General features: G+C 42.9%; 54 protein-coding genes and 3 pseudogenes (2 of these 57 only partly in view). 21 read left to right on the top strand and 36 right to left on the bottom strand.

All coding sequences use genetic code 11. The annotated features are described in order from the left end of the window. Together MUN89_RS06770 and MUN89_RS06765 are read right to left on the bottom strand one after the other, a co-directional pair. Positions 1–615 carry the 5' end (the start) of an extracellular solute-binding protein gene (locus tag MUN89_RS06770; protein WP_244712437.1) on the bottom strand. It extends 660 nt beyond the left edge of the window, so 615 of the gene's 1,275 nt are visible here — the first part of the coding sequence; the start codon lies at positions 613–615; its stop codon lies beyond the left edge, outside the window. 178 nt (positions 616–793) lie between these two features. Continuing rightward, positions 794–1,327 carry a PadR family transcriptional regulator gene (locus tag MUN89_RS06765; RefSeq protein WP_244712436.1) on the bottom strand — a complete coding sequence of 178 codons (534 nt, stop codon included), beginning with the start codon at positions 1,325–1,327 and terminating at the stop codon, positions 794–796. Positions 1,328–1,440: 113 nt separating this feature from the next. On the opposite strand from MUN89_RS06765, the gene MUN89_RS06760 reads away from it, so the two are divergent. Beyond that, positions 1,441–2,649: an MFS transporter gene (locus MUN89_RS06760; RefSeq protein ID WP_256464018.1), complete on the top strand. Its 1,209-nt coding sequence runs from the start codon at positions 1,441–1,443 to the stop codon at positions 2,647–2,649. Positions 2,650–2,851: 202 nt separating this feature from the next. Here the strand turns inward: MUN89_RS06760 and MUN89_RS06755 are convergent, their stop codons facing one another. Together MUN89_RS06755 and MUN89_RS06750 are read right to left on the bottom strand one after the other, a co-directional pair. After that, on the bottom strand, positions 2,852–3,085 hold the full coding sequence (locus MUN89_RS06755; RefSeq protein ID WP_244712435.1) for a hypothetical protein: 234 nt from the start codon (positions 3,083–3,085) through the stop codon (positions 2,852–2,854). A 273-nt stretch (positions 3,086–3,358) separates the two neighbouring features. Next, a complete protein-coding gene (locus tag MUN89_RS06750; RefSeq protein ID WP_244712434.1) occupies positions 3,359–4,849 on the bottom strand; it encodes a peptide MFS transporter in 1,491 nt (496 codons plus the stop codon). A 416-nt stretch (positions 4,850–5,265) separates the two neighbouring features. Here MUN89_RS06750 and MUN89_RS06745 point away from each other — a divergent pair, with 416 nt between their 5' ends. Further along, a complete protein-coding gene (locus MUN89_RS06745) occupies positions 5,266–5,709 on the top strand; it encodes a YkvA family protein (protein ID WP_244712432.1) in 444 nt (147 codons plus the stop codon). Positions 5,710–5,752: 43 nt separating this feature from the next. Here the strand turns inward: MUN89_RS06745 and MUN89_RS06740 are convergent, their stop codons facing one another. Both MUN89_RS06740 and MUN89_RS06735 read right to left on the bottom strand, forming a co-directional pair. Continuing rightward, positions 5,753–6,580 carry a YitT family protein gene (locus MUN89_RS06740; RefSeq protein ID WP_396266099.1) on the bottom strand — a complete coding sequence of 276 codons (828 nt, stop codon included), beginning with the start codon at positions 6,578–6,580 and terminating at the stop codon, positions 5,753–5,755. A 198-nt stretch (positions 6,581–6,778) separates the two neighbouring features. Next, positions 6,779–7,096 (bottom strand): hypothetical protein, encoded by a 318-nt coding sequence (locus MUN89_RS06735; protein WP_244712429.1) that lies wholly within the window; start codon positions 7,094–7,096, stop codon positions 6,779–6,781. Between the two features lie 405 nt (positions 7,097–7,501). Between MUN89_RS06735 and MUN89_RS06730 the strand changes: the two genes are divergently transcribed. Continuing rightward, on the top strand, positions 7,502–8,089 hold the full coding sequence (locus MUN89_RS06730) for a hypothetical protein (RefSeq protein WP_244712427.1): 588 nt from the start codon (positions 7,502–7,504) through the stop codon (positions 8,087–8,089). Positions 8,090–8,322: 233 nt separating this feature from the next. On the opposite strand, the gene MUN89_RS06725 is transcribed toward MUN89_RS06730, so the two are convergent. Continuing rightward, on the bottom strand, positions 8,323–9,585 hold the full coding sequence (locus tag MUN89_RS06725; RefSeq protein WP_244712425.1) for an MFS transporter: 1,263 nt from the start codon (positions 9,583–9,585) through the stop codon (positions 8,323–8,325). 84 nt (positions 9,586–9,669) lie between these two features. Beyond that, positions 9,670–10,815: a winged helix-turn-helix domain-containing protein gene (locus tag MUN89_RS06720; protein WP_244712423.1), complete on the bottom strand. Its 1,146-nt coding sequence runs from the start codon at positions 10,813–10,815 to the stop codon at positions 9,670–9,672. 148 nt (positions 10,816–10,963) lie between these two features. Here MUN89_RS06720 and MUN89_RS06715 point away from each other — a divergent pair, with 148 nt between their 5' ends. Next, the gene (locus MUN89_RS06715; RefSeq protein ID WP_244712422.1) at positions 10,964–11,272 is read left to right on the top strand and encodes a hypothetical protein; all 309 of its coding nucleotides are present in this window, start codon (positions 10,964–10,966) and stop codon (positions 11,270–11,272) included. A gap of 185 nt (positions 11,273–11,457) precedes the next feature. Here MUN89_RS06715 and MUN89_RS06710 read toward each other — a convergent pair whose 3' ends face one another. Further along, positions 11,458–11,775 carry a hypothetical protein gene (locus MUN89_RS06710; protein ID WP_244712420.1) on the bottom strand — a complete coding sequence of 106 codons (318 nt, stop codon included), beginning with the start codon at positions 11,773–11,775 and terminating at the stop codon, positions 11,458–11,460. Between the two features lie 249 nt (positions 11,776–12,024). Here MUN89_RS06710 and MUN89_RS06705 point away from each other — a divergent pair, with 249 nt between their 5' ends. The 8 genes and pseudogenes from MUN89_RS06705 (at position 12,025) to MUN89_RS06670 (ending at position 20,940) form a co-directional block, all read left to right on the top strand. Then, positions 12,025–12,849, top strand: a complete 825-nt coding sequence (locus tag MUN89_RS06705) for a M55 family metallopeptidase (RefSeq protein WP_244712419.1) — start codon at positions 12,025–12,027, stop codon at positions 12,847–12,849. Between the two features lie 11 nt (positions 12,850–12,860). After that, positions 12,861–13,793, top strand: coding sequence for an ABC transporter permease (locus tag MUN89_RS06700; protein WP_244712418.1), 933 nt, complete (start codon positions 12,861–12,863; stop codon positions 13,791–13,793). Between the two features lie 4 nt (positions 13,794–13,797). Further along, entirely contained in the window at positions 13,798–14,748 is a 951-nt protein-coding gene (locus tag MUN89_RS06695; RefSeq protein ID WP_305852451.1) for an ABC transporter permease, read from the top strand. 6 nt (positions 14,749–14,754) lie between these two features. Beyond that, a pseudogene (locus MUN89_RS06690) lies at positions 14,755–15,536 on the top strand (ABC transporter ATP-binding protein); the annotation flags it as partial. Between the two features lie 234 nt (positions 15,537–15,770). Further along, positions 15,771–17,402 carry a peptide ABC transporter substrate-binding protein gene (locus MUN89_RS06685; protein WP_244712417.1) on the top strand — a complete coding sequence of 544 codons (1,632 nt, stop codon included), beginning with the start codon at positions 15,771–15,773 and terminating at the stop codon, positions 17,400–17,402. A 61-nt stretch (positions 17,403–17,463) separates the two neighbouring features. Beyond that, a complete protein-coding gene (locus MUN89_RS06680) occupies positions 17,464–18,387 on the top strand; it encodes a S66 peptidase family protein (protein ID WP_244713609.1) in 924 nt (307 codons plus the stop codon). 788 nt (positions 18,388–19,175) lie between these two features. Further along, positions 19,176–19,916 carry a C40 family peptidase gene (locus tag MUN89_RS06675; protein ID WP_318036121.1) on the top strand — a complete coding sequence of 247 codons (741 nt, stop codon included), beginning with the start codon at positions 19,176–19,178 and terminating at the stop codon, positions 19,914–19,916. Between the two features lies 1 nt (position 19,917). Beyond that, positions 19,918–20,940: an ABC transporter ATP-binding protein gene (locus MUN89_RS06670; protein ID WP_244712416.1), complete on the top strand. Its 1,023-nt coding sequence runs from the start codon at positions 19,918–19,920 to the stop codon at positions 20,938–20,940. A 56-nt stretch (positions 20,941–20,996) separates the two neighbouring features. Here MUN89_RS06670 and melA read toward each other — a convergent pair. The 5 genes and pseudogenes from melA to MUN89_RS06645 form a co-directional block, all read right to left on the bottom strand. Next, positions 20,997–22,314 (bottom strand): annotated as a pseudogene (gene melA / locus MUN89_RS06665) (alpha-galactosidase). A gap of 39 nt (positions 22,315–22,353) precedes the next feature. Continuing rightward, positions 22,354–23,184 (bottom strand): carbohydrate ABC transporter permease, encoded by an 831-nt coding sequence (locus tag MUN89_RS06660; RefSeq protein WP_244712415.1) that lies wholly within the window; start codon positions 23,182–23,184, stop codon positions 22,354–22,356. Beyond that, positions 23,184–24,113 (bottom strand): carbohydrate ABC transporter permease, encoded by a 930-nt coding sequence (locus tag MUN89_RS06655; protein WP_244712414.1) that lies wholly within the window; start codon positions 24,111–24,113, stop codon positions 23,184–23,186. Before MUN89_RS06655 ends, MUN89_RS06660 begins: the two co-directional genes overlap by 1 nt. 81 nt (positions 24,114–24,194) lie before the next feature. After that, a complete protein-coding gene (locus tag MUN89_RS06650; RefSeq protein ID WP_244712413.1) occupies positions 24,195–25,451 on the bottom strand; it encodes an ABC transporter substrate-binding protein in 1,257 nt (418 codons plus the stop codon). A 270-nt stretch (positions 25,452–25,721) separates the two neighbouring features. Further along, positions 25,722–26,774, bottom strand: coding sequence for a LacI family DNA-binding transcriptional regulator (locus tag MUN89_RS06645; protein ID WP_244712412.1), 1,053 nt, complete (start codon positions 26,772–26,774; stop codon positions 25,722–25,724). Positions 26,775–27,054: 280 nt separating this feature from the next. Here MUN89_RS06645 and MUN89_RS06640 point away from each other — a divergent pair, with 280 nt between their 5' ends. Further along, positions 27,055–28,479 (top strand): hypothetical protein, encoded by a 1,425-nt coding sequence (locus tag MUN89_RS06640; protein ID WP_244712410.1) that lies wholly within the window; start codon positions 27,055–27,057, stop codon positions 28,477–28,479. Between the two features lie 90 nt (positions 28,480–28,569). Here MUN89_RS06640 and MUN89_RS06635 read toward each other — a convergent pair whose 3' ends face one another. Further along, positions 28,570–29,538 carry an LCP family glycopolymer transferase gene (locus tag MUN89_RS06635; RefSeq protein ID WP_244712408.1) on the bottom strand — a complete coding sequence of 323 codons (969 nt, stop codon included), beginning with the start codon at positions 29,536–29,538 and terminating at the stop codon, positions 28,570–28,572. 360 nt (positions 29,539–29,898) lie between these two features. Between MUN89_RS06635 and MUN89_RS06630 the strand changes: the two are divergent. The 6 genes and pseudogenes from MUN89_RS06630 (at position 29,899) to MUN89_RS06605 (ending at position 36,910) form a co-directional block, all read left to right on the top strand. Next, a pseudogene (locus MUN89_RS06630) lies at positions 29,899–31,634 on the top strand (carbon starvation CstA family protein). A gap of 63 nt (positions 31,635–31,697) precedes the next feature. Next, positions 31,698–32,075, top strand: coding sequence for a hypothetical protein (locus MUN89_RS06625; protein ID WP_244712406.1), 378 nt, complete (start codon positions 31,698–31,700; stop codon positions 32,073–32,075). Between the two features lie 4 nt (positions 32,076–32,079). Beyond that, positions 32,080–32,346, top strand: coding sequence for a cory-CC-star protein (locus MUN89_RS06620; RefSeq protein ID WP_244712405.1), 267 nt, complete (start codon positions 32,080–32,082; stop codon positions 32,344–32,346). A gap of 11 nt (positions 32,347–32,357) precedes the next feature. Further along, complete coding sequence (locus MUN89_RS06615) at positions 32,358–33,305, top strand: ArsA family ATPase (protein WP_244712403.1); 948 nt, start codon at positions 32,358–32,360, stop codon at positions 33,303–33,305. A 121-nt stretch (positions 33,306–33,426) separates the two neighbouring features. After that, on the top strand, positions 33,427–34,470 hold the full coding sequence (locus MUN89_RS06610) for a sensor histidine kinase (protein WP_244712402.1): 1,044 nt from the start codon (positions 33,427–33,429) through the stop codon (positions 34,468–34,470). Between the two features lie 598 nt (positions 34,471–35,068). Then, complete coding sequence (locus MUN89_RS06605) at positions 35,069–36,910, top strand: putative bifunctional diguanylate cyclase/phosphodiesterase (RefSeq protein WP_244712401.1); 1,842 nt, start codon at positions 35,069–35,071, stop codon at positions 36,908–36,910. A 17-nt stretch (positions 36,911–36,927) separates the two neighbouring features. Here the strand turns inward: MUN89_RS06605 and MUN89_RS06600 are convergent, their stop codons facing one another. The 3 genes from MUN89_RS06600 to MUN89_RS06590 form a co-directional block, all read right to left on the bottom strand. Continuing rightward, positions 36,928–37,800: an NAD(P)-dependent oxidoreductase gene (locus tag MUN89_RS06600; RefSeq protein WP_244712400.1), complete on the bottom strand. Its 873-nt coding sequence runs from the start codon at positions 37,798–37,800 to the stop codon at positions 36,928–36,930. A 127-nt stretch (positions 37,801–37,927) separates the two neighbouring features. Then, positions 37,928–38,545, bottom strand: coding sequence for an HAD family hydrolase (locus MUN89_RS06595; RefSeq protein WP_244712399.1), 618 nt, complete (start codon positions 38,543–38,545; stop codon positions 37,928–37,930). Positions 38,546–38,668: 123 nt separating this feature from the next. After that, positions 38,669–39,658 carry an ABC transporter substrate-binding protein gene (locus tag MUN89_RS06590; RefSeq protein WP_244712398.1) on the bottom strand — a complete coding sequence of 330 codons (990 nt, stop codon included), beginning with the start codon at positions 39,656–39,658 and terminating at the stop codon, positions 38,669–38,671. Positions 39,659–39,888: 230 nt separating this feature from the next. Between MUN89_RS06590 and MUN89_RS06585 the strand changes: the two genes are divergently transcribed. Both MUN89_RS06585 and MUN89_RS06580 read left to right on the top strand, forming a co-directional pair. Next, positions 39,889–40,932: a FecCD family ABC transporter permease gene (locus tag MUN89_RS06585; protein WP_244712397.1), complete on the top strand. Its 1,044-nt coding sequence runs from the start codon at positions 39,889–39,891 to the stop codon at positions 40,930–40,932. Beyond that, the gene (locus tag MUN89_RS06580; protein ID WP_244712396.1) at positions 40,929–41,936 is read left to right on the top strand and encodes a FecCD family ABC transporter permease; all 1,008 of its coding nucleotides are present in this window, start codon (positions 40,929–40,931) and stop codon (positions 41,934–41,936) included. The genes MUN89_RS06585 and MUN89_RS06580 overlap by 4 nt, the downstream gene beginning before the upstream one ends. A 64-nt stretch (positions 41,937–42,000) precedes the next feature. Here the strand turns inward: MUN89_RS06580 and MUN89_RS06575 are convergent, their stop codons facing one another. The 18 genes from MUN89_RS06575 to MUN89_RS06490 form a co-directional block, all read right to left on the bottom strand. Then, positions 42,001–42,669: an HAD family hydrolase gene (locus MUN89_RS06575; RefSeq protein WP_244713607.1), complete on the bottom strand. Its 669-nt coding sequence runs from the start codon at positions 42,667–42,669 to the stop codon at positions 42,001–42,003. A gap of 97 nt (positions 42,670–42,766) precedes the next feature. Then, positions 42,767–43,684: a VOC family protein gene (locus tag MUN89_RS06570; RefSeq protein ID WP_244712395.1), complete on the bottom strand. Its 918-nt coding sequence runs from the start codon at positions 43,682–43,684 to the stop codon at positions 42,767–42,769. A gap of 269 nt (positions 43,685–43,953) precedes the next feature. Continuing rightward, positions 43,954–44,277 carry a hypothetical protein gene (locus MUN89_RS06565; protein WP_244712393.1) on the bottom strand — a complete coding sequence of 108 codons (324 nt, stop codon included), beginning with the start codon at positions 44,275–44,277 and terminating at the stop codon, positions 43,954–43,956. A gap of 175 nt (positions 44,278–44,452) precedes the next feature. After that, positions 44,453–44,890 carry a cell wall hydrolase gene (locus MUN89_RS06560; RefSeq protein WP_244712391.1) on the bottom strand — a complete coding sequence of 146 codons (438 nt, stop codon included), beginning with the start codon at positions 44,888–44,890 and terminating at the stop codon, positions 44,453–44,455. 265 nt (positions 44,891–45,155) lie between these two features. After that, positions 45,156–45,608: a helix-turn-helix domain-containing protein gene (locus MUN89_RS06555; protein ID WP_244712390.1), complete on the bottom strand. Its 453-nt coding sequence runs from the start codon at positions 45,606–45,608 to the stop codon at positions 45,156–45,158. Positions 45,609–45,813: 205 nt separating this feature from the next. Then, positions 45,814–46,425, bottom strand: coding sequence for a pyridoxamine 5'-phosphate oxidase family protein (locus MUN89_RS06550; protein ID WP_244713605.1), 612 nt, complete (start codon positions 46,423–46,425; stop codon positions 45,814–45,816). Between the two features lie 130 nt (positions 46,426–46,555). Beyond that, positions 46,556–46,747: a DUF6366 family protein gene (locus MUN89_RS06545; RefSeq protein ID WP_244712388.1), complete on the bottom strand. Its 192-nt coding sequence runs from the start codon at positions 46,745–46,747 to the stop codon at positions 46,556–46,558. Between the two features lie 64 nt (positions 46,748–46,811). Then, the gene (locus MUN89_RS06540) at positions 46,812–47,435 is read right to left on the bottom strand and encodes a DUF4166 domain-containing protein (protein ID WP_244712386.1); all 624 of its coding nucleotides are present in this window, start codon (positions 47,433–47,435) and stop codon (positions 46,812–46,814) included. Positions 47,436–47,446: 11 nt separating this feature from the next. Continuing rightward, entirely contained in the window at positions 47,447–48,355 is a 909-nt protein-coding gene (locus MUN89_RS06535) for a DoxX-like family protein (RefSeq protein ID WP_244712384.1), read from the bottom strand. Between the two features lie 33 nt (positions 48,356–48,388). Continuing rightward, positions 48,389–48,586, bottom strand: coding sequence for a transcription initiation factor TFIIIB (locus MUN89_RS06530; RefSeq protein WP_244712382.1), 198 nt, complete (start codon positions 48,584–48,586; stop codon positions 48,389–48,391). 65 nt (positions 48,587–48,651) lie between these two features. Further along, complete coding sequence (locus MUN89_RS06525; RefSeq protein ID WP_244712381.1) at positions 48,652–49,239, bottom strand: YdeI/OmpD-associated family protein; 588 nt, start codon at positions 49,237–49,239, stop codon at positions 48,652–48,654. 181 nt (positions 49,240–49,420) lie between these two features. Next, complete coding sequence (locus tag MUN89_RS06520; RefSeq protein WP_244712379.1) at positions 49,421–51,235, bottom strand: cell wall-binding repeat-containing protein; 1,815 nt, start codon at positions 51,233–51,235, stop codon at positions 49,421–49,423. A 160-nt stretch (positions 51,236–51,395) separates the two neighbouring features. Continuing rightward, a complete protein-coding gene (locus MUN89_RS06515; protein ID WP_244712377.1) occupies positions 51,396–52,364 on the bottom strand; it encodes a sugar phosphate isomerase/epimerase family protein in 969 nt (322 codons plus the stop codon). Between the two features lie 19 nt (positions 52,365–52,383). Continuing rightward, positions 52,384–53,421, bottom strand: a complete 1,038-nt coding sequence (locus tag MUN89_RS06510; RefSeq protein WP_244712376.1) for a Gfo/Idh/MocA family protein — start codon at positions 53,419–53,421, stop codon at positions 52,384–52,386. Next, positions 53,418–54,461, bottom strand: coding sequence for a Gfo/Idh/MocA family protein (locus MUN89_RS06505; RefSeq protein ID WP_244712375.1), 1,044 nt, complete (start codon positions 54,459–54,461; stop codon positions 53,418–53,420). Before MUN89_RS06505 ends, MUN89_RS06510 begins: the two co-directional genes overlap by 4 nt. A 20-nt stretch (positions 54,462–54,481) precedes the next feature. Continuing rightward, positions 54,482–55,198 (bottom strand): ThuA domain-containing protein, encoded by a 717-nt coding sequence (locus tag MUN89_RS06500; protein WP_244712374.1) that lies wholly within the window; start codon positions 55,196–55,198, stop codon positions 54,482–54,484. 334 nt (positions 55,199–55,532) lie between these two features. Next, a complete protein-coding gene (locus MUN89_RS06495) occupies positions 55,533–56,651 on the bottom strand; it encodes a GntR family transcriptional regulator (protein WP_244712373.1) in 1,119 nt (372 codons plus the stop codon). A 127-nt stretch (positions 56,652–56,778) separates the two neighbouring features. Beyond that, on the bottom strand, positions 56,779–57,671 hold the 3' end of the coding sequence (locus tag MUN89_RS06490; RefSeq protein WP_244712372.1) for an alpha-mannosidase. 2,215 nt of this gene lie beyond the right edge of the window; only the last 893 of its 3,108 coding nucleotides appear in the window; its start codon lies off the right edge, out of view — the gene reads right to left on this strand; the stop codon is at positions 56,779–56,781.

Below are 57,671 nucleotides of genomic sequence, written 5' to 3'. Positions count from 1 at the left end.
AGAAATATAAACGGATTGTAATGGCCACGTTGCTTTGTTACCAAGAGCGATCGGGGTAATCCCTTTATCGTTCAAATCTTTAATTAACGTTTTTAAGTCTTTATAGGTCGTTGGAAATTCATCATAGCCTGCCTGCTTTAATTTTTCCTTATTATAGAAAATCAAGCTTGTTTCACTGATGTTCGCCGGTATGGCATACTGCTCACCATCAATGGCATAATCTTTTAAAATTGCTTCTGGAATCCGGTCTTTCCACTCCTCCTTAATTGGATTTAAGGAAAGTAGAGCCCCGCCTTCTACCAGTGGTTTAATTCGAGCACCCGGCCAGACTCTGAACATATCCGGCAGCTGCTTGCCTGCTGCCTGTGTCCGCAGTTTGGTTTCGTATTGGTCATGTGGAATACTTTCAATCTTTACCTCAATATCGTCATGACCTTCATTGAATTTTTTAATTAAATCCTTATAAACGGTGTTCTCCGGCCTGTCTTCAGTCCAGTCATTCCAAACCGTCAGTTCTGTTACACCACTTCCTGAAGCTTCATTGTCCCCACCGCTGCAGGCAGCTAAACTAAAAGTAAAAGCAAGTCCTAGTATGATCAATCCCAGCTTTTTCAAATGTGTTTCCCCCTTCTTGTTAAGCGCTTACATGTAAGTGTAGCAGTTCTCATTTTTTTAACTATCCTAGAAAACTATAAAAATATCCGAAAAATTACGAAATTTTAAAAAATCCCATATTTTTGTTTACAAAAGAAAAATAAGCCCCTTCTTATTCGAAGTGACTTATTTAACCTCACTACCTTAATAACCCCAGTACCCACTCGCACCAATTAATCTCTTCCACATCCATTTGTATCCGCCTTTTGAACAGTACATACCTCCCAAACTGCGGAGAAGTCTTATTTAAGACTTCGTCTCCAAACGTTTTCTCCATCTCCTGTACGGTTTTCTGATGTTCCATCAATAGATACTGATAACGCTTCAGACGATCCTGAATCAAGTGAATGCCGTCTTCTTCGTTCGTCAGCCAGAGGGCATAAGCTTTAATTAAAAATTCATCTCGCTGAACAGGGGGATCCGGTGTCTCCTTCACCCACTCAGACAGCACTTCCTTCCCTGTTTCCGTGAGTGAGTAAATCTTCTTATTCGGCTTCCCGGTTTGCTTCACTTGCTCAAAGGTTACATAGTGGTTCTCTTTAAGTTTATTGAGCAGCGGATAGATTTGACTATGTTTTGCCGGCCATAAAGCATCCAGCAGCATTTGAATTTCATAGCCTGAACAAGGCTTTCGGACAAGCAGGCTTAAAATGGCGTAGCCAAGTGAATTCATTCGATCCCCTCCATATATAAAAAATTACATATATAAATATTGACATAATAAAATGACTGGACCTATACTATTGAAAGACATTTCCCATTTTACACGAAAGGAATGGATAGAAGTTGAATTTACAAGAACATGTTCGCAAACGCGGCCGCATCGTTACGGTCATCGCGACTTTTTTAGCATTTATGGGAATAGGAGTCGTCGACCCCATCCTTCCAGTGATTGCCAAGCAAATCGGAGCGAGTCACTGGCAGGTCGAGCTGTTGTTTACTGCTTACATTTTTACGATGGCGGTGATGATGATACCTGCGAGTCTTTTAGCAGGAAAATTCGGAGATAAAAACATGATTACTTTTGGACTTGCTGTTGTTACCATCTTTGCTCTTCTCTGTGGTTTCTCCAATACAGTGGCAGAGCTTTCGATTTTTAGAGCAGGCTGGGGGTTTGGAAATGCGATGTTCTTTGCTACCGCTATGACATTGCTGATTGCTCTTTCTGAAGAAATAAGTTCAGCCGTTGGCCTTTACGAGGCCGCAATTGGGCTAGGGATGGCTGGCGGTCCGCTGCTTGGCGGCTTGATTGGTGAAGCTTCCTGGCGGTATCCTTTCTTTGCTACCGGAGGCCTTATATTTCTAGCTCTCTTACTCGTTATTATTCTTGTGAAAGAGCCTGTCCAGCAGCACACACGGAAGGCGCCGGGTATCAAACAAATAGGCAGTTTGTTAAAATACCTCCCTTTTACTCAGGGGGCTTTCGCCGGAATGCTTTATTATTATGGTTTCTTTACAGTACTCGCTTATTCCCCCTTAATTATTGATTTATCTGCGATCCATTTAGGTTTTATCTTTTTTGGATGGGGAATTTCCCTTGCTTATGGCTCGGCTATTCTCTCCCACCAGTTGGAGCGGAAATGGCAGCCTGTCACATTAATAAAAGTCGGTCTTACCGCTTTTATTATCCTGCTCGCCTTATTGTTATTTGTCAAAATAGTTTGGCTCGAAATCGTATTAATCGTGCTGTCTGGTCTTGCGTCTGGCCTCAACAACGCACTGTTTACGAGCTATGTAATGGATATTTCTCCATACGCAAGAAATGTAACTTCAGGTGTTTATAACTTTGTACGCTGGTTTGGTGCAGCTCTTGCCCCCTTATTATCAGGGGTGGTCGGAGAAGCTTTTACTCCCCATGTCCCGTTTGGTGTTGCTGCCGCAGTCGTTCTCGCTGGACTCGTACTCATGTTAATGCCTGTGAAGAAACAAACACAAAAGCAGGAAAGCTCTGAATATGCACTATTAACAAGAAAAATGGTTCGTTCCCCTAAATAAGGAGGGTGTTAAATGAAGTTTCTCATTCCAATGGACAGTGTCAGTCACCAAGTGCTTCACCATTCGGAGATCCCAACCGTTATCGTTAAATAAAAGAATTGTAAAAGGCACTGCTTATCACAGTGCCTTTCGTGTTTATGTATAATGTCAGCTTTTTAAAAGCCTTGTAAAATAAATCCCCTAATCCCTATCCTGTAGTTTTCTATATTCTCTTTAACACTAAAATACCAAAAGACCTCTTTAATTGATACGGACCAAACAGTTCAATCGGAGCCATCGTTTCCTTGGTGTTTATTATGACCTTTTGAATCAAGGTCTGGTAGCGGATAAATCGCTTTAATGAATCCTCCGTCATCTGTCTGATCGGCTCAATGACAATGGTTTTGTCGATGCGGACACTCACATGGCCTTCCACATTCAGCTGCCAATCGTCCAAACAAAGACTCGTTAAATGTGCAATCTTACCTCATCCTTTCTCTGATGCCTATGTCGAATCTTTTCTTCTTTCACCTTTTATCATTATTTTTCTTATAAAGGTAAAAATTTCCTTTAGAATAAAGGATTTACACTATCATTTTATCATGACCGCTTCCCAGGTGCTATTTACGACCATGTTCTAAATACAGAATGGTTCCTTAGACACTAGAACGAAGCCTTATTTTCCTAGAATAATAGAAACCCCCAGCAAGGGTGCTGGGGGTAGAAAGGATTAATGAATGCCTTTCATTAATTTCTGAATTTTTGGAGCAATAAACATCAAGATGATACCTAGTAAAACGGCAACTGCCCCTAATACACCAAAATAAACGGCCTCTGTATCAGCGCTGTACAGTTTAACTATTTGAGCGTTCAAAGCTTGTCCGCCGGCATTGGTTAAGAACCAAACACTCATCGTTTGAGAAGCGAATGCTGCTGGCGCAAGTTTTGTCGTTGCCGACAGTCCGACAGGAGATAAAAGCAGTTCACCAAGGACAATGATTAAGAAGCTGAATACAAGCCAAAGTGGACTGGACAGGTTATCTCCACTGGCAACAGCCGGAATGACCATAAGCAAGAAGGACAACCCGGCAAATATAATACCTAAAGCAAACTTTTTAGGCGTAGAAGGCTGTTTTTTGCCTAATCGGAGCCACATCCAGGCAAAGACCGGTGCTAAGAAAATAATGAACAGCGGATTGAGAGACTGGAACCAGGAAGACTGAATATCCAAACCCGCATAGTCCAAATTTGTACTTTGGTCAGCGTATTGGGCAAGAATAATTGCTCCTTGCTCTTGGAGTGCCCAGAATACCATAGCAGCTATAAACAACGGGATATAAGCAAGAATACGTGATCTCTCATCCGCTGTCGTTTTCTTACTTTTGTACATGACAATAAAGTAAGCAGTTGGAATGGAGAGCCCTAAGAAGCTGACAACATAAGTTAACCCGTTAATCGTCAAGATTCCTGTAGGAATAGTTACCGCAAATAAAATAACAATAACGATAATTCCGATAATAAACCGTCGAATCGTTACCGAGCGTTCTGCCTTTGTTAAGGGGTTAGGAACATTCCGTCCCGCAAGGCCAAGGCTGTTCTTTTTGGAAACCATAAAGGTAATAAGTCCAAAGAACATGCCGATCGCAGCAATAGCGAATCCATAGTGGAAATTGTATTCCTGACCGACTGTACCAACGATTAATGGGGCAAGAAATCCTCCCATGTTAATACCCATGTAGAAAATACTAAAGCCGGAATCCCGACGTGTATCTTCTGGTGAATAGAGATCTCCAACGACGTTGGAAACATTTGGCTTCAACAGCCCTGTACCAATAACGATCAGTACCATGGAAATAAAAAATGCTGTTAAACTGCCGGGCAGGGATAAGGCAATGTGTCCGAACATGATAAGTATCCCACCGTAAAATACGGTTGATGTTGAACCAAGTAAACGGTCGGCAATCCAGCCACCGATAATCCCCGACATATACACGAGTGACCCGTAAATGGCCATAATCGATGCAGCTGTTCCTTTATCAAGTCCCAGGCCGCCTTGGGATACTTCATAATACATATAAAATATTAAGATTGCGCGCATTCCGTAGTAAGAGAAACGCTCCCAGAACTCTGTAAAGAACAGGGTAAATAACCCTTTAGGGTGTCCAAAAAAGCCTTTTTGAGGCACACTCTTTACAATTTCTTCTTTGGTGTAATTTGACACTCTATGAAACCTCCTTGATTGCTGAACCGACATAATGTAAGCCTTATCACTTGAGAAAATTTTCAAAAAATTCCTAGCGGACAATATGTCGAATTTTGTCTTAACAAAGAGCTATTATAATCCCATCTGAAGCCGAAAATCAATTGAATTGACCAAATTCTAAATTGAAGTTATTTTCAAATAAAATTGAATTTTTATACAAAATAGATCATCAGACCCTGGTTCTAATTAATAAATGAGCGGATGTTCATCCTTCTTTTGCGTCTTTATACTTAAAGGTCATGGTTATATGCCAGAAATAATACAAAAGTTACAAACTGAATAAAAACTCATTACAGCGGATATTAAAGGATGGTTTGAGGTTATTACAAAATGGGGATGGGTTAGGGTAAGCACCTAAAGGAGGGTGAAAAGCTTTGGAAAAACAAAAGAAGAAAAAAGCGAAAAAACTTTATTATAAAATGAAGGATCGTGCAGAGGAATTAATTAGAAACCCTCAACAAACGAAAGATATGATTGACGCTGCCAGAAAAAAATCAGAAAGAAATAAAGGACCACTCTCTAACGTCTGGAAAGAAATCCACTTAATGTTCAGTTTGATCAGGGAGTGGCGTAACGGAAGCTATACTAAGGTGCCGACAGGTTCAATCGTGGCAATTGTGGGGGCCATTTTATACTTCATTTCCCCTATCGATGCAATTCCAGATTTCATCCCGGTCGCCGGCTTTCTAGACGATATCTATATTGTAAAACTTGTCATCAATCAAGTAGAATCTGACCTGCAAAACTACCGCAGCTGGCTGGGCGAGCAGGAACGAACCATAGAGGACGAAACACCAAGAAAAGCTTCAGGAGATTAGAGAGCGTGAAAAAGCTCAGAGTTAGTGAACTCTGAGCTTTTTATTAATGAATACTCTTTTTAAATCTTCCTCCTCTTACCTCTGCAATATCCGCAATGGCAAGGAAAGACTCTGGATCATGCTCATATACAATATCTTTCAATTTCGCCTCTTCAATTCTCGTAATGACACAGAAAACCACTTTCTTCTCGTCACCTGTAAAGGCACCTTCTCCGCTTAAGTAGGTAACACCTCTTCCTAAACGATCTAAAATGGCCTCTCCGATTCGTTTATGGTGCTCGCTGATGATCCAAACCGATTTCGATTCATCGAGACCTTTAATCGTCACATCAATCATTTTATAGGCCACATAGTAAGCCAGCAGAGAATACATAGCTCTGTCCCAGCTGAAGACAAACCCTGCACTTCCGAGAATAAACAAATTAACGAACATAATTATTTCACCGACGGAAAAAGGCAGCTTTTTACTAACCAGAATCGCTGAGATTTCTGTCCCGTCTAAACATCCTCCATAACGGATGACCATTCCAACCCCAATCCCCAGCACACACCCGCCAAACAGCGTCGCCAATAGCACATCCTGGGTAAAAGCTGGTACGGAATGGAGAACCGAAGTAGAAACAGATAAAATAATGATCCCGTAAATGGTTGAAGCTGTGAACGTTTTTCCAATTTGTTTGTATCCAATAAAGAAAAAAGGAATGTTCAAGACAAAGATAAACACTCCAAGCGGAAGGCTGGACACGTGGGCAAGCATAATGGATATGCCGACCACTCCACCATCGATGACATTATTGGGAACGAGAAATATTTCAAGTCCTACCGACATGACTATTGCGCCTAAAGTAATGAAAACGATCCGCTTAATCATCTCTGCCCTGGGAATTTTACGGTGCTCTATTTTTTCTTTAATTTGTTCATATTCCAATGTATCAATTTCGCTCATAGTATCCTCCCATACTAAGAATGATAGTCTTCTCATTTTCTATCATTCTGTTCATTTCACGACTGACTAAAATCAGTAAGCTGTGTGGATTCATAACGTAAATGAGACAATCGATACATGAGGTTAGAGATAATTGGCCTGATACTTCATCACATGGAGAAAGCCAAGAGAATCACTGATAAAATAATCTCCGGCTGTCGGCTCCAAAGGAAGCAGTGAGTGCTGGGGTAATGGTTGAAAGGATAAAGAAGTACTGTGGTCTGTGTTTGTTTTACTCAAAACAGTAGGCTGAGCCGCATGGACGATATAGGGATAAGAATTGGCTTGAATAATGTTCTCCCCATCAAGCTGAGGAAGCTGTTCCATATCGGCAGCCGGCTGAACCATCACTAGAAAAGAGTAACAAAGGGTAAGTATTCCTCTGTAAATCAAGGATTTCATGAACTTCTCCTTTCAATTGCTCTCTTTCATTATAGCAAGAGACGGAAAAAATAGACATCATTTACATTCAATTAGATCGTTATAAAAAGAAACAAAAAACCCTGCTGAACGAACAACAGGGGCACTATTTTTTACGGTTCTGCTAATGAAGTAGATGGCGGGCTATTTTCACCCATCCGAATATAGAACACCAAAGAGGCACACTTAATAGGATTGACCATCTTAAACCGGTGATAAAATCATGCTCTTTAAACATTACGTCGCCTCCTTGTTTCTTGCTTACTAAAAACATACCCTTGTTGAATAGATTTTATAACCGTTCCCGGCATTACAAGTAGATGACAATGTTTAAAAACTCCAATAAATGGAATACTTCTGGTAAAATAAGTGCAGGGGGCTTATCAAATGAATCTTAAGAAAATCAAGCTGATCATAGGGCTGAGTTTAATCGCTTTGTTATTAATCGGGGCAGGGACCGCTGCATATTTCCTTGCTTTCAAAGATTACGGTACGGCTGATGCGGACGTTGATCAACTCGTTGAGGACAATTTTCAATTGAGCCGCCCTGACCTTACTGAGGAAGAAGCACAAGCGGCTTCAGCTGAACCTGCTGAAAAAGAATCGAAACAAGGCGGGAAGAAGTCAGTCACAGAAATTAAACAAGCTTACGAGCCAACCTTCAACGATCTTGAGAATCAAGTGAAAGACCGGCTGCAGCAGCTAGCAGAGAAAGCAAAAGAAGAATATGCAAACAAACAGGCAGACGGGAAAGATATTTCGTATATATATTTTTTTTCAAAATATAAATCAGCGGCAGATAAACTGGAAAATAAAACAGATGAAGCTTTTGATGAAGTCTATCACAACATGCAGGATGATTTAGTAGCGAACGGTCATGATCCTAAAGCGGCGAAAGAAATGAAAAAAGCCTACGAAAATCAAAAAGAACAATTGAAATCGAAGGTCATGGAAATGGCGATTGATAAGTTTTAGAGGGGCTGGGACATAATTAAAAACCTCCCGTCTAAAGACGAATAATGAAGGATAGGGAAATTTTTTTCGGAGCGGCTATGCTCCCACCACCTTATAGAAATCGAAGTTCAACTCCCCTAAAAATCCGAACGATGGTGAAGTCTTATCGTAACAAGTTCACCTTCATTCGGATTTTATGTAGGCTGAAACTCTTTTGTCTGAGGCCCTTTTTGGTATTCTATTGAAGTTAGGATTTATAAAGCTGCTTCCCTATCTTCTTTGATCGTTTCCTCCCTTTTGTCCATTGGCCAAATCAGCTTTTGAAAAACAAGACCGGCTGTACCTAGCAGACAGAGAACGACACCGATCATCTTAAAAGCTTGAAGGACACTTAACTCACGAATCATAATTCCTCCAAGCAAGGGTCCGACGATAAACAACAGGCTTAAGGTAGAGTCAACTATTCCCGATACTCTTCCAATCACTTCTTCCGGAGGCTCTTTTTGGATCATGTAGTTGACAGCAGTAAAGGTCAGTCCATTGCCAACCCCTCCTATAAATGAGAGCACAAGTGCTGCGCCAGCTAAATCGTATTCTCCAAGAAGCCCAAACCCCAAAATCATCAGGCCGATCAGCAAGCTTCCCGTACCGAAAAACCATCCATATTTTTCTATTTTATTCATTTTATTTAACAGCATCACGATTAGAAATGAACCCATTCCAATGAATGAGACTGCCCAGCCCGTTAATTCCGCTCTCTCCGGAAAAACCTCACTGAACAGCGTCACAATCTGGGCGTCGATCATTTGGATGGTTAACGTACTGAATACCCCGAATATCATACTTGCTAACAAGATCCTGCTTTTCAAGACTACTGCCCAGCCTTCCCGCCAGGAAATGAAAAAGCTTACGTCGTTCGTCTTTCTTATTCTTTTTTCTTTTTCCCTTTTGGTCATAGGAATCAACATCAGGACAACTCCTGATAAGACAAAGGAAACTGCGTTTATCCCAATGGCAAAGCCTGGTGAAAAGAACCCTGTAACAGATCCTCCCGCCAATGGGCCCGCAACTTTCATTAACTGATACACACTCCCGTTCATAGTTACCGCCTTCATGAGATGCTCTTCGTGTACAACCATTCTCATTAATCCCTGCTGGGCTGGTAAGCTTATCACCCCAGCCGTGTTACGGAGCAACAAAACAGGCAGAGAAAACAGCGGGGAAGGCATGAACAAAAGTAAAAAGGTGAACCCTGCCCGAATCCAATCTGAATAAATGAGGAGTATTAATTTATTTCTCCGGTCAGAAAAAACCCCGGCCAGCTGCCCTAAAAACATACTGGGTACTGCATACATCACCGGGATCAAAGCAATTAATAACGGGTCTGCCTTCCACGTATAACGAAATAAAATCAAGACCGCAATAAAGTCAAACCAATTCCCTAAATTAGAACAAGCGTTCGCTCCAAAAAACTTTATAAATTTCCGATTTTTCCAAAGTGAAGTCTCTTGATCCATTTCCCTTCCTCCTTTTGACCTTTCTAATAAAGATTAAAGAAGGTTTGTCAGAGGATTATCAGAGAAGTGTCGAAAATTTCCCAGCTACTTCAAGTACAGATCCAGTTGTTTTTTTATCCTCGAGCGTAATTCATTAAAATGATACTGCTCAGCAGTTTGCTTCCACTGCTTTTCATAAGATGCGGCTAAATCATTCTTGATACCTAATTCGGTTAAGAAAAACCGGATAATGTTCAAACTGATCAGCTGCCCGGGTATATATTTTGCTTGCCTGAACTCATTAAACCCTTGATCAAAATAAATTCTTGCTTTCTGCTCATTTTTCAAAGTGAGTTGATACACCCCTTTTATAATGGAAAAACCGGCTTTTTCCCGGGAAAAGGGAAAGTCTATTAGCATTTTTTCTGTTTCTGCGAGCTTTGCTTCCGTAACGGCTTGACTATCGACAAGAAAAGAAAGGTAGAGGTCCGTCATTGCTAGAAAGGGGATGAAACCTTCCAGATTCTGTTTATAGACTTGTTTTTTCGCACGTATCAGACAAGCTTCTGCCCGCTTCACTTGTTTTGTGAAAATCAATAGAGTTAAGCGATTTAATAGTTTAATTTCCAGATGGTGAGGCTCCGGCAGTTCCTTATGATTTAGTGCTCTTGTAAAATATTGAAGACACGTCTGCTTGTCTTCTTCCATATAGGTGTAAATATGGAGAAGGTAGTAGCACTTATTCCAAAAGGAAACTTCCTTTTCTTCTAAAAACCACCGGAAATTTCCTTTCATAAAATGAAGATACATGCTGCTGTGCAGATCGAGCTCAAACCCAAATATCGCCTGGTTTTCTTCCAACAGCTTTAACGCATCTCCCTGCCCGTAAAGATGGTATTTTTGAAAAAGAATTTTTGCATGGGAATATACCTGGTCATCCTTTAATAAAGGATTCGCCGTGCTTTCCTTTGTCAGAATCAATCGATATCCCTGACCTCTTACCGTTTCAATTCGAACAGTCGAAGACAAGGGCTGCAGTTTTTTTCTCACTCTGTATATATGATCATCGACGGTTCGATCAGTCGGGGTGTCCATTGGCCAAACCGCATCGAGAAGCTCGTCTCTAGTAAACACCCGCTCTGGTCTTTGGTACAGGAAATAAAGCAGCTCGAATTCCTTCGGAAGTAAAGCAATCTTCTCAGAGCGATACTGAATTTTTAGTTCTCCTTTTATAAAGTTAAGTTTATCCATCTCTTCCCCTTCATTATCATAAGTTTATGTATAGTTAATATTAGCAGATTGGATTCCTCAGGATAAGAATAGGCGGAGTCTTTTTCCTTCACAGATTTCCTGGGAACATTTTCGAGCAAAATAACCGCAATCGCAAGGAGGCAGCTGCATGTATTGGGAGACTCTTCCTCATTGGTTCTGGGTGATTTATTATGTATTGTTATTCATAACGTTAGGAACAGCGATTTATGGCGTTGTTAACAATAAACTGAGATTTTTATCCATTTTGGCAGTCATTATTACTTTAAGTGCGCCAATTGTTAGTTTTATAAATAGTGTGGAAAGATCGGCAGGAATGAATGAAATGGATTATTTTATTCATGAATTACAGCATGGAGCCATTTGGACTTTTTTTACGCTTTTCTGTTATGTATTTTTGCTTACCTTTTGGTGGTTATTCCTTTTTCTAAAGCAGTAAGTAATCCTGAAAAAAACCCCTCTCATGGAAACAGCGATCTCCATTCAAGGATTTCTCTCTATTCCGCCAGTGCAGCACCTGCTGCTTTTTACCTCCCCATTTTCTTAATGACTGATTAAACAGAAAGACTCTCTCATTTTCCCAAGTGGTTCAGGGAGCTTACACCCTCCCTTCTTTCTACCTGCTCAAAAATAACTCCAATACGCAATCACCATCAACACTAATGAAGCTGTAGTGAAAATTAATGAACCATAAAAAAGGACACCCACATCAATCTTCCAATCTTCCTCCTGCTGGCGTCCGTGGGTTATGGAATAACCAAAATTGGTCCAGCGTGTATGGAGTCCTCCACTGCTGTTGAAAAATAAGAGTACCGTCGTTATTCCAAGACCAATAAAAAAAGCCCATTCCTGAAAAGAGAAGTGCAGAGCTTTACTTATCAGCCAGACAAATAAGCCGATCAATGCTGCACTTATTACAGAATACAGAATAGTGGTTTTCATAACATCGCTCCTTTTTCTTCTTAACCTTTCCTACGAAGGAGTATGAAAAAAGTTCCTTGTTAATTCTATTTTTTTACAACTATCCCTTGTAACTTTATCTTGCTACATCTTTCAAATTTATGAATTCCATTATTTGCTAGTTCTATAGGCGCGGGTATATAGTCTCTATTGCCGCTATGTAAATATTGTTAAAATTATTAGAAAATTAGTAATTTTAGAACACACTTGCCTTTAGGAGGATTGGCATCTATGAAACTCTATCTATCTGTAGACATGGAAGGTATTACCGGCTTGCCAGATTCTACGTATGTAGATTCCGACAAACTCAACTATGAGCGCTCCCGGCGGATTATGACGCAAGAAACCAATTATGTCATTGAATCTGCTTTTGCCAATCAAGTCGAAGAAGTGATTGTAAACGACAGTCACTCGAAAATGAATAATCTATTAATTGACGAGCTTCATCCAGAAACTCAGTTAATTACAGGGGACGTAAAACCCTATTCGATGATGCAGGGACTGGATTCATCTTTTACAGGTGCGATGTTCATCGGCTACCACGCCCGTGCTGCCCAAAGAGGGGTCATGTCTCATTCGATGATCTTTGCCGTTCGCAATTTTTTCATTGATGATACCGCTGTTGGCGAACTAGGCTTGAATGCTTATGTCGCGGGTTATTACGGTGTTCCTGTCATCATGGTTGCCGGTGATGACTGCGCTGCTCAAGAAGCAGAAGCCTTAATTCCTAATATTATAACTGCACCAGTAAAAGAAACGATCTCCAGATCTTCTGTCAAAAGCTTGACGCCTAAAAAAGCGGGTGAGCTTTTGACTCAGCGAGTCAAGGAAGCCTTACATAACAGCCCCAATGTCCAGCCGCTTGTGCCGCCTGACCATCCGACTCTGCGAATTGAATTTATGAATTATGGCCAGGCAGAATGGGCGAATTTAATGCCGGGGACAGAGATTGAACCGAATTCTACGATTGTAAAATTTCAAGCAAAAGATATTCTCGAAGCCTACCAAGCGATGCTCGTGATGACGGAGCTTGCCATGCGTACGACGTTTAGTTAGGAGGAGTCCGGATGGCTAAATACATAGTGAAACGCTTTATACTCATGGTGGTTACAGTATTAATTATCGCCACGCTTACTTTTTTTCTTATGAACGTTATTCCAGGATCTCCTTTCAATGAAGAGCGCTCAAGTAATGCAACCGTTGAGCAGAACTTAAGAGAACATTTTCACTTAGATGAACCTTTATTTGTTCAATATGCGCTTTATTTAAAATCCATAGCTACGTTTGATTTCGGCCCCTCTATAAAACAGCCGACAGAAACGGTGAATTCACTTTTAGGAAGAGGATTTCCTATTTCAGCGGAGCTCGGAATTTGGACAATTCTCGTTGCCGTTGTCTCCGGAATTCTATTAGGTGTATTTGCAGCCTTGAAACACAATGGGCTCATAGATTATTTGGCTATGACGATTGCCGTCTTAGGCATCTCCGTTCCAAACTTTGTGATGGCAACCTTGCTTATCCAGGAGCTGGCGGTTACTTTGCCAATTTTTCCAGCAGCTACCTGGAGCAGCCCCAAGCACATGGTTCTTCCTATTTTCGCCCTCGCTACCGGCCCAATGGCGATTATTGCCCGGCTGACGCGGTCCAGTATGCTTGAAACATTAACGCAGGATTACATAAAAACGGCGAGGGCTAAAGGACTTTCTCCTGTGAAAGTTGTCGTCAAGCATGCACTGAAGAATGCACTTATGCCAGTTGTCACCATTTTAGGCACACTGATTGCCGGCATTCTTACAGGAACTTTTGTTATCGAGAAAATATTTGCAATTCCCGGAATGGGCAAATATTTCGTAGAAGGTATCAACCAGCGGGATTATCCCGTGATTATGGGCACGACCGTGTTCTACAGTACTTTTTTAGTAGTCATGTTATTTCTAGTCGATATCGCATATGGACTGCTCGATCCGAGAATCAAGCTCCATAAAAAGGGAGGAAGATAATGTGATTCCCGCAGCAAAGGACAAACAGCACAATCCGTCCTCAATCCCGGATGAGTGGTTTAAGCCGAAAGAAAAAGACTTGAAGGAAGCCGAATCCGTCGTCCGTCCTTCTCTTTCCTACTGGCAGGATGCCTGGAGGAGACTCAGACAGAACAAACTCGCTATGTTTGGATTAATCTTTCTGATCCTGCTTAGCATTATGGCTGTCTTCGGCCCTATGATCTCCCCTCATACCGTTGACACCCAGGACCTTGCCAACCAGAACCATCCGCCTTCTTTTGAGCATTGGTTTGGTACAGATAACTTGGGAAGAGATGTATTTACCAGAACCTGGTATGGAGCAAGAATCTCTTTATTTGTCGGTTTAATGGCCGCGTTGATTGATTTTTTTATTGGCGTGACATACGGAGGAATCAGCGGATATAAAGGCGGCCGCACCGATAATATTATGATGAGAATTATAGAAATTCTGTATGGTCTCCCTTACTTACTCGTTGTCATCCTGCTTCTCGTCGTCATTGGACCGAGCTTAGCTACCATTATCCTCGCCTTAACGGTTACGGGCTGGGTAGGGATGGCACGGATTGTCCGCGGACAGGTCCTGCAAATGAAAAATGAAGAATACGTTCTCGCTTCTCAATCATTCGGAGCGAAAACGAAACGGATCATTCGAAAGAACCTGCTTCCAAATACGATGGGGCCTATTATTGTGCAAATGACACTAACTGTGCCCACGGCCATATTTGCTGAAGCTTTTCTCAGCTTTCTCGGCCTCGGCATCCAATCCCCATACGCAAGCTGGGGTGTCATGGCCAATGATTCGCTTGGAGTCATTTTATCAGGGCATTGGTGGCGTTTATTCTTTCCTGCATTCTTCATTTCAGCTACCATGTTTGCCTTCAACGTTTTAGGGGATGGATTGCAGGATGCCCTCGATCCCAAACTTAGGAGGTAGAGTCTAGTGGACAAATTACTAAGCATTCAAAACCTGCACGTATCCTTTACTACTTACGGCGGTGAAGTTCAAGCGGTTCGTGGTGTGAATCTGGATTTACATAAAGGAGAAACGCTCGCCATTGTCGGAGAGTCCGGCTGCGGCAAAAGTGTAACGGCCAACAGCATTATGCGTCTCATCCCCTCTCCTCCAGGCAGGATTACTGAAGGTTCGATTCGTTTCAAAAATCAGGAGATCACAACACTTTCTAAAAAAGCAATTCGAAGTATTCGAGGTGTGGACATCTCCATGATCTTCCAAGACCCGATGACCGCCTTAAACCCTACCCTGACTATTGGCAGCCAATTAACCGAAGGCATCAAACAGCACGAGAGCCTGTCTGTGAAAGCAGCCAGCAAAAAAGCGATAGATATGCTCAAGCTTGTAGGCATCCCCAATCCTGAAGAACGAATGAAGCAGTACCCCACCAGTTCAGCGGGGGGATGCGGCAGCGTATCGTAATCGCAATGGCTTTAATCTGTGAGCCGGAACTCTTGATTGCGGACGAGCCGACCACCGCTTTGGATGTCACGATCCAAGCTCAAATCCTGCAGCTATTTAAAAAAATCCAGGCTGAAACAGGCGTTTCGATCATTTTAATTACTCACGACTTAGGAGTAGTTGCCAAAATTGCGGACCGGATCGCCGTCATGTATGCCGGAAAAGTTATTGAAACGGGAACGAGGAAGGAAATTTTCTACCAGCCTGAGCACCCGTACACGAAGGGTCTTTTAAATTCTATTCCGCGGCTGGATCTCAGAGGGAAGCGGCTGCTGCCGATAGAAGGGACTCCGCCCGACCTCTTCTCCCGCCAGAGGGCTGCCCGTTTACAGCCAGGTGTCCGATGGCGATGGAAGTATGCAGCAAGGTCTATCCATTTCAAACGGAACTCAGCAGTACACATGATGTGGACTGCTGGCTCCAGGATGAAAGAGCTAACAAATATATCAGTGTGTAATCTACTAATGGGAAGGAGCACGTTTATGAAAAAATGGATGATGGTTTTACTCTCCGTGTTATTTATCGCTGTATTAACCGCCTGCACCACCGAAAGCTCTGGAGACAAGAACAAGGACAACAACAGTGATCAGGAGGAAGCGAGCAGTGACACAGCCACGTTAAATATGAACAATGCCGAGGAGCCCACTTCTCTTGATCCTCCGATGGGCTTTGATTCTGTTTCCTGGAATGTCCTGAACAACTTAATGGAAGGCCTGACTCGTTTAGGCAAGGATCACCAGCCGCAGCCAGCTACGGCAGAAAAATGGGATGTTTCAAGCGACGGGACCGTTTATACCTTTCACATCAGGGATGACGCTAAATGGTCCAATGGGGATGACGTCACTGCGGGAGATTTTGAGTATGCTTGGAAACGGCTGCTTAACCCTGAGACCGCCTCTCCGGCTGCCTTCCTGGGCTATTTTATTAAAGGCGGCGAAGCTTACAACAACGGGGAAGGTTCCGCTGATGACGTCATGGTGGAAGCCGTAAATGACAAGGAACTGAAAGTAACTTTAAAAGCACCAACCAACTATTTCTTAAATGTCATCTCCAACCCCGCCTTCTTCCCTGTCAACAAAAAAGTCGCTGAAGAAAACGAAGAATGGTACGCTGACGCTGACAGCTTTGTCGGCAACGGCCCGTTCAGCTTAGCCGAATGGAAGCACGACAGCGAAATGCTTATGGAGAAGAACGAAAACTATTGGGACAAGGATACAGTGAAACTCAACAAGGTCCATTGGGCGATGGTCAATGATGTAAACACGGAATACCAAATGTATAAGAGCGGAGATCTTGACACCTCAGGTATCCCGCCGGAGCTTGCCGAAAAGTTGATGGAAAGTGACGAAGTAAAAATCCAGGACCAGGCAGGTACTTACTTCTACCGCTTTAACGTCAACAAAGAGCCTTTCCAAAACAAAAAGATTCGTAAGGCGTTTGCTATGTCGATTAACCAACAAGATATCGTCGATTACGTAACGAAAAATAAGGAAGAACCAGCCTATGGATTCGTTTCCTATGGCTTTGAGAGTCCTTCAGGAGAAGACTTCCGCGAGCACAATGGCAGCCTCGTGGAGTACAATCCGGAAGAAGCGAAAAAACTGCTTGAAGAAGGAATGAAGGAAGAAGGATATGATGAACTTCCAGCCGTCACTCTTTCCTATAACACAAGCGAAGCTCATAAGACCATCGCTGAAACCATACAACAAATGCTGAAAGAGTCCCTGGGGGTAGAAGTAACCCTGGAAAATGCAGAATGGAATGTCTTCCTCCAAAACCAGAAGGATTTAAAACACCAGCTTTCCCGCAGTTCCTTCCTGGCTGATTATGCGGATCCAATTAACTTCCTGGAAAGCTTTATAACGGATTCTTCCATGAACCGTACCGGCTGGTCCAATAAAGAATACGATCAGCTGATTGCTGACGCTAAACAGGAAACAGATGAAGAAAAGCGCTGGGAAGACATGTATAAAGCAGAGAAAGTATTGTTCGAAGATATGCCGATTTTCCCGATCCACTTCTATAACCAGGTCAACCTGCAAAAAGATTCCGTCAGCGGAATTGTCCGCCACCCTGTTGGCTACCTGGAATTAAAATGGGCGGAAAAGAAATAACACTGCATGAAAGAGGCGCCCCGTAATTATTTGCGGGTCCGCCTCTTTATCCATAGGAGGAATAATCGTGAGACCACAACGTTTAGAGCAGGGGGATACAATTGGCGTCATCGCACCTGCTAGTCCACCAAAACAGGAACCATTAGAGAAAGGGATTGCTTTTCTGGAAAACCTAAGGTTACGGGTGAAAACGTCCCCGCAAGTTTCAAAAACCTATGGATACTTGGCAGGTACAGATCAGGATCGATTAGAAGCCCTGCATCAGATGTTCTCAGATCCATCCATTAAAGGAATTTTCTGCGCATGTGGAGGCTTTGGAACAAGCCGTATCGCGGATGCGGTCGATTATGACCTGATCAGAGAAAATCCTAAAGTCTTTTGGGGCTACAGTGATATTACTTATTTACATACAGCAATCCGGCAAAAGTCCGGACTGGTTACCTTTCATGGTCCGATGCTTAGCTCGGATGTCGGCACAGCTGAATTTGATAACTTATCTAAAAAAATGTTTGACCAGTTGTTTCAAGCCCAAGTGCTCCGCTATACGAACGAAATCTCGCGGCTCGTAGCTTTTTCCAGAGGAGAAGCCAGCGGTGAGATTGTCGGCGGGAACTTGTCTATGCTCGTCAATTCCATCGGCGGCCCTTTTGAAATTGACACAAAGGACAAGCTCCTTCTGATCGAAGATATTGGTGAAGAACCTTACCGAATTGATTCGTTCCTAAGCCAGCTCAAGATGGCAGGCAAGCTGGAGCAAGCCGCCGGGATTATTGTTGGGGATTTTAGTGAAGCCGAACCTAAAAAGCGGGAACAGTCCTTAACGATCAAGGAAGTGTACCATCACTATTTTTCCAGCTTGGATAAGCCTGTGCTGGCCGGATTTAAAATCGGTCACTGTCTCCCCCATTTCGCAATTCCTCTAGGAACAAAGGGAACATTGTCATGCAGAACCAAAACCCTTGTGATCGAGCCTGGAGTAAGCTGAAAAGAGGAAGTTTGAAAAAGCATCAATCAACCGAAACCTGTGCCTTTACATAAACTATTCGAAACGCCAGTGAGCAGCTTCTCCTCATAAGAAAATTATGAAGGGATTACCAAATGAGACGTAGTGGTATTTGCTGCACCTTCATTTCTCGGAAAGTCATGCAATCTTCAGGATCCCATTGACTTAAGAATAAGCCCCCTCCGCCTAAATAGCCGGGCAAAGTCTTTTCATTATTCAGGATTCAAAACGTTTACTGGAGACGAGAAGTGTGAATCTATTAAATATAAAGCTTATGAAATGTGGCGGCATTAATAGTGCGAAGATCAAATCCGATCGCGGAAAGCACTGAAATAGAATGTGTGAATAACACTATGATCGAAACCAGTCTGGGTCTTACAGCTGCTGTCCACTCGGCAGTCCGGCCACACAGGTGGAGTTTCACGCATGTCTCTGGCTAACGGAAGACCTCATTGTTGGAGGTAACCAATAGAAAGAATACTGCATTTCCATTTCAGAGAAAGCAGGAATGGTTACAAGGGGTGCATGCTTCACCAAACGTATTCTTAATCATTGTGATTGCAGGAGGTAAACAAAACCATGACAGAAACAGCGACTAAAATGACCTGGGTTGTCGACGTGCCTATAGCAACCGTCTGGACAACCCCAGAAGCTCCAAGAGAGATTGACCAGCCCGGGATATCCATTCCCCGCTGATCAGAGAATGGCTTGAGAAGCTCTCCTATGAACCTAGATTAGCCTTATGTGAAGAAAACCTTGTACAGTCCCAATTGTTATTTGGGGAAGAGATCATCCTAGAGAAAATAGAGGGGGAATGGGCAAAAATCATCATTCCGACCCAGCCTTCTAAAAAAGATGTTCGTGGTTACCCAGGGTATGTCCCCGCTGGTCAAATAAAAGAAATACCTGAAGAAGACTGGCAAGGAGAAGGAATAGCTGTCGTTATTTCCAAACACAGCATGCTGCTCGATGAAAACCGTGAGCCAAAATTTGAAGTCAGCTACCTGACTTCACTCCCCGCGATTGCCGAGGAAGGAGAGCTGATTAAAGTAATCACTCCTGAAGGATACGGCTACCTTCCGACTGTAGATGTCTCCTTGTACCCATCTAGAGAAGTCATTCCTAAAGGAAGCGGTGCTGCAATTCTAAAATCAGGAGAAGCCTTCCTCGAACTCCCTTATTTTTGGGGTGGCATGAGCTCCTACGGATATGACTGTTCAGGATTCGCCTACTCTATGCACAAAGCGCAGGGGTACGAAATCCCGAGAGATGCAACGGATCAAGCCAATCAAGGGGAAGAAGTTGCTTTAGAAGAACTTAAGCCAGGAGATTTATTGTTTTTCGCTTATGAAAATGGCTCCATTCATCACGTAGGATTCTACTATGGAGATGGCAAGATGCTGCACTCGCCAAATACCGGAAAAAACATTGAAATCATAGACATTGAAGGTACCATTTACGAAAAAGAATTGTGCCAGGCTAGACGCTATTGGGAGGAGACAAACGAATAGAATGGAGCGAGAAAAAGCGTTAGAAGTCAGACAGTTAAAGAAACATTTTCACCTTGGAAAGGGCAGCACATTAAAGGCTGTCGATGGAATCAGCTTTGAGATTTATAAAGGCGAAACGTTCGGTCTTGTAGGAGAATCCGGCTGCGGCAAGTCTACCACTGGACGGGTGATCATGAATTTATATGACCCCACAGGCGGAGAAGTAGTCGTTAATGGAAAAAATGTCTTCCGTTTGCAGGGCGAGGAACAATTTCAACTCAAAAAAACGATGCAGATGATTTTCCAGGATCCTTATGCATCTTTAAATCCACGATCCACCGTTGCAGAAATTATAGCAGAACCAATGGAAATTCACGGGCTTTTTTCTTCCCGGAAAGAAAAAATGAAACGCATATATGAACTGCTGGAGGAAGTAGGTTTAAACCGCGATCATGCCAACCGCTATCCGCATGAATTCAGCGGCGGCCAGCGGCAGCGAATCGGGATTGCCCGCGCGCTTGCCCTTGATCCTGAAATCATTATTGCCGATGAGCCGATTTCAGCTCTTGATGTTTCCGTACAGGCTCAAGTCGTCAACCTGCTTGAACAGCTTCAGGAAGAAAAGGGGCTCACCTATTTATTCATTGCCCACGATTTATCGATGGTCCAGCACATCTCTGACAGAATCGGAGTGATGTATTTAGGTCATATGGCTGAACTGACCACGAGCAGCGAACTGTACACGAATCCGCTTCATCCTTACACACAGGCACTGCTTTCGGCCATTCCAATTCCGGACCCTGATGTCGAGGATGAACGGGAGCAGGTCATTATTGAAGGAGAAATCCCGAGCCCGATTGATCCGCCAAGCGGCTGTGTTTTCCGCACCCGATGCCCAATGGCAATGGACGTATGCGCTGAGAAAATGCCCGTCTGGCAGGAAGCAGAAAAAGATCATATGGTCGCCTGCCATATGTATGATAATGACGTAAACGGCGTGTGGACCACGAAAGATAAAGCAAAGATGAAAGTCACGATTCGGTAGAGGGATTTTTGCCATTAAAAAAGGAAAGGGAAGCGACTCCCTTTCCTTTTTATTGGTTAAACAAGCACTTTATTTTTTTCAAAATTCGGCAGCATATCGCCATGCGCTTCAATCAGATCATCGCATAACGCTGTAATATCGTCCATGGATAGTTCAGCAGCGGTATGAGGATCAAGCATCGCAGCCTGGTATAGATGATCCCTCTTACCTGAAATGGCTGCTTCAATGGTTAACAGCTGGGTATTAATGTTCGTACGGTTCAGAGCAGCCAGCTGTTCAGGCAGGTCCCCTACATAGCAAGGATTAATTCCATTGCGATCGACCATACAAGGAACTTCAACGATCGATTTCTTCGGTAAGTTACTGATTAACCCCCTTCATTCAGCACATTGCCATGGATACGGTACGGCTGGTCCGTTTCCATAGCTTCCATAATGTAAGAAGCATATTCATGCGTGCGTGTATGACTCAGGTTTTCATTGTTGACGACCTCTCCCCTCATCTTTTCCCAGTTTTCAATCTGCTCTACACATCGGCGTGGATACTCGTCTAAAGGAATGTTTAACTTCTCTATCAGTTCGGGATATTTATCTTTGATAAAATACGGATGGTATTCGGCGTTATGTTCGGAGGATTCCGTGACATAATAGCCAAAGCGCTGCATCAGCTCAAAGCGGACCATGTCAGAATGCTTCTCTTTTTGTTTTTCCATGGCGCGTTTCTTAATTTCAGGATAGAGATCTTTCCCATCCTTCGTGACTTCGAGCAGCCACGCCATATGATTAATTCCTGCAATATGCCACTGCACCCCTTCATCATCCATGTTGAGTGCTTTAAATAATTCTGGTACTGCTGATTGAACGCTGTGGCAGAGTCCTACCGTTTTGACGTTCGTATAACGAAGCATCGCTCCGGTTAAGGAAGCCATTGGATTCGTATAATTCAATAACCAGGCATCGGGACAGACTTCTTCAATATCCTTAGCAAAATCAAATAACACAGGAATCGTTCGTAGCGAACGGAAAATTCCTCCGATCCCAATGGTATCGCCAATGGTCTGGCGTAACCCGTATTTTTTAGGAATTTCAAAATCGATCACCGTGCTTGGCTTATAGCCGCCTACCTGAATCGCATTGACGACATACTTTGCGCCTCTCAGGGCTTCTTTACGGTCAGCATATGCCTTCACCGTCACTTGACTGCCGAGACTTTTCTTTAAATTGTTTAACATGTTCTCTGAATCTTTTAATCTCTGGTCATCGATATCAAAGAGCGCAAATTCAAACTCCTGAAGACTCGGGTTACCATACAGTCCCCCAGCACATTTTTTGCAAAAATCGTGCTGCCCGCACCTAGAAAAGTAATTTTAGACATTGAAATTCTCCTAACTTATTAGTTGTATTGTGAAAGAAATTATCCTTTAACAGAGCCTGAAGACAGTCCGGCGACAAAGTATTTTTGCAAGAATAAAAAGAGGATTGTCATCGGGGCCATGGACATCAAGGCTGCTGAAGCGACTAAGTTTAAATTGTTCTGGTTCTGGCCAAAGAAGCCGGCTAGTGCCACAGTTAGCGTCTGCACACTTTTATCCTGCAGGAAGAAAATTGAGAATTGATAATCGTTCCAAATGAATACGCAGGAGATGATCAATACTGTCGCGGTCACAGGCTTAAGCAGAGGAAATACGACTCTGAAAAAGGTGACCAGCGTGCTTGCGCCATCGATTTTTGCTGCTTCTTCCAGCTCTTTTGGGATCGTGGAGCGGATAAAACCGGCATACAAAAAGATCGTCAGCGGCAGAAAGGCAGCCAGGTTATTCAGCACTGCCACTGTTCTCGTATTCATCAAACCGATATCAACGACCATCTTGTACAAAGGAACAAGCGCTGTTAATGGCGGAATGATCATGATAGCGATAAAGATGAAATACACGACTTTATTCAGTTTCGTTTGCATACGGGCCAGTGGATAAGCGGCCATAGCTCCAAAGAAAATTAATAACATTGCAGCTCCTGCTGTAATCAATGTTGTATTGACAAATGCCGTACCTAATTGCGCCTGCTCCCAGGCTTGCGAGAAATTTGCAAACTCCATTTTAGTCGGGAAGGCCCACTTCGAGCTGAAATCACCGGTGGCTTTTAACGCTGTAGTGATTAAGATGTAAAAGGGAACAAGATGCAGCAGTGTAATGAATAAAGCAAGCCCGGTTAACAAAATCCGTGAACGCTTCTCTCTGTTTTTCACTACGCATCGACCTCCTTACGTTTGAAATAGACAAGCGCGAGCAAACTGAGGATTAAAATAATGAAAGCCATCAATACCCCCTGCGTCGCTGCATACCCTGCATCCTGTCGACTGAAGTATAGGTCATACATAAACGTCGACATCGATTGGGACGCGTTACCTGGTCCGCCGCCGGTCAAAGCAATAATTACATCAAATAACTTTAAGCCGCCGATAATATTAAGCACCATATTAATAGTAATGGCCGGCATTAACAGTGGAAGCGTAATATTTTTGAACTGCTGAAAGGCTGAAGCCCCATCAATATCCGCTGCTTCATAAAAATCTTTAGAAATCCCCTGCAGACCAGCTAAATAGATGATCATAGCAATTCCCACAAACTGATAAGTATTGACAAACACAATCAGCCACGTGTTTAAATCCGGATTGCCGAGAGCATTGATTTTATCCATTCCGAAAAACACGAGCAGATCATTTAAAGCGCCGCCTTGAAAGGAAAAGAAAAAGTACCAGATGTAGCCCATCACGAGCGGGCTGATAATGACCGGTAAATAGATAATCGTTCTCGTAAGAGCTTTCATTTTAATGCTTTGGTTAAGCAATAATGCATACAGGAGTCCTAAGATGTTTTGAAAGATTGTACTTCCGATCCCATAGATCAGGGTGTTTTTTACTACCAGCCATGTATCCGGGTCGGAAAACATCCGCGAATACTGCTGAAAACCTACCCAGTTCTTTGTTTGGGAAAAGCCATTCCAGTCCGTAAACGAAACTCGAATTCCGTTTAGAAAGGGATAGATAATGAAAATACTGACGACGATCAACGCAGGAAGATACATCCACCACAATGATTTAGTCCGTTTATTTTTAACACTCCTCACTTCCTTATCTGCCACAGAACGATGGGTTTCTTTCGCTAGTTCACTCATATGAAACAACTCCTATAGTCAGCTTTAAAAATAGAAAAGGAAGAAGGGCATCTGTCCCTGCCCCTCTTCTTAAGCCTGGGGCTACTGTTTCCTTAAGCGCTTATATTCTTCACCCATTTTTTCTGAAACGTCTTCGGGAGTCATTGAATTCGAGATCAGTTCCTGACCTGTAGAACCCATAACATCCCACATTCCACTTGGCAGGTAAACCCGGTCAAAGTAAGGATAAACTTTTACATCCTTAAATTCTTTATAGTACTCTGCAAAGTAGTTATCGGCATCAACGTTGGCAAGTCCTGCCGGCAGGGAAGTTCCTTCCGCAATATCCTTTGCGATTTCCGGCTGGGCAAGAAATTCGATAAATTTCTTTGCTTCCTCTTTATGTTTTGTATCCTTCCAAACCGCTACTGTATGACGCTCCCCGCCGATCCAGCTGGGCTTATCCCCTTCATGGATCGCCGGCATCGGAATCACACCAACCTTTACATCCGGGTTCAGCTTTTCAACCGCTGGCCCAATGGATCCTCCACCAAAGGTAAAGCCGATCTTTCCTTGGGCCATCAAGGTTGCCTGCTGCTGGATTTGTGCTGTAAGCGCGTCTTTATTAAGCAGACCATCTTCCTGCATTTCCTTCAGCTTTTCTGGAAGGAAGGTGTAATTCGACCAATCAAAAGAGCCGTCCAGAAGTTCTTCGCTGTAATCGTGTTCTTTATCTGTAATAAGTAACGGTGTAGCTAGTTGATCAAAGTATTGGCCAAATGCAGATTTGTCCGATCCATAAAACCAAAGCGGTGTCACTTCCCCGCCGCTCTTTTCTTTGATTGTATGAAGCGCTTTCATAAAGTCATCAAATGTTGTAGGGGGCTCGATACCGTATTCCTTCAATAAATTAGCGTTATAAGTGATTCCATCCTTTGCCTGATTTAACGGATAGGCGTACACCTTGCCACTGTCATCCTTCAAAATCGTATCTAATGCAGGATCCAGGTTTTTCACCCAGTCCATATCACTTAAATCCTCTACATAATCTCCATAACGAAGCTTTGCCCATCCATGTGTATCAAAAAGATCAGGCATATCATTCGCCGCCATTTTCACCCGGAGCATATCTTCATATCCATCTGCTGGATAGTTTGCATCGATCTTAATTTCCGGATATTCCTCTTCGAATTTTTTAATCGCATCGTCAATTGCTGCTTTATCATCTTCTGTTGTTGCGGTTGAAAAAAAGGTTAACGTTGTCTTTCCACCGTCCCCGGATGCTTCATCGCTTGAACAGCCAACTGCTAAAAGACCTACTATGGAAAACAACAATACGACTAACCAACTTTTTTTCACTTTTGTTTCCTCCTTATCAACACATTTTCATGTATAAGTGCCTGGGACCGTAAGTCTTGTTCTATCCATACGATTGACTTATAATCAAACGTATTGAAGAGATTATTTTGCCGAATAAACTCTTCTGGATTCACCCAGCTTATAGATAAGCTGGACTGAACGCACACCTTGCTTTCTTATCGGGAATCAGGTGTGCGTTTTATTTATGCCGTGACTCAAATGTCTCTGAACGTGGTTAACGGCTCTCACCTCCTTAAGGGTCTATAAAAATTAAGCTAAGTGCTTATTTTGCTTTTCTTTTTGCTTGCTGCCGCAGCTTTCCCTCACGACTAATTCTGTAGGAACTGTCACTTTCACTGGAATGTCACGCCCTTCCAGCCTGTCCAACATAAGCTTCACGCCGAGCTTCCCCATTTCTTCAGTTCTCACTCTGACCGTCGTTAACGGTGGTGACGTATATTGTGCAGATTCAATATCATTAAAACTTACAATCGCGACATCCTCTGGCACTCGGTAATTTTGTTCATTGAGCGCTCTTATAGCCCCGATGGCCATTGCGTCACTAGCTACGAAAAACGCCTCTGGAAGATCTCCTTTCTGGATTGCTTTTCTCATGAGTTCATAGCCATCAGACATCGTAAATTCACCGGTATAGAAGGCATCAGGGTCAAATAAACCTTGTTCGTGTAATACCTGCTTAAAAGTTGTTTTTCGTCCGTCTTCAAAATCCACATGACCATTGGGTAAATGCTCACGTTCCTGTCCTCCGACAAAACCAATCCGTCTATATCCCAGAGAAAGCAAATGATCAAGCGCCTGTTTTGTCGCTTTTTCAAAATCGATGGCGATGGAGTCGTAAAGGCTGTCATCGACAGAGTGGTTAATGTAAACAATCGTTTTAAGCTGTGGCTTATACGGATTTAAAAACTCTTCACTGATTCTCCCGACGACAATTAAATGTTCAATATCTTTACTCATTTGTTCTTCCTTGAAGCTTTTAATGCGAAGAATTTCTGTGGAGTTCAGCCCTCTCTTCTCACACTCATTTTCAATTCCATGACGAATGGATAAAAAGTAAGCGTCATTCAGTTCTTCCTCCACAGAATGACACAGCAGGATCCCAACCTTCCCCGGTGCAGAATTCGAAAGCTTCTGTTCTTTCTTCCGCTCCTGCAGCGTTTTGTACCCCAGCTCCCTTGCCACTTGTAATATTTTATTTCTTGCTTCTGTAGATACAGAAAGGGTCTGGTCATTATTTAAAACTCTTGAAACAGTCGTATTAGAATAATTTGCCTTTAAAGCAATCTCTTTAATGGTTGTCATCGAGGCACCTCTTTACTAAATTTCACTTATTTATTCAGTAAATTTTACTAACTTACAAGCATCATACCAAACTTATAAAGCGCTTTCAACAGCTTTTTAAATAAATTTTTAGAATATTTAGATCATAATTCCCTTTTAATTAGTTCTTTATTTTACTTTTACAAATAATTATTTACTGTTTTTTACTAAAAACCCTACCTCTTTACACCCTTGGGTGGAGCTGCGCATAGCCTAACGTAGGAACAAATGACTTTTAGAGGCAGCTCGAGGAGGACTGATAATGGAACTAACTTTATCTCACTGGATCTACGGATTGTTTACTTTACTTATTTTATTAACGATGATCTTTCGTAAAGGGGTTGTACTTCCCACCTTACTTGGCACTTTTATCGTGGCCTGGGCTTTCAACGGAAGCCTTGTTGATGGTTTTACAGGGGTGTTTATGGCCAACCTTGTAGCAGCGAAAGAATTATTTAATATTTTTCTTATTATTACTTTTATGGTCGCTCTGTTAAATTCACTGAGAGACCTTGGGGCTGATATTCGGATGATTCAGCCTGTACAAAAAGTAATGGTCAATAGTCACCTTTCTTTCTTTGTGCTGATCGGTGTGACCTATATCGTATCGCTGTTTTTTTGGCCGACTCCGGCTGTACCGCTCATTTGTGCGCTGCTTGTGCCAGCAGCGATTCGTGCAGGGCTTCCGGCAATGATGGCCGCCGTTGCCGTCACTCTTGCCGGTCAGGGGATGGCACTATCTTCTGATTATGTCATGCAGGTAGCCCCTGGCCTTTCTGCAAAATCAGCCGGCCTCCCTATTTCCGGCGTCATGGATCAAGCGCTTGTGCTGTCACTGATCACAGGCGTTATCGCGATCGCTCTCGCCTATCTTTTTTATCGCAAGAGATTCCGCTCTGCAGATGATCCCCGGAATGAACAAGAAGCTCGATCCATGCAGGGAATTCATACAGAGCGCCATCAAACAAAAAATAAAAATCTAACATTATGGAGCAAGGTGTTTGCCGTACTCGTCCCTGCATCGATGCTAGCTGTCATGATTTTTATGGTCTACACTAAACTAAACTCAGGACGAATGGGTGGATTTGAAGGGGGCAATGGAGCAGCGTTTATTGGTGGAGTAGCTGTTATTCTGCTCTTGCTGTCGACGGTGGCCTTTGGCCACCAGCGTTCCTTGGAGTACATCAGTGATCATATTACTGACGGATTCGTATTTGCCTTTAAAGCTATGGGACCTGTTATCCCAATTGCCGGTTTTTTCTTCCTTGGCAGTCCAGATTTTGCAGGCGAAATTCTTTCTACTTCAGCGGATCGTGCACCTGCCTTGTTATTTGACTTAGTGGAATCAACGCAAAGCTTCCTTCCACAAAGCGCTTTATTAGCAGCCTTTAGTATTTTAATTATCGGAATCATAACCGGTTTGGATGGCTCAGGATTCTCAGGACTTCCATTGACGGGAGCATTAGCCTCATCGCTTGCGAACCCACATATTGATCCATCCACATTGGCTGCCATCGGGCAGATGGGATCAATTTGGACGGGGGGAGGAACGATTATTGCCTGGTCGTCCATGATCGCGATCGCCGGCTTCTGCGGTGTTCCCGTCATGGATCTAGTCCGAAAAAATTTCCTGCCGGTGATGGCCGGATTAATCGTTTCCACATTGCTGGCTCTTGTAATTTTTTAATTAAAATCTTCTCTTCCTTTTCAAAAATACCGCACCTCAATGAGACAAAAAAAGCTTGAAGAGAGGCTGCTCTCTTCAAGCTATCTTTCGTTAAGAATTGTATTCCTTAATCATATGATGAACCTTTTGCAGTTCTTCATCGGGAACTTCATAATAATAGACCCCGCCGACAGTGGAGTTCGTCCCCGTCATTTGATAGGTGGATAAATTTTCCTGGGCGCTCCGGTAATTCATGAACAGATCCTTCATCGTAGCAAAGTCCATATTGGTTTCCATATTATTACCGAGTACGTCGAGCATATCGGAGACACGACTGACTGATTGGAAACTCGAACCTTTATCGATGATCGCTTTAATGACTTTACGCTGACGCTCATTTCTGCCAACGTCCCCTTTCGGATCTTCATGACGCATCCTTACATACCCTAAAGCCTGGGCACCGTCTAAATGAATGTCTCCTTTTTCATAGTGGTAGCCCTTCTTATAATACCCTTCATCATACCAGTCAATAGTATTGTTCACAGTGACCCCTCCGACAGCGTCTACCATTTCTGTCACGCCTTTCATATTCATCTTCACATAATAATCAAGGTCAACATCTAACAAATTTTCTACTGTCCGGATCGACATATCCGCACCACCATAAGCGTAAGCGTGATTAATCTTATCCTGAGTGCCTTCCTGGGCAGAATCTCCGCCTACCATGGTCGCTCTAGTATCACGGGGGATGCTGATAAGCTGGCTGCGGTTATGTTCAGGATCTACAGACAAAATCATAAGAGCATCCGATCTCCCTGTATCTCCTTGGCGTTCATCTACGCCCATCAATAAAATATTCAACGGTTTTTCATCACTGATTTTTTTATCTGTTTTTTTAGAATCAATAGAAGCGACTTGCTTATGAATCTTGTTATTTACTGTGCTTTTTGCATCAGCATAGACAGAAAACAAGTAGGCTCCGCTTGCGAGAAGCATGATAGTAAATAAGGAAAAGATGACTTTCCATTTTTTCTTTAATCTTCTTTTTCTCCGCCTGACTACACGTCGTCTCTGTGGCATTCATTCTTCACCTCATCATACATTCTTGTTGTCGATTCGCTAATTTTCTACATTTTACTCATTATCCTATGATACCTGAATCCAGTTCCTTTGTGGTTTACATTTTGTTTAAAAAAATGTAACAAAAAACGCCTTGATTCAATGAGCTTTCATAGTAATAAACCGACATTATCGTGCAATATTTCCCAGGAAATATGAGATTACCCTTTTGTCTGCCAATTTTTTCTCTCATATCCCTCGCAAGTATTATTTTCGGAAAAATCAGGTAACTCGATTGCTAGAGGTAAAAATTTTGTAGTATACTGTAAAGTGCGTGAAAGCGTATTCAGATTATTCCAGTAATTTAAGGAGGGAACCAACTTGAGTGGTATTTGGTTAGCCATAGCCGGAGGTATCGTATTTATACTCGGTTATAAGTATTATTCAAAATTTATCGCTGAAAAAATTTATCGGTTGGATCCAAATTATGTGACCCTGCCCATCAATACAAAGACGGGGTCGACTATGTTCCAACGAATAAGTTCGTACTCTGGGGGCACCATTTCACATCTGTAGCGGGGGCCGCTCCGATTGTAGGGCCAGCAATCGCTGTCTACTGGGGCTGGCTTCCGGCGTTGTTATGGGTACTTCTCGGAACTGTATTTGCAGCCGGTGTCCACGATTTCGGAACACTGGTGCTTTCGTTAAGAAATAAAGGACAATCTGTAGGAACACTGGCCAGCAAGCTGATCGGCCAGCGGGCAAAGGTCTTGTTTTTGTTTATTATCTTACTGCTTGTCCTCATGGTAAACGCTGTATTTGCCTGGGTTATTGCTAAGCTGTTTATCTCCTTCCCGGCAAGCGTTGTATCTGTCTTTATCCAGATTCCATTAGCGGTTTGGATCGGCTATACCGTGTACAAAAAGAAAGGCAGCATGCTGCTTCCTTCCATCGTTGCTCTAGGCGTGATGTATTTAGCAGCGATCATATCGAGCTATGTTCCTGCCCTGCAAATCGACTTAGTGAAATATTTTGGCGGTGAAGGGGCTACGTCGTTATTCGGTATGGATGCTACATCTTTAGCCTTCTTTGTATGGATCATTGTATTGATGGTCTACGTCTATATCGCTTCTACCCTGCCAGTATGGAAGCTTCTCCAGCCAAGGGATTATATTAACTCCCATCAGCTGGTGGTAGGTTTAGGTCTATTGTATTTAGGTCTTCTATTTACTAACCCTGAAGTTACCGCGCCCGTCCATAATGGCAATGCTGACACTTCCTGGTTTCCGCTCTTGTTTATTACGATCGCGTGCGGAGCGATCTCCGGTTTCCACGGACTCGTATCTTCCGGGACATCCTCCAAGCAATTGGATAATGAAAAAGATGCCCGGTTTGTCGGTTATTTAGGAGCTGTAGGAGAAGGGGCACTTGCGCTTGTTGCAATTATAGCCGTCATTACCTTTTTCCCTTCTGCATCGGAATTCAGCTCCACTTACAGCGGTTTTCAGGCAGCTAGTGATGCTGGACTTGGAGTATTTATCCAAGGGGCGGCTCAGCTTGCCGGTGGTTTAGGCATTCCGGCTACGGTTGCTTCTACCATCGTCTCTGTCATCGTCGTCAGCTTTGCTGCTACAACACTGGACTCTTCCGTTCGTCTAATGAGGTACATCATCGCTGAACTCGGAACGGAGTATAAAATCACACCACTTACGAAAACACATGTCGCCACAACGACTGCTGTCGTCTCAAGTGCGGCTCTCACTTTACTTCCTCAAGGTCCAAAAGGCTTTGGATCCGGCGGGTATTTACTCTGGCCGCTTTTTGGTACCTCCAACCAGCTGTTAGCTGGAATCAGTCTGCTGTTAATTTCGATCTGGCTGAAGCGGCAGGGACGTAATTACTGGCCTGCGATTGTCCCGATGGCCTTCCTGATGTTTATGACGTTATGGGCAATGATTTCCCAGGTCTTAACTACATGGGCGCCTTGGGCTGAAGGAAGCGACTGGCTGTTATTCAGCTTTGGTGCTTTGATTCTCGTATTTACGTTATGGATCCTGCTTACTGCGATTGCTGCCATTCGCAAAGGCGATACAGATGACGTGAGCAAAACAGCATAATCATGGAAAAAGTCGCACGGTGGCCGTGCGGCTTTCTCTCTCTTTTTTTCAGGAGGTGACCCTATGATCGAAGTAATGATTGTCAGACCTGAGAAAGAAATTGGCATGGGATGCTGCGGTGGAATATGCAGCGATCAGGATGGTCTCGTTAACATGGACAATGAGTTCAGCCACCACGATGACGACCGGAGTTATTTAGGAGAATTGTATTTACAGACAAAAGAAAAGTACGGTAGCCGTGTTCATGTAACGTTTGTAGATCCAAGGAACCTGCTTGCTATCTTTACGTACTTTCTCCTGGAAGTGAAAAAGCGGCACATTCCTTTCTCTGCTGCCTGCTTACGGTTCCTCAAGGATATTAAATACAACGCCATATTTATTAATGGCACTTTGGTCGATGAGCCCGACACGTATCATCACTACATCCAGGAAAGGCTGTGAGAAGATGACGAAGAAAAAGTTTCCGTTGAAGCGGCTGCTCGAATTTTACGATGAAGTACTGAGCCTTCCTCACCGCACAGAGGTGGCAAGAGAACTCCGTGATGAAGAAGATTTGTTTTTACTGCTTTTATATTCTGATATGCTCGGGATTCCAAATCCGGCTTTCTATTACACTCTTGAGTTATATCCGCATATCATCGAGAAATTTCACGAGTGGCACTTAAGAATGGGGATGGAAAAATCACCACTTGAGGGAATACGCTGCTGCTAAGGAGGAAGAGCATGGAACCGAAGCGAATTCTATTTGTCGGAGGAAAAGGCGGGGTAGGAAAGTCCACCACTTCCGCTGCCACCGCGACTGCATTAGCACGATCAGGAAAAAAAACGCTTATCGTATCTACTGATCCCGCCCATAACCTTGGCGACATTTTTCATAAAAAAGTCGGCCATGAAAAGACGAAGCTGGAAGACAAGCTATGGGGCATTGAAGTCGACCCCAGCCGCGAATCAAAGCGGTACATCCAAGGGGTCAAGGAAAATCTGCAGGGACTCGTTCAATCGAGGATGGTTGAGGAGGTCCACCGCCAAATCGATATGGCCAGTGCTTCCCCTGGTGCGGATGAAGCTGCCTTATTCGACCGGCTGACTTCTATCATTTTAGAGGAAGCAGATTCATTTGACCATATCGTATTTGATACCGCTCCCACAGGCCATACAATCAGGCTGTTGACTCTACCTGAATTGATGAGTGTCTGGATGGACGGCATGCTCGAACGAAGGAAGAAAATTAACGAAAACTACACGCAGCTGTTAAATGACGGGGAACCCGTCGATGATCCTATCTATGACATTTTACAAAAGAGAAAAGAAAAATTCGCTGCAGTCCGTGATATCGTCATGGACGAAGCTAAGACCGGTTTTCTATTTGTCCTCAACCCGGAACGCCTGCCGATCCTGGAAACCAAGAAAGCACTGGAGCAGCTGCACAATCACGGCTTGCACGTTCATACATTGGTAGTTAATAAAGTCCTTCCAGAAAACGCGGATGGGGATTTTCTTAAAAAACGCCGAATACAGGAAGAAAAATATTTAAATTTAATTAACCAAACCTTCCCGAAGCAGGAAACCATTCTTATTCCTCTTCAAGAAGAGGATATATCGACTGCTGAAACACTTTCTGCTTTTGCCGAACATGTACGCCCTTTATTAAACGAGCAGCAATCACAGTAGAGTCCCGTCATCCCAGACAGGACTCTATTTTTCTTTCTCCAATATATGTTACATTTAATAGACGCTTCCAATTCAAATGGTATATGATGAAAGTACAAGATATATAAAGGGCGAAATTGTCGTGATTCGCAAGCGCTTAATTGGATTTACTTTTCTTATCATTTTCGCAGTCCTCCTGCTCTATGGAGCTGCTGAATACATAATCAGTTACTTTTCGTTTAACATGGATGAAAACCTCATTCGAATAGGTGCCCTGGCTATTATTCTATTGTTAGTAGTCTCCACCGTCATGCATTACGTATCAAAAGGGATCACCCTTCCTCTTCATAAACTGCTGCGATCAGCAAATGAAATGAACAGCGGCGATACATCAGCTCCTATTGAACGCTTCCGGAGAGATGAAATCGGTAAACTTGCAGAAGCCTTTGAAACCATGCGGATCCATGTCAATGAATCGAAGCAGCTGCAAGCGCAATATGAAGAAAACCGTAAAAAACTGATGCAAAATATGTCCAGAGACTTAAAAAGACCGCTCACTTCTATTAAGGGCTGTGCGGAAGAATTACGGGAGTGGGAGGATCATACAGAGGAAGAAATGCACAGGAGCGTCCAGACGATCCATACGAAAGCCCTCGTTTTAGATAAGCTGGTTAATGATTTATTTATGTTCTCGCAGCTGGACTTAGGGAAGCTCGTCTTTCATTACAAGCAAATCAATCTACGAAGCTTTTTCATCGATATTATGGAAGAATTTGAAAAGGAATGGGAAGAGGTTTCCTTTACTTTTACTGCAGACCAAAGCCAATCCTACCAGACCCGTATAGATCCTGAGCAAATGAGAAAAGTATTTATCAATGTATTAGATAACAGTCTTAAATACAATGATAAGCAGGATAAAGAAATAGAAATTGCCATCGAAGACAAAAAATCGGAAATCATTGTAAGCATAAAAGACAACGGTCCAGGGATTCTTGATCAGGATTTCCCGCATATTTTCGAACATTTCTACCGCGCAGATATGGCCCGTGAAGCCGCTCCAAGCGGCAGCGGTCTTGGTCTGCCTGTTGCCAAAAGGATTGTGGAACAGCACGACGGAAAGATCGATGTAAAAACCCGCAAAGGCCATTCCACCACCGTGATGCTTACACTTCCAAAAGCAGACTAATAAAAAATGCCGGCACCAGCCAGCACGCAGAAACATGTATTAAACAAGATGGATGAGCTCATGTATGATTTTGAACCAGCCAGCAAAAGAACACCATAACGGAATACTAAGAAGGAGTGCCCACCGGAAACCAGTTATAAAATCATTTTCTTTTACCAATCGGATGACCTCCATTCATTCTGTTGCTCTCTATCATGCCATAAAAGCTTCCTGACGTATGTATGCCATACGTCAGGATTTTTTTACATGAATAACCGCGCCGTCATGCCCCTGTTTACAAAAAACGAAAGAGGATCATCGGGAAGGAAGACGAATCTCCCACATTCATAAAACATGCTGAAATCTACCTCTCCATAAAACAGGTCTATAAACCTACCATTAATTCAAAATTTGACAATTAAAATGCACAAATAATGAATTAAAAACCCTCTATATCGATAATAAGAGCGCATACATGAGTTCGACAAATTCATTGATAAATTTTTGTAAAAATACAACTTTCCTCCTCATTCCCCCTTTACGATCTAGTCATTATGGTACAATAGATATGCATTTTACAGATATATAAAATCGACGTAGTTCACAGAGGAGAATACTAGTGAAATTTATTGGCCAGCTTCTATTCCCACTGGTTGTACTTGCTTCTCACATCGTAATCATTTTAGAAGCAGATTCAACAAAAGATTATTTGTCTATTTTCTTAACTATACTGCTTGCATGGTTTATCGGGTTTGTTATTGATAAATACAGAGCCTCCAACAAGCAGCTCGTGATCAGCCAGAATCATACTCATCAATTTAAGCAGGGTCTGCAGTCCACGCTCGATGGAATTGCCATTTCGGACCATCGAGGAGATTTCGAATTCATTAATGATTCGTATTACAAGATGTATCAATACCGGGAAGGCGAACTGACAAAATGGACACAATGCTATGACGCCAGCATGATCGAATGGATCGAAGCCAACGCCCTGCCGCTTTTCTTGGAAAATGGTTATTGGAAAGGAGAATTACAAGGAAGAAGGAAAGACGGTTCACTATTTCCACAGGAAATGTCCATCTCCAGAATCCAAGAGAGCAATAAAATTATTTGTGTCGTGCGGGATGCAACTGAAAAAAGATCCAATGAACAATTAATTGAACGTATGGCGTTGCATAACGATATGACCGATCTTCCAAACCGACGATCTCTGCTCAACACCATCAACGACAAGATCATGCGAGCACAGCGGTTTTCACTGATCTTTATTGACCTCGACCGTTTCAAAACGGTCAATGATACATTTGGCCATCATACAGGGGATGAAGTGATTAAAGAAATCGGCCGACGGTTCACACCATTCGAGAATGAGGCCACCACCGCTTTTCATTTGGACGGGGATGAATTTGTTCTATTAAAAGAGCTGACGGCCAAGGACAGAGTTTCTGATTTCGTCGAACAAGTCTTACATCATATTCAGCAGCCGATTGCTATCGGAAGAAATGAAGTAACCATTACAGCAAGTCTTGGGATCACTCATTATCCAGAGCACGCTGCTGATATGGAGCACTTATTGAAATATGCGGACTTCACGATGTACCACATTAAGCAGCAAGGAAAAAATAGTTATCAATTTTATAATGATGAAGTCAAAGCTATTTTTGAAAGAAAGGTTCTGCTTGAAAAAGAATTAAAGAAAGCCCTGCAGAATGAGGAACTCTACCTTACTTACCAGCCTAAGTTTGATTTAACGACTCACGAAATGGTAGGATATGAAGCTTTAATCCGCTGGAATAATCCACATTTAGGACAAGTATCACCAGCAGAATTTATTCCTCTCGCTGAAGAAACCAGTCTTATTGTAGAAATTGGAGAATGGGTAATTGAAAATGTACTTCAGCAATTATCCCACTGGAAGCAAAAAGGCCATCCCCTTTTGAAAGTTTCCATTAATATCTCAAACATCCAAATTAAGCACGAACAATTCCTTGATACGTTAACGTTCTATATGCAAGAGCACAATATCGCACCACCATACATTGAACTGGAAATTACCGAAAGCCTGACCTCTGATGATAAGAAAACAATCCCGCTGCTGGAAGCGATTAAGTCACACGGTGTCGGGTTGTCCATTGATGACTTTGGCACAGGGTATTCCTCCCTTCATGCTTTAAATCATCTGCCGATTGATACGTTGAAAATTGACCGCTCCTTCGTTAAGGATATGGAAACGACCAAATATGGCACAGATATCCTAAAGAGTATGATCGATATCGGCAAGAACTTAAAGCTCGATATTATTGTAGAGGGAATTGAAAAAGAGGAACATGTACTGCTATTGAAAAAGCTGGGCTGCCGGACGGCTCAAGGGTATTATTTCAGCAAGCCGCTCCTTCCGTCAGAAATCGAAGAGTATTTCTTAAAGAAAATGCCCGTAGCTGTAAACAGGCCCTCCCATTAGAAAGGAGGGCCTGTTTTTTATTGATAATATTTATACAGGGCTTGCGTTCCGCTGTCAGCTTCACCGTCTACAGCAATTCGATCATACATTTGCTTCGCAAGCTTCAATCCTGGAAGATGCAGGTCCATCTTTTCTGCGGATTCCAGGGCGATTCCCATATCTTTAATAAAATGCTTTACAAAGAATCCTGGAGAAAAATCCCTCTTGATTACTCGAGGCGTTAAGTTTGATAAGGACCAGCTGCCGGCTGCTCCTCCACTAATGCTTTCAAGTACGGTATCGGGATCAAGACCCGCTTTTTCAGCATAAACAAGCGCTTCCGTTACCCCAATCATATTGGTGGCAATCGCAATTTGGTTACACATTTTTGTGTATTGTCCAGCCCCGGCCGGACCTTGGAGCACAATTTGTCCGCCGAGAATCTCAAATAAACTGCGAACATGATTGAAATCCTTTTCCTCGCCACCGACCATAATGGAAAGCTTACCGTTTTTCGCACCAATATCACCGCCAGATACCGGGGCATCAAGCACATGGACGTCTCTTTCCCCTGCCAGATCGGCTATTTCTCTTGCTAAGTCGGGAGAAGAAGTAGTCATATCGATAAGATACGTAGACGGCCTCACATTTGCGATCAGTCCATCTTCACCAAAGTAAACCTCTTCCACATCCTGCGGGTAACCGACCATAGTAATTACGATATCTGATGCTTGAGCCAGGCTTTTTACGCTGTCCTTCCATTCAGCTCCAATCGCAAGTAATTCCTCTGCTTTCGAGTATGTACGTGTGTAGATGTTCATCGGATAGTCAGCTTCGATCAACCTCCGAGCCATGCTTTTTCCCATTACGCCGGTACCTACAAATCCTATAGTTGGCTTTGCTTCACTCATTTCTATCCTCTCCTTTTCTATATTACCGCTGCTATTACTTTTCTTCCCTGTACCCTTCATTTTAAAAACCGTTTCTCTTCTGTTTCAAATGCAATCCTATCTAAAGAAACATAAATAAATTAGTTTCTTAAACCCATTTCAAAAGGTCCTCAAACGCTTCGATTTGCTGAACAGGAGCTTCCACCTGTCCAAAGCCATATGCTGCATATACAAACGGAATTCCTGCATAGGCTGCTGCTTGTAAGTCTCCATCTGTATCCCCGACATATACGGGCGACTTCAGAGAGTTTCTTTCTATGATTAGAGCGATATTTTTTCCTTTTGAAAGGCCGGTTCTCCCCGGATTTTCATAATCAATAAAGTAACCATCCAAGCTGTGAAACTGGTAAAACGATTCTATATACCCATCCTGGCAGTTGCTAACTATAAAAAGCTTATATTTCTTAGAAAGTTCAGCAAGTACATTTTCTACATTAGGAAACAGCCTCCCTCCGTGGTTCTCAATGTGCTCCTGCTCTTTTTCAAAGCACTCTTCAAGCAATTGGTCACCTTCATGTTTGCTTAAATGGGGAAATAATTGGGCAGCAATCTCTTCTTTCTGCTTACCCATCACAGCTTCTAAATCCTCCCGTCTCAGTTCTTTCCCCTTACCTTTATGATCAATGATGACTTGATTCCAAGCCTTGAGAACCGTGTCGATCGGATCCCAGATGGTGCCGTCTAAATCAAAAATAATGCTGTCCATGAGCTTCTTTCACTCCCTTTTCCTTTTAATCTTAATGATATCAATTCCTCTAATGAATTACTTGTCACGGACATCATTCCAACAAAAAAATGCCCCTGTCCTTCAGGGCACTCATTCAAAAGTTTATTTAATTAAGCTTTCATTAATATCCTCAAGCATTTTCGTATTTGCAATTGGTCCCGTATACAGCCAGCTGGAATCCGCTGCTGCGTATTCATACACATTTCCCTTCTTCACAGCCGGGATGTTCTGCCAGATGTCATCCTGGAGCATTTTCGCTTCTTTCCCATCACTATTAATGAGGAAGATATGATCTGCATCGAGTTGAGCTAGTTTTTCAAGGGAGATTTCCGACCAGTTGGATTTTGAACTGCCGGATATTTCTTTCACTACATTTGGTTCAGGAACTTCGAGATCATTGTAAAGGACATCTCCACTTGATAACTGATCGTTAACGACATAAAAAGTGTTTCCAACGAGCCAGATCGCTGCGATGGATTCGTCGCCGACAGCATCTTTGAGATCTTTTTTCGTTTCGTCTACTTTTTGTTCATAGTCTTCCAATACCTTCGATGCTTTATCTTCCTCGCCAAACACTTTCCCGATTGTTTTCAATTCCTCTCTCCAGTCGTTGTTTTCAGCTTTTCCCACCACATAAGTAGGTGCTATTCTGGAGTATTGTTCATATTTATTGCCTTCTACCATACCGGCGGAATCCATAAGTAATAAATCCGGTTTAAAGCTCGCCACAGTCTCTAATGGCAGGTCGTGAGGGATCGTTGGTACATCTTTGAGAGAGTCTTGTAAATAGCCTTGGACTGAGGCACCATCCTGAACGGACCACTGGGCAGCAGGAGTGATGTCCAGCGCAACTAAATAGTCTTCTAAATAGGAGGCGATCACTCGCTTCGGCTCTTCGGGAATGGTAACTTCATGGCCCATTGCGTCGGTCAGGGTACGCTCTCCGCCTGCATTTTCATCTCCACTTTCCTCTGCAGACTGCTGATCATCTTGATCACTTTTTGACTCTTCTTTGTCACCGCCGCATGCCGTTACAAGAAATAACAGGCCGAATATAGAAAGGGTTATGTAAAGATAACGTAGTTTTTTCATGCATTCTTTTCCTCCAAATCATTTTGAATTGAACATATAGATGATAACAATTCTCATTTTCAATTACAAGTCTTTTAAATTTTAATAACGAATTCTTTTCATGATCTTCCTTGCTGAATCTTTCACAGATATTTGCCGAAAAATGACTAGTGTAATACAATGATAATGTTTCTCAGCGAAAGTGACTAGGTACATAGTCTTTAAATAGACAGGGAAGGAGATTGTTGCCCATGTCCAGCCGGCCGAAGCAGAATGAAAAGAAAAACGGCACGAATTATCAAACCCTAATGGCAGCACTCATCTTAACAGCAGGCTTGGCCTTGCTGATTATTTCAATGGCTGTTTCCATCATGTATGGAGCAGCAGATATAGATTTCCGTACGATATGGGAAAGCCTTATGGATTTTAATGGATCCTCGTCTTCTCACCAAATTATTAGGAACTTACGGATACCCAGAGCTTTAGCAGGAGCGATTATCGGTGCTGCTTTAGCGATGTCCGGTGCGATTATGCAGGGGATGACGAGAAATGCCCTTGCTTCTCCTTCCATTATGGGAGTTACAGCAGGAGCGATGTTTACAATGGCTATCGTTTTGGCCATCTTCCCATCTGCTTCGCGCATGACAATGATGCTATTTGCTTTTGCGGGTGCCGGGGTAGGAACCGGTATGGTATTTCTTGTCGGAACGATCTCGAAATCAGGACTTACTCCAGTTAAGCTTGCCCTGGCTGGTACGGCTGTAACTGCTCTTTTCACCTCGATTTCAACGGCGATTACAATTCACTATAATATTGCCAAGGACATCAGCTTTTGGTACGCAGGCGGACTTTCCAGCATTCAATGGGTACACATTAAACTGCTTGCTCCAGTCGCTATCGTTGGATTTCTAGTTGCCCTATTATTAGGAAAATCCATTTCAGCGCTTAACCTCGGAGAGGATGTCGCGAAAGGGTTAGGCCAGCAGACAAAAGTAACGAAATTCATTGGCACGATCGTTGTCTTACTACTTACAGGTGCCTCCGTATCGGTGGCTGGAACGATTGGTTTCATCGGGCTGGTGATTCCTCATATCACACGGTTTCTCGTCGGCTCTGATTATCGGATTCTCATTCCTTGCTCGGCTGTTCTTGGAGGCATTTTGCTCGTCATCGCTGATACAGTCTCACGAATGATCAATCCCCCATTTGAAACGCCCGTCGGCACAGTGACAGCTCTCATTGGTGTTCCTTTCTTTCTCTATTTAGCAAGAAATGATGGGAGGACTCCGTCATGAAGTCTTACGCGAAGAAAAATTGGTCGATAGCAATCATTCTCATCATCGCCATTGCAGCCGCACTATTAATCAGCTTAAATACAGGGGTGATTAAGATTAGTCCCCTGGAAGTTTTTCAGACCATTACCGGCAATGGAAGCGGCCAAAACAGTATGGTCTTAATCCACTTCCGCTTACCACGAATGGTGATGGCTCTGTTAATAGGAGCGGGGATGGCTCTATCAGGAGCTATTCTGCAAAGTGTCACGCAAAATGATCTGGCTGATCCAGGGATAATAGGAATTAACGCAGGTGCAGGGTGTTCAGTGATCTTATATATTTATTTCTTCCAGGATCAGATGGCAGCAAGCTCTGACTTTTCAGTATTTTTTATGCCGCTTGCTTCCCTTGTCGGTTCTACCATTGCCGCTGTGCTCATTTATGCAATTTCCTGGAAAGACGGCGTATCGCCGATGCGTCTCATCCTGGTTGGAATCGGAATTAACAGCGCTTTTTCAGCATTGATCATCATCTTTCAGTTAAAAATGGATCCTAAAGATTTTACAAGAGCTACGATTTGGCTGAACGGCAGCATCTCAGGTACCGATTGGACCTATGTGCTGACGCTGTTACCGTGGATCTTAATCCTAGTCCCCCTCACCTTTATGAAAGCGGGAACTTTAAATTCCATTCATTTCGGAGATGATGTAGCAGCAGGCTTGGGCACGCACGTAGAAAGAGAAAGAAGAATTCTCCTCCTCATTGCTGTAGCGCTTGCTGGTGCAAGTGTATCGGTAGGGGGCGGAATCGCTTTTCTTGGGTTAGTCGTTCCTCATTTAGCACGGAAACTCGTCGGCCCGATGCATGGGGCTTCGCTGCCTATCACCGCTCTGTTAGGGGCTTTACTTCTTCTAGTGGCCGACACGATTGGTCGAAATATCCTGGCTCCCTCTGAGATTCCAGTCGGAGTTGTCGTTTCTGTCGTTGGAGGGGTGTACTTTCTTTACTTATTAATGAAATCGTAAATGAAGCAGGCTGTCCCTTGCGGGTTTGGACAGCCTGCTTCTTTAATGATCTCCTGCTGTTTTCTTAAATATTATCGAAAGAACAAATTATTTCTGGCAGTTCTTCTAATTGATCAATCACAGCCGCTCCCTTTACACCGCCCCATTGAGCATTCCTTTTCCAAACTGCCTTCATTCCAACAGCTTGGGACGCTTTCACATCATTATCAACGTGGTCACCTATGAACACACATTCTTCTGGGTAGACATTAAGCTTTTCCGCAGCCCTTTTAAAAATAACTGGATCCGGCTTTTTAACTCCTTCCCATTCCGATATAAGAATAGTGTCCAAGTATTTGTCTATTTGTAACATCTCGATATTGTCCATTTGAAACTGCCCTTTTCCATTGGTAATCATCCCAATAAGCAAGTTTTGCTGCTTCAATTCTTCCAACACCTGCAGATGATTAGAAAAAGCTACGCAGCTTTGTTTGAAATGAAATACGTAATCCTTTAATAACTCTTCCCAGTTAATTCCGTGGATAGAAAATTCACGTATTAATTGTTTATACACGTTGTCCTTCCATTCATAGCCATGATGATCTAATTCAATAAACCTTTGTATGTATTGCTCTCGAGGAATATGAAAAAGCCATTGATTCAGACGTTCATACTGCCTGTAGATAAATACTTTTACAGACTCATCTCGATTGAGTAAAGTTCCGTCTAAATCAAAAATGATTGCTCTTATAATGTTCATCACTCCTTACTCACTTGTTTCCACATTCTTATTCAAAAATAAGAACGGTTATCCTCTAACGCAGCCATAGACAACCGTTCCATCTGATTGTTTAATTTTCTTCGTAAACGGCCTGTAATTCTGCCAGGTCAAGCTTTTTCATTTTTAATACTGCCTGATTTACACGCCCGATTTGCTCTGGGGTTCCACAACTCATCATCTCATCCATTTGTTTCGGCACGATCTGCCAGGACAATCCATACTTATCCTTCAGCCAGCCGCACTGCTCAGATTCAGGAACCGCTGACAGCTTCTCCCAATAATAATTGATCTCCTCCTGGTTATCACAATAGACCATAAATGAAACTGCCTCATTGAAACGGAACTGATGCTCTCCCGCACTGTCCATTGCCGCAAACCATTGATTCTCAAGCATGAAATCTGAATACATGACAGCCCCTTTATTATCTGGTTCCACCTCTTTAGGGTAGCGTACCATTTGACCGAGCTCAGAATGTTTAAATGCGGATAAATAAAAATGAATAGCTGCTTCTGCTCTGCCGTATTTATCACCTGTAAACATAAGTGACGGCACGAGGGGTGGCCACTCTTCTCTTTCTGGATTAGTAAGCATTAACTGCCACGATAAACCATATTTATCCTGAATCCAGCCATACCGATCACTAAAGGGATACGTATCAAGGGGCATCAACACTGTACCCCCTTCGGACAATCTGCTCCACATTTCATTTAATTTTTCTCCGGCATCTTTTTCTCGCGACGAGTCAAAATGAACCATGAACGACAAGGAAGGATTAAACTTGAAGAACGGTCCTGCACTGATTGCCATAAATTTCCGTCCCCATAGCTCGAACGAGATTAAATCGCAATCCCCAGATGGCGTATCTTGAAGTGTAGTTTCATACATAATTCCCGAGTTCGGAAAAATAGAAGTATAGAACGCTGCTGCTTCTTTTGCCTCCTTGTCATACCACAGGTGCGGAACGAGAGTTTGATTGGTCATAGTCATCCTCCTGATTGAAGAATTATTATGATATCGTCAGCATTTTTTTGGATTTCACATTCCAGCTGCATAAGTTGTAACATCCGTCTTTACTTTAATTCTTCGACAAGCGTTTCTACTACCCCTGCACATAAAAGAGGTTTAAACATGCAAGCAAAGTACCTTGCCACAGCTAAAATAACGAAAACACAAAAAAGACGAGTACCCTTAATTGGAGTCATCGTCCTTATAAAGGCTTTATTAAGATCCAGGCCGCCATTAATATAGTGAATACTTTAATTCTTATAGTAGCGAAGGTAATTGTAATTCGAGGTTGGAACCTTCTTCGTAATCGTTCCATTGGTGTCTTTATAAATCTCGTATTCTCGATAAGTCTCAACGATATAATCTCCAACTTGGTCTTTTCTTTCCAAATACATCTCTAGAGAAGAATAGTGGGAAGGAGTATCCTGAGGAGCAAAAACCTCCTCAGCTTCCGCATTATTCGGACTAACAGAAAAAACGGCTGTTTCATAAAGATCAGTAATTTGCGGAGAATCAACAAATCCAACGAGAAGAAACACGGCAAGTAAAACGATAAAGGAACTCATTTTTTTCATTGAACCTACTCCTCTTAAAGACTATCTTTATTTTCAAGGGTATGTAAGTGAAAAAGTATTTTCGTTTGCCAGCTGAAGTTCGTGAAGGTTGTCCTGCTATGAACCACGCTTTTTTTAATACTCGACTTCTAAAAAGGGAACTTATAACTAGAGGGAGTTCCCTTTTTAATAAGAATCAAGTATATACACTGGCACATGTTCCAGCTTGCGGTTCATAATAACAATGATTTTTAAATTGACCAGCAAAGGGCTGACCGTACCAAGTAGAAGGACAGGGACCGTATGGATTGAAATACCAAAGAGAATATCTCGCCGGCTGCTGTCTCCAATACTTTAAATTTTTTCGTGCCAGCCTTTTCTCCGCAGACCTCGCCCTGTTATAAAAAACATTCCCCTTTTGTACGGCTTCAAAAGAATAATTCCCGCCTTGAACTTGATAAATGACTTCCGGGATTGTTCTTACATCGGTAAAGTCCAAACAACTCGCCCGGGCACGGTTTACGATGACATTCCCTACAAACAGCATTCCCAGTTTTCCTTCACCTTCGGCTTCTGCCCTCATCATCCTTGCCATTAAGGCAACGTCAGATTCTTTATATTTTACTCTTGGCATTTTTTCACCTCAGAACATTGTATGAAAAAAGCCTGATATCATGTCATCATTATAGGGATACAGTATTCATACCCAGCTAATCCTGTCTTCCAATGAGTTACTGAAATCATTTTTTACCTTTTTAAGAATCTATTGCATCCTAATAAATACGTTCCTCGTCTAAAGTATGGAGAGGGGAATGTTGAATGGAGATAGAGAAAAGTTTTATGAATGACCCTGATTAATTAAACAATAAAGAAAAGCTGAATTGGCTGATGGATAACCTTTAAACCTCTTTATATTTGCCCTTAACCATTTCAGAACCAATACCTGCACCGATCATTAAAATTAAAGGACCGAAATTCCAAAAGAAAGAACCTCCAAAAAAGGCAAAATCTAAGGAAGTAAATTTATTTAGAAGAATAAAGACGATCTTAACAAGTAATAGGACAGCGCCGATTAAAAATAAAGAATCAAACGTAAATTTTAAGTTTGGATAGGCTGGCTGCCTGCTGTCTCTAATTACTTTTTCCGTCAATTCTTCATCGCTCCTTAATAATTCATCAATGGTCACCCCAAACAGATCACTGACTTTAATAATAATATCGATACCGGGATAATTCTGGCCATTCTCCCATTTAGAGACGGACTGACGGCTTACAAACAGCTTCTCAGCTAATTCATCCTGAGACCATCCCTTTTTCTTTCTCTCACTTTTCAATTTTTCACCGAAATACAATGTTTATCTCTCCTCACTGTGCCCTTGTATAAACAAGTATTGTTTAAACGAGCAGGAAAAGTAAAGATAACTGTAGTTGCCATGTCCGCAACCCCTAGTTGCTGCGTTGAAATCCTTAATATAATCAAGCTTATTGTATGTACGATCTTTCTTATGAAGGAAAGGTGCATGAGCATAACGTTAAAATCATCTTATACTGCCGAGTCTAATAAAGTCGGTGAATATACCCTTCTTTAAGTCTTTTCTCTATGGAAGCTTCTGTAACCTCCTGCATATTAGCGTGTGCTGCCATAATTTTAGGTGCAGACGGCAGCTCTTCTTTCTTTAACCAGTGCTCCGGCTCCCAAAGTTTTGAGCGTTTGAACGCTTTCCCGCAATGGATAAAACATTCGTTCACCTCTACGCCTATTCCTAATACCGGGGCCTTTCCTTGAACTTTCATTTCTTCTAAATAGGCTTTGTCTTTCGTTATGTAGGCCTGGCCATTTACTCTTAATGTTTCTCCCATGCCGGGAATGATGAAAAGCAGACCAACAGCTGGCTGGGTCAGAATATTTTGGATGGAATCCAATCGTTTATTCCCCCGCCTTTCAGGAATAATTAATCGATTTGAATCGATGATATGCACAAACCCCGGATGGTCTCCTCTCGGGGATGCATCACATGCGCCCCATTGGTCCATAGTAGAGAGAACTAAGAAAGGAGATTGCTTAATAAACTGCCTACTGTTTTCATCTAAATGAGAGATCACTTTATTCTTAGCCAGCTCACCTGCCTCTCCTATGATTTCTCGTAACTCAGATACTGTTCGAACGATTTATTAAAAGGAAGCTTACTTACCAATCCATCCACTCCTCTAGTATTATGAAGATCCCCCTCGCTAACGATCATAAAGGAGATGCCACGGCCTTTCACCAGATTCATATTTATTGAATAACTAATGGTCGTTAAAAAGCAAAAAGTACAATCAGGAATAACACGATGATTATTAAAATAATCACCCCTGTACTCTTCCACCCTAAACCACCCACCAGATCCTGCAACCCGCCGCCGTTATAAGCACTCGAAGAATTTTTTCTTAAATCCTGCTGGCGCAATCTTTCTCTTCTATCTTCCGGTGATTCATTCTTTCTACTCAACTTAAACCTCCTTAAAGTGTAGAGAAAAGCTAGAGTCGTTCACACGATCACGGTGAGAACGCATTTAATTCTCATCTAACTCATCTTGTTTAAACTCGCCTTCGTAATAAAAAACCCAACCGACAAGTGGATTTTTCACTCCTACAGTTATTTGAAAAACACCTTTTTCTTCGGAGTAGCTTTCATTTATTACAGCTAATCCCTGCAGGAACCGGGGGAGAGAAATTTCCCGTTTTCCGAAAACGAGTCGCTGCCCTTTTGATTCAATTCTCAAGCTTCTATTTTCTTCATCTATTTTTAAGACGAGATCTGAATAAAAAAGGGGAGGTTCACCTAAATAATCTTTAATTACATTTTGCGATTGGTCAAAACTCATTAAAGCATTAAAATACCGTCGTTTCCCTTTAAAATAAAAGATCCGTTCCCAGTGAACTTGTCTCTCACCATTCTCTCCACATCTAGATGTGTTTGTTATCGTAAATGGAATATTCTCTCCGCTCTCAGGGAATAAAAGCTTCCACTTAGCTCCCAAGTAGAACATTGGATACAACCACTTTGGTCCACCCTTTATTTTTTTCATCACTCCGGAGCCGGAAAAAGTACCGCTGGATAACAATTCATACTTGTGTTGAAGCATAGGATGTAAGTGATAAAATTCCTTGCCTAATACACGTTTATAGATCGACATATGAACTCTCCTTACCTCCTCCTTTTACAAGATTCAGCCGTCGGGATGTCAGGAGTAATCATTAATCCTATCAAAGAAAGAATGAATAAACATAGATTAAAAGTAAGTGGACTAAAGGGATGAATTAATGTACTTGAGTCTCCAAGAACAGCCGACACTGTTAAAACAGGGAAAATAATGATTTGGAACATAAACAGCCGCTTACGCTTACTGGTAAAGAGCCATAACAATCCAAAAATGATCTCTATTATTCCGAGAATCACTACAACTGTAGATGGCTGGATAAAATGAAAAGAAAGCAGGCTTTTGGCCATATTTATTTCTTCGGGGTGCAAGTTTAAGAGTTTCGGTACAAGGCCATGGTACAGCCAGACAAAAGCAAAAACATAGGTGAGCAGCCAGTAGATTGAAAATCTTATGTATTGGGAAGCAGGAGTTTCCCCTTTCTCAAGCCAGCGTTTTAACACATCAAAACTCACCGCTGTTGCCCATCCGATCAACGGACGAAACAAGCAAAAGTCGAGCCACTCTCCAAATTTACCAAATCGTGTCTTGTAATCATATTGTGTCAGAAAGGTTAAGGAAGAATGGTTGTTTTCGACATATTTCCAATACCCTTTCCCTTCTGTAATCAGCGACATTGATTGATCACTGCCAAAATGTAAGGCAGATGTTCTGGAGCCATCCTTACTATGATAACTACCAACGCTTCTTCCCCATCCCTCTACCTTAAGACCAAAGCCGATATTTGTTTTATACTCAAATTCCTGAGGGTCGCTTTCATGAGTCTTCGGCAGATAGGTAATCGAGGAAAATCGCAAATCCCATTGTTGATGCAAATCGGGATCTTGAGAGAAGCTCCAAAGGTCATCCATTTCAGCTTCAATAGGTATCTCTACATATATTGGTTTCCTTTTCATAGCGGCCCCCTACAAATTCTTATTAACTGCTGTTCACTTAAATTTCTCAGGTTTTTTCACATAGCTCTCAATAATCAATCCACAATCCGTACAAAGAATGTACTCAATATCAGAACCTAAGCTAAGCGCCTTTTCTGAAGGAACCATAACCGCATATCCTGAATGCTTCCCTTTTCCCAATTCTCTGCTTCCGCACTTCGGACAATTTATTACTTCCGTAGAATTGTTCATTCATTTACCTCCATCCATTTAGTTCTTTCTACAGCTTCTTTCATGTAAATATTTATTAAATGGCCTTAATCATTTAATCCCTTGCCGTTAAGAATATGCTGTGTATATTTTTCAATCCTCGACACCCGGGTTTTGGATTGTTTGGCTTGAGAAAAGTGAAGAATATAGGCTCGCTGCCGGCCAGGGGTTAGTTCTTCAAACGCTGTTTTCAAAAGAGGCATTTCATCAAACTTATTTTGAAGTTCCTCAGGAATTTCAAATTCCTTTTTAAATTCCACTTCCAAACCGGCTTTTTCTACTTCAATGGCTTCATCTACATAGTCTTTGATCATCGTTTCGACAGCCGTAATGTTCTCCACGTTAGTGAATCTTAGCTGACGCGCTGCCTGGACATTTTCCGTTTGTTGAATAAGCATTCCGTGAGGGTCCTTTAACAGGGCTCCTTTGTGAAACAAAAGTGCGCAATAATCTTTAAATCCGTGGATTAAAACGACATTTTTCTTATTAAAGGTGTAACAAGGTTTTCCCCATTTAAATTCTTCAGTGACTTCACATTCGAGAATAATATTTCTCAGCTTTTCATATTCTTCCTTCCAATTCTTTGCTTTACTTAGAAATTGGTCGACTTTAGGATTCATTTTATCCGTTTTCATCAAAGAACACCCCGATTTAAAGATTTTCAGACACTGTGTAGCTTTCCTTGAATATACAACAACATTCGTCCTTTTGCCACACGAGTTCAGGAGGACAAGGCTAAAGCATTCATCCTTTTCGAATCAGGAAGCAGATAAAATTCCTGCAAACAAAAAACCCGGCTTTACACCGGGTTTCTGCTTAATTTTCAAGGTCATAGCTGAGTTTCGCTAATGGTTTTACTGGATTGACAGCTCCAGGACCGCCCAGCAAGACATAATCAGAGATTCCTTCTCCTTTAATGAAGCTTTCTGTTTCCTCTGGAAGCGAAGATCCGTTCACTAACAACAGCGGCGCATCTTCTTTGGCTGCCAGGACAGAGCCTGTCAGTGCGTCTGCAAATTTTTCTCCTGTAACAACATAGCCTTTCACATGGCCAAGGTTAGCATAATCGGACATCACTGCTGCTGTTTCATAGCGGTTCGTTCCTGCTTTTCGCTGTGGATTTGGCAGTTCCTTGAATACCTTTTCACTGACTACCCCTGTGCCGCCGACTACAACCGTTCGTTTGACCCCATTTAATGCAGCCTTCGTAGCCGCATTCAGTTTATCTTTTTCTGTTAAAATAATCGGCATTCCATGGCGTGCAGCATATGGAGCTGCCGCTAGTGCATCGGGAAAATTACCGCCGTAAGCGATGATTGCTGAATCACTGTCCGAATCCAATTCGTCCGCAATCGCTCGAGCGGTTTCATAGCGGTTTGTTCCGGCGATTCGCTTCGTATCAAGCCCCATACTCGTTTCGAGTGTATTTCGAACGTGCTCAGTGATCGCCCCGTTTTTCCCGCCGAGAAGAACGGCTTTCTCAGCACCTAACTGTTCGATCACTTGCTTCGTTTCTTCTGGAAGTCTATCTGTCTCCGTTAAAAGAATCGGTGCGTCCAGCTGGTAGGCAAGCGGGGCTCCGGCCAAGGCATCCGGGAATTTGTCCGCTCTAGCAAGCACTACGGTATCCGCTCCATTTTCCCAGCCTTCTTTTGCAACTTCAACGGCTGTTTCGATCCGGTTTGTTCCAGAAAGACGCGGACTGAGCGGTTTCATTACACTGGAAGCTACATAGCCCGTGTCGCCGTTCTCGGTTTTCACTTTATACCTTACCCACTGGCGGCCGGACGATTGAAGAGAAGAATCATAATACCTTTTGGAGTCAAGCACCGTGGCTAATTGATTCTCTACAGTTTTCCCGCTTCCATCGCTGGGATGTGCTTTTAAATTGCTTGTTAAAGGGATGTAGACTTGATCATCAGCTTCATAGAGCTGACGCGATTTAGTGAGCGGTTTTTTGACATCATAGTCCATTTTGTTAAATGTAATGTTTTCGTCAGAATTGCGGTCATAGGAAAAGTCTTCTCTGCTAAAAGGAAGCTCCGTCAGAGAATCCTGGTCGAGGCTGTAATCTGACAATCTATTAAAAACACCATCCTGATAGGTGGTCAGATTTCGATTACCATCCCTATCGACCGGGCTGTTTACAGGCTTTAAGCCGTTATAAGCCATTACAGCGAAATACCACGATTCTAATTCATCCCGTTTTCCATCATTGATTGTAGGAATGACTCCCTGCTTTGCCAATCCCCATTTTTCGTTTAAGATCTCAAGGCCAGCGTTTATGTTGTATTCAATATCATTTTCAAGCTTCTCACGATCGTAACAACTACTGGATGACTGTCCCTCTGCACATATATGACTAGTCACCTGCATGATGCCAATACCGCCATCCTCGCTGATAAATGGTTCTGTTTGTGCCGCGTCCTCCCATTGTGTCCACAGACTTTCCTTATGAGCGACTGCTTTAGCCACTTCTGGAGGAATTCCTTTTTTTACTGCTGCATCAGTTAACATCTCATTAATGTCTGTAGGAGTTACTTTTTCTGCGGCTTTCGTATGTATAGGCAGACTGACAAATAAAGCTCCAACCATTCCCATAGCAATAAAACGTCCTATAACCTTTAACATAGCTACCTCCTATGATTTTTCGACTAAATATAACTTACTATGAGTCTACCATTTATTTCTTATGTTTCCAAAGTATCCGATTGACAGGGTAAGAAATATTTCTAACTGGGTCCATAGATAAAAAAAGCCGCCCATTGTTTGGACGACTTGAATTATTAAGCTATGCCCACCACATCTCTGCAGGCTGTTCTTCAATAATGACAGATTTAAGATTTTTCACGGCTTGGCTGAAGCCTTCATTGATCGACATGATCGGATCTTCGTGCTCAATGCTGATGACGTAATCATACCCATACGTACGAAGGGCACTTACGATGTTGGACCACTCCTGGGTACCATGACCGTAGCCGACAGAGCGGAACGTCCAGGCACGGGTTTTCACGTTTCCGTAAGGCTGCATGTCGGTAAGACCGTACATGTTGACGTTTTCTTGATCGATGTACGTATCTTTAGCATGGAAATGATGAATCGCGTCTTCATTCCCTAAGATTTTAATAGCTGCTACAGGATCAATGCCCTGCCACCACAAGTGGCTCGGATCAAGGTTTGCGCCTACCGCTTTACTTGTTGCCTCACGAAGCTTAAGCATCGTGTATGGGGTATGAACGAGAAAGCCTGCATGCAGCTCAAGACCGATTTTCACGTTGTGTTTCTCGGCAAGCTCACCTTGTTCCTTCCAATAAGGAATCAGCTTTTCCTTCCACTGCCATTCAAAGACATCAGAGTAATCAACGGGCCAAGGCGTCACCGGCCAGTTTGGCGTGCGGTCCTCTTCATGCCCTCCAGGTGTTCCGGAGAAGGTATTCACGACAGGTACGCCCATTAACCCAGCAAGCTTGATGGTTTTCACAAACGTATCGTGGCATTCCTGTGCAAATTCCTGATCAGGGGAAAGCGGATTTCCGTGGCAGCTGAAGGCGCTGATTGTTAAACCGCGATCCTGAACCTTTTGCAAGTATTCGTTTCTTTTTTCTTCACTTTCAAGCAGCTCATCGACGTTGCAGTGAGCGTTGCCTGGGTAACCGCCAGTACCGATTTCGACGGCTTTCAGACCAGCTTCTTTAGCATGATCGAGCATATCTTCAAAGGATTTATCGGAAAATAATACGGTAAAGACACCTAGTTTCATTTCACCACTCCTCTAAATTTTATAGCTTGATACTTGTCCCTGTCTTACTGCTGGCATAGATCGCTTCCATAAGCTGAGTCACCTTAAGCGCCTGTTCAGGCTCGACAACTAAGTCGGCCGCGCCCATACAGCTGTCGACGAAATTTTCCGCCTGCTTTAATCCAAAATCATCGGCTCCGCCGCGCAGTTTAACTTGGCTGTCCCACAGCTCGCCGTACTTCGCCTGGTAAAGCTCGAACGGAAAGACACTTAAGCCGCCATCCACACCGGAGATGCTTAATGTCGTATTGTCTTCTTTAATGTTGGCCGCCCAGGAGCACTCAAACTGCATGGACAGACCATTTTCGAAAGCGATATAAGCGGTGACATGATCATCAACGTTAAAGGTTTCATGGTCAAACTCGCCCCAGTCATTCACCTGCCCCGGTGTTTTACTTAAACGGTCATACGCACGTCCCATAACTTCGACCGGCTTCGGATCATCAAGCAGCCACAGAGCTAAGTCGAGCAAGTGACAGCCAAAATCAATCAGGCTGCCTCCGCCTTGCAGTTCTTTGTTCGTAAATACGCCCCAGCCCGGAACCTTCCGGCGGCGCATCGCCTGAACTCTTGTCACTAGAGGATCACCGATTTCATTGTTGATGATTGCTTTTTTAGCCACTTGGGATTCATGCATATGGCGGAAATGGTAGCCTATAGACAAGACAGAATCATAGCGGTTGGCAGCATCGATCATCGCCTGGCATTCGGTGGTCGTCATAGCCATCGGTTTTTCGCACAACACGTGTACTCCTGCTTCTAGTGCAGCCACGGCGATTTCCGCGTGAAATTTGTTCGGCGTACAAATTGTGACGGCATCAACCTCTTTAAACAAGTCATGATAGTTTGAAAAAACGTTGGGAATATGAAATTTTTCAGCTGCTTCTTTCGCTCGTGCCTCATTTACATCTTGTACAGCTGTTAGTTCAACTTTATTTTTCAGCTTTAAGTAGGAGGGAATGTGGCGGTCCTGGGCAATTCCCCCTGCACCGATAATCCCCATTTTTAATAACGTCATTTGACTACCTTCTCCAAACTGCTGATTTGACGTGTCTCTCCCGATTTCATAGCGCCGAGAATGATTTCTAGTGATTTCATGCCTTCCTCCCCATTGATCAATGGATCCGTATCCTTAAGGATGCTCTCCACAAAATGCTCAACGACATGGGAATTGGACTGGCCGCCTTCGTCATTAGACTGGATTTGACCAAGCTCATAATTCACTGTGCTTCCGTCCGTGTAGTGAGCGATTAAGGAATACTTAGGATCATCCTCAAGACGAAGGGTCGCCTTTTCACCGTAAATAACCGTGGAGTTATCTTCATTCGGCTTGTAAGCCCAGCTTGCTGTCAACGTACCTACAATCCCGCTCTCACTGCGGAGAATGCATACGGCATTATCATCGACCGTAATATTTTCTTTGGCATTGTTTTCGACAAAACCGGCAACGTCGACGAATTCTTCCCCTAACAGATAACGAAGCAAGTCGGCTTTATGTACGCCAAGATCTCCCATCGCACCGATAAATGCCTTGTCTTTTTTAAAGAACCACGTGTCCTTCCCTTCAGCACTCCAGCCTTCTGGTCCGCCGTGGCCAAAGGTCGTGCGGAAGCTGTAAATTTTTCCAAGTTCGCCTGCTTGAATCAATTCTTTCGCTTTTTGGTGACTTGGTACAAAACGCTGGTTGTGACCAATCATAAGCTTTCTGCCATTTTGCTCCGCTGCCTGAATCATTTCTTCGGCTTCTTCTTTAGAAGTAGCCATCGGCTTTTCACAAAGCACATGGCAGCCAGCCTTTAATGCGGCAATCGATACAGGGGCATGTAAATAGTTCGGCGTGCACACGCTGACTGCATCCACATTTTCTTGTTCAAGGAGTGTATGATAATCCGTGTACACCGATTCTGCTCCAAACTTTTCTGCAACTTCTTTTGCTCTTTCTTCAACGATGTCGCAAACGGCCGTAATTTCTACATTTGAATTCATGTCATATTCCGGCAAGTGGCGATGCTGGGCAATGCTCCCGCAGCCAATTACAGCGATTTTCAATGTAGTCATAAACAAAAACTCCTTTTTAATTAATTATTGATGGTTTCCAGTGGTTTAGCGTTTCCGTATACAGGAGTTGGTGTGTTTGTGCTATTCACCCATTTCACACCATTCTTGATGACTGTTTGTACCTCTTTATTGTGGTAAGTTGGATACGTTTCATGACCGGGGCGGAAATAAAAGATTCTGCCTTTCCCGCGTTTAAAGGTGGCTCCGCTGCGGAACACCTCTCCGCCTTCAAACCAGCTGACAAAAACGAGTTCATCTGGTGCGGGAATATCAAAGTGCTCGCCATACATTTCTTCTTTTTCAAGCTCAATGTATTCGCCAATGCCTTCGGTGATGGGATGAGTTGGATCAACGACCCACATGCGTTCCTTCTCATCTGCTTCCCGCCATTTCAAATCACAGGAAGTCCCCATCAGCTTTTTGAATACTTTAGAAAAGTGAGCCGAGTGCAGCACTACAAGTCCCATGCCATCGAGCACACGTTGTTTTACTTTTTCTGCAATTTCTTCAGAGACTTCCTCATGAGCCATGTGGCCCCACCATACAAGAACATCCGCGTTGTTTAGCACTTCGTCCGTCAATCCGTGTTCTTCTTCATCAAGTGTGGCTGTTGTAACGCTTACATTTTCTTCTTCTAAAAAACCGGCAATTGCGCCATGAATACCATGCGGATAAATTTCTGCTACCGTTTCGTTGCTTTTCTCGTGTCGATTTTCATTCCATACTACTACGTTCATGCTCAAATCTCTCCTTCATCCTATATAGATTGTTTGCTTCTGTTATTGACTTCACACAGCCTGTCCTTATGGACCAAATACGAATCGAGATTGCTAGACTTGGCCACCTTGTTATGTATCTTCCTCATTCATTGAGCCGGTTCGGTTGAATCCGCTTTCACCAAGCTCAAAAAAATATATCAGATACGTTTTGCAACAAACTGTGCATACGTTTGCACTAGAATAAAATCAAAAGATTAATTAAAGCATAACACGAGACATACAAGAGCTCAATAGTAAGAATCGATATTTGTTTATTGATTCAATAAAGTTTTTTTAATCCTCACCTCCCAGATTAATGACTTGGATGCTTCGCATTAATTTCTTTCGTCGAGCTGCCAATGACAAGCTTGGCTGAAATACGGTCTTTCTTAATCTTCGTTTCTCCGTGATACATATCGAGCAGCCTTTTGACAGCAAGTCTGCCCAGCTCCCGTTCATCCTGCTTGAAATGCGTAAAACTCTCCTCCAGACCGCTCCAATCTGGTGCATCAAAGCAAAGGATTGAAATATCTTCTGGCACCCGGAGTCCCAGTTCATGGATCGCTGTTTGAGCTAACAGGGCAATCATATATTCCAGAGAAAACAATGCAGTAATATGAGGGTTCTTTTTAATATGCTCTTTAATGACAGCAATGTCTTCCTCTTTTGTTGCTTGTGGTGTCGGCAATGTACTTTTTATGCCGGAACACCATAAGTCCCGGTTCACGATTCCTTTTTTCTCCGCAAAGGCGTGCACAATTCCGTTAAGACGGTCTTCGATTGTTGTAGTTTCAAAACTATGCGGAATTAATACTCCGAGATGCTCGTGCCCGAGTTCAAATAAATAATCGGTGCCTTCCTTGGCCGCTGCTTCATTTTCTGTGGAGACAGAAGTAGCCGCTACTCCTTTGAAGGAACGATCAATTAATACGAGAGGAAATCTGTCTACGACCATCTTCAGTATTTCTGAGCTGTAATGCTCCGCCTGGGCTGGGAATACAATCAATCCATCTACACCGTAATCCAGCATTTCTTTCACGAGCTTCTCTTCTTTAGCGGGATCTCCAAACGAGCATTTTAAAATCATCATGCACTGATCAAATGACGATTCCACGATAGAAGTAATCAGCTGAGTTCCGTAGCTGTCTCCGAAAGTTGTAACAATTAAACCAAACAACGGCTGATCTCTTTTTCCATTATGGCTTCTCAAACGGTTTTGTTCGAATTCAGCTACAAAGGTACCTTTACCGCGCTGCCGGTACACGTACCCTTCATTCATCAATTTCTCCAGCGCTTTTTTGCTCGTAATCCGGCTCACTTGAAATGTCTCGGATAACTCTTTTTCTGAAGGAACCCTGTCGCCTACCTGGTACTTAGACGCTACAATATCTTTCTTTAAGGATTCGTAAACTTGCTCATATAACGATTTCATAACGTCACCTCTAATTTCATTAAACCCCTTTAGTATAATAATATACCAACTTTAAACAAAGAAAGAAAATGCTAAGGGTTCATTCCCTCTCTTCCACACTTCGGCCAAAGAGAAGGAATCAACTGGTCTATTGCTTCAAAGCTACCCGGAATGTTCTAATTTCATAAGGTTTAATTTCAAAATGAAATGCTCCCTGTGATGGTTCGGAATCCACTGGTCTTTCCATTAAGTTACACTCCTGCCAGGAGGTAATGTGATAGTCACTAGTCACTTCCACATTACTCCTCGCCCCAGTGAATTCATGCATACGGACAATTATTTCATCCTCATCCTCCGCCTTTTTCACAGCATCGATCCAGACGTGGCCGCTGTTTACATGAAACAAAGAGCTGCTTAGCGACTGTCCTTCTCTACACGTCAACGGATTGTTTAACGCCCAGGCTTCCTGGACAGTGTCTGCTTCCTTCCAGCCGTCTTTGTGCGGCAGCAGCGAATACGTAAACCAGTGTTCTCCCTGGTCCTGTTCGATATCAGGATTCAGCGCACTTTTCAATAAAGTAAGCCGCATGACATTGTCTTTGATATCGTGTCCATACTTACAGTTATTCAACAGACTCACTCCATAGCCTGTTTCAGACAAATCCGCCCATTGATGACCAACGCTTTCAAAACGAGCGTAGTCCCAGCTCGTATTCCAATGCGTCGGCCGTTTCACATTGCCGTATTGAATATCGTAAGTTGCTTCGGTAGATCTGATGTCGACAGGAAACGATGTCTTTAAAAGCTGTTCCCGCTCATGCCAGTCCACGTACGTTTCAAAATCGATCCGCCGGTTTTTGGCATACACGATCATGTTCTGCTTGATCGTTGAGTGGTGATAGTTCCAGACAAACTCAATCACACTGCGGATTGAACCTGACTCAATAACCTCCACTGATTGCAGGGCATCAATTTCCTTTTGTTTTTGCTGATAGTAAATGTCAATATCCCAGGCATCAAACCGCATCGGTTTATCTTCAA

It is taken from the genome of Halobacillus salinarum (assembly GCF_022919095.1).
Lineage (GTDB): Bacteria > Bacillota > Bacilli > Bacillales > Halobacillaceae > Halobacillus_B > Halobacillus_B salinarum.
This window is presented reverse-complemented; position numbering and strand designations above follow the sequence as displayed.

Bases quoted from the DNA above. Each gene is read 5' to 3' on its own strand.
- MUN89_RS06530 (WP_244712382.1), bottom strand. From the start codon at position 48,586: ATGAACAATTCTACGGAAGTAATAAATTGTCCGAAGTGCGGAAGCAGA.
- MUN89_RS06515 (WP_244712377.1), bottom strand. From the start codon at position 52,364: ATGAAACTAGGTGTCTTTACCGTATTATTTTCCGATAAATCCTTTGAA.
- MUN89_RS06645 (WP_244712412.1), bottom strand. From the start codon at position 26,774: ATGACAACCATTAAAGAGATTGCTTTAAAGGCAAATTATTCTAATACG.
- MUN89_RS06725 (WP_244712425.1), bottom strand. From the start codon at position 9,585: ATGGATCAAGAGACTTCACTTTGGAAAAATCGGAAATTTATAAAGTTT.
- MUN89_RS06600 (WP_244712400.1), bottom strand. From the start codon at position 37,800: ATGAGTGAAGCAAAGCCAACTATAGGATTTGTAGGTACCGGCGTAATG.
- MUN89_RS06685 (WP_244712417.1), top strand. From the start codon at position 15,771: ATGAAAAAATGGATGATGGTTTTACTCTCCGTGTTATTTATCGCTGTA.
- MUN89_RS06570 (WP_244712395.1), bottom strand. From the start codon at position 43,684: ATGACTATGACCAATCAAACTCTCGTTCCGCACCTGTGGTATGACAAG.
- MUN89_RS06510 (WP_244712376.1), bottom strand. From the start codon at position 53,421: ATGACGTTATTAAAAATGGGGATTATCGGTGCAGGGGGAATTGCCCAG.
- MUN89_RS06520 (WP_244712379.1), bottom strand. From the start codon at position 51,235: ATGTTAAAGGTTATAGGACGTTTTATTGCTATGGGAATGGTTGGAGCT.
- MUN89_RS06700 (WP_244712418.1), top strand. From the start codon at position 12,861: ATGGCTAAATACATAGTGAAACGCTTTATACTCATGGTGGTTACAGTA.
- MUN89_RS06730 (WP_244712427.1), top strand. From the start codon at position 7,502: ATGAATCTTAAGAAAATCAAGCTGATCATAGGGCTGAGTTTAATCGCT.
- MUN89_RS06720 (WP_244712423.1), bottom strand. From the start codon at position 10,815: ATGGATAAACTTAACTTTATAAAAGGAGAACTAAAAATTCAGTATCGC.
- MUN89_RS06580 (WP_244712396.1), top strand. From the start codon at position 40,929: ATGAAGTCTTACGCGAAGAAAAATTGGTCGATAGCAATCATTCTCATC.
- MUN89_RS06615 (WP_244712403.1), top strand. From the start codon at position 32,358: ATGGAACCGAAGCGAATTCTATTTGTCGGAGGAAAAGGCGGGGTAGGA.
- MUN89_RS06625 (WP_244712406.1), top strand. From the start codon at position 31,698: ATGATCGAAGTAATGATTGTCAGACCTGAGAAAGAAATTGGCATGGGA.
- MUN89_RS06595 (WP_244712399.1), bottom strand. From the start codon at position 38,545: ATGGACAGCATTATTTTTGATTTAGACGGCACCATCTGGGATCCGATC.
- MUN89_RS06740 (WP_396266099.1), bottom strand. From the start codon at position 6,580: ATGATTAAGCGGATCGTTTTCATTACTTTAGGCGCAATAGTCATGTCG.
- MUN89_RS06635 (WP_244712408.1), bottom strand. From the start codon at position 29,538: ATGCCACAGAGACGACGTGTAGTCAGGCGGAGAAAAAGAAGATTAAAG.
- MUN89_RS06505 (WP_244712375.1), bottom strand. From the start codon at position 54,461: ATGACTACATTGAAAATCGCTGTAATTGGCTGCGGGAGCATTGCCCAG.
- MUN89_RS06735 (WP_244712429.1), bottom strand. From the start codon at position 7,096: ATGAAATCCTTGATTTACAGAGGAATACTTACCCTTTGTTACTCTTTT.
- MUN89_RS06715 (WP_244712422.1), top strand. From the start codon at position 10,964: ATGTATTGGGAGACTCTTCCTCATTGGTTCTGGGTGATTTATTATGTA.
- MUN89_RS06560 (WP_244712391.1), bottom strand. From the start codon at position 44,890: ATGCCAAGAGTAAAATATAAAGAATCTGACGTTGCCTTAATGGCAAGG.
- MUN89_RS06535 (WP_244712384.1), bottom strand. From the start codon at position 48,355: ATGAAAAGGAAACCAATATATGTAGAGATACCTATTGAAGCTGAAATG.
- MUN89_RS06590 (WP_244712398.1), bottom strand. From the start codon at position 39,658: ATGAAAAAACTACGTTATCTTTACATAACCCTTTCTATATTCGGCCTG.
- MUN89_RS06620 (WP_244712405.1), top strand. From the start codon at position 32,080: ATGACGAAGAAAAAGTTTCCGTTGAAGCGGCTGCTCGAATTTTACGAT.
- MUN89_RS06540 (WP_244712386.1), bottom strand. From the start codon at position 47,435: ATGTCGATCTATAAACGTGTATTAGGCAAGGAATTTTATCACTTACAT.
- MUN89_RS06655 (WP_244712414.1), bottom strand. From the start codon at position 24,113: ATGAGTGAACTAGCGAAAGAAACCCATCGTTCTGTGGCAGATAAGGAA.
- MUN89_RS06565 (WP_244712393.1), bottom strand. From the start codon at position 44,277: ATGAAAAAAATGAGTTCCTTTATCGTTTTACTTGCCGTGTTTCTTCTC.
- MUN89_RS06525 (WP_244712381.1), bottom strand. From the start codon at position 49,239: ATGAAAACGGATAAAATGAATCCTAAAGTCGACCAATTTCTAAGTAAA.
- MUN89_RS06640 (WP_244712410.1), top strand. From the start codon at position 27,055: ATGGAACTAACTTTATCTCACTGGATCTACGGATTGTTTACTTTACTT.
- MUN89_RS06500 (WP_244712374.1), bottom strand. From the start codon at position 55,198: ATGAACGTAGTAGTATGGAATGAAAATCGACACGAGAAAAGCAACGAA.
- MUN89_RS06670 (WP_244712416.1), top strand. From the start codon at position 19,918: ATGGAGCGAGAAAAAGCGTTAGAAGTCAGACAGTTAAAGAAACATTTT.
- MUN89_RS06765 (WP_244712436.1), bottom strand. From the start codon at position 1,327: ATGAATTCACTTGGCTACGCCATTTTAAGCCTGCTTGTCCGAAAGCCT.
- MUN89_RS06585 (WP_244712397.1), top strand. From the start codon at position 39,889: ATGTCCAGCCGGCCGAAGCAGAATGAAAAGAAAAACGGCACGAATTAT.
- MUN89_RS06705 (WP_244712419.1), top strand. From the start codon at position 12,025: ATGAAACTCTATCTATCTGTAGACATGGAAGGTATTACCGGCTTGCCA.
- MUN89_RS06710 (WP_244712420.1), bottom strand. From the start codon at position 11,775: ATGAAAACCACTATTCTGTATTCTGTAATAAGTGCAGCATTGATCGGC.
- MUN89_RS06495 (WP_244712373.1), bottom strand. From the start codon at position 56,651: ATGAAATCGTTATATGAGCAAGTTTACGAATCCTTAAAGAAAGATATT.